Genomic DNA, 55,846 nt, shown 5'->3' with positions numbered 1-55,846 from the left:
TCCCCCACCGCCTGCGCCGAGTCCTCGTCCGCCCAGCGCTCCGCACTGAAGGCCACCGCCTCCTGGAGCGGGCGCAGGAACGGGTTCACGTTGGCCGCGAGCTGGGTGGCCAGCAGGTAGCGGTGGTGCCGGTGCACCAGGTGCGCGCGCTCGTGGGCGACCAGCGCCTCGCGCTCGTCCTCGGCCAGGCCCTCCAGCATCCCGGTGGACACCACGACCCGCCCCGGCGACCCCGGCAGCGCGTACGCGTACGGGCTGGCGTCCGGCAGCACCGCGAGGTCGGCGTCCGGCCCGGAGCACGCCGGCAGGCCGTCCAGCGCCCGCCGGGCCCGGGCCCGCACCCGCAGGTGTCGGGCCGCGGTCCGCAGGCAGGCCGCCCCGACCAGGACCAGCAGCCACATCGCGGCCGTCCCGACCGTCTCGTGGTAGGGCAGCGCGGCCCGCACCTCCGGGTCGGACCAGCTGTCCGGCAGCGGGTTGCCGGGGATCTGCGCGGTGCCGACCACGCCGATCAGGCCGAGGCACAGCACGCTGCAGACCGCCATCACCGCGCTGATCACGGTCATCAGCCGGGCCGCGCCCCGCGGGTGCAGGTGCTGCCCGGTGAGGCGCGCGATCGGCACCGCCGTCAGCGGCAGGATCAGCGGGAGGAAGACGAAGAAGCCCACGGGTCAGCTCTCACGGTCGGCCGCTGCCGGATCGGCGGACGCGGAGTCGAGGAGCGCGCGCAGCAGCTCCTCGTCGTGCGGGAGCAGGGCGCTCACGAAGCTCGCCAGGACGGCGTCCCGGTCGGCCTCGCCGTCGAGCATCCGGCGCATCCTCAGGGCGGCGAGCCCGGCCGCGTCGGAGGACGCCTGCCAGAGGTAGGAGCGGCCGGAGCGGGTCCGGGAGACGGCGTTCTTCGCGTGCAGCCGGGAGAGGATCGTCATCACGGTGGTGTACGCCAGGCCGCCGTCCAGGCGTTCCTGCACCCACCCCGCAGTGACCGGGCCGGGCGCGCGCTGGAGCACCGCCAGCACCTGGGCCTCCAGCTCGCCCTGGCCGCGTCGCCGGGCGGGGGCGTCCCCGGCCGGGGCGTGCCTCTCGTCTGCCATGACGGCCCACTCCCTCCGGATGCCGCGCCCCGGAGCCGGCGGGGCACGCCGCTCATCCTAACGAGCGAACCCCGCCGGACGGGCGGTCCCGGGGGCCGTTCCGCCTCCGGTCGAGCTCCGCGATCTCCGGGTGGTGCAGGTCGAACGCCGGGCACTCCGAGCGGATCTTCGGCAGCGTCACGAAGTTGTGCCTCGGCGGCGGGCACGACGTGGCCCACTCCAGCGACCGCCCGTACCCCCAGGGGTCGTCCTCCTCCACCGGCTTCCCGTACTTCGCCGTCCGCCACACGTTGTAGAGGAACGGCAGCGTCGAGGCCCCGAGCAGGAACGAGCCGATGCTGGAGACGGTGTTCAGCGTCGTGAACCCGTCCGAGGCGAGGTAGTCGGCGTACCGGCGCGGCATGCCCTCGGCGCCCAGCCAGTGCTGCACCAGGAAGGTGGCGTGGAAGCCGGTGAACAGCGTCCAGAAGTGGATCCGGCCGAGCCGCTCGTCCAGCATCCGCCCGGTGAACTTCGGCCACCAGAAGTGGAATCCGGCGAACATCGCGAACACCACCGTCCCGAACACCACGTAGTGGAAGTGCGCGACGACGAAGTACGAGTCGGAGACGTGGAAGTCGATCGGCGGCGCGGCCAGCAGCACCCCGGTGAGCCCGCCGAACAGGAAGGTCACCAGGAAGCCGACGGTCCACAGCATCGGCGTCTCGAAGCTCAGCGAGCCCCGCCACATCGTGCCGATCCAGTTGAAGAACTTCACCCCGGTGGGCACCGCGATCAGCATCGTCATGATCGAGAAGAACGGCAGCAGCACCTGCCCGGTGACGAACATGTGGTGCGCCCAGACCGTGATCGACAGGCCGGTGATGGCGACCGTCGCGCCGATCAGGCCGGAGTAGCCGAAGACCGGTTTGCGGCTGAACACCGGAATGATCTCGGTGACGATGCCGAAGAACGGCAGGGCGATGATGTACACCTCGGGGTGCCCGAAGAACCAGAACAGGTGCTGCCACAGCATCGCCCCGCCGTTGGCCGGGTCGAAGACGTGCGAGCCGAACCGCCGGTCCGACTCCAGGCAGAGCAGCGCCGCCGCCAGCACCGGGAAGGCGAACAGCACCAGGACCGCGGTGAGCAGGACGTTCCAGACGAAGATCGGCATCCGGAACAGCGTCATGCCCGGCGCCCGGAAGCAGACGATCGTCGTGACGAAGTTGACCGAGCCGAGGATGGTCCCGAACCCGGAGAGCGCCAGTCCCATGATCCACAGGTCCGCGCCGTGGCCCGGGCTGTGCATCCGGCTGTTGAGCGGCGCGTAGGCGAACCAGCCGAAGTCGGCCGCGCCGCCCGGGGTCAGGAAACCGAACATGACGATCAGCGAGCCGAACAGGTAGAGCCAGTAGGCGAGCGCGTTCAACCGGGGGAAGACGACGTCCGGTGCGCCGATCTGCAGCGGCATGATCCAGTTGGCGAAGCCCGCGAAGAGCGGGGTCGCGAACATCAGCAGCATGATCGTGCCGTGCATGGTGAACAGCTGGTTGAACCGCTCGTTGTCGATCAACTGCAGCCCCGGGCGCGCCAGTTCGGCCCGCATCAGCAGTGCCATGACGCCGCCGGCGAGGAAGAACAGGAACGACGTCGTGATGTAGAGGGTGCCGATCCGCTTGTGGTCGGTCGTGGTCAGCCAGCCCACCAGGGCCCGCCCGCGCCGGCGTCGGCGCAGACGGGCCCGGTCCACGACGTCCTTCGGCAGGAGAGTCACGCGGCGCGCCTTCCGGGCTCGGGCTGGCGGTGGTCGGACCCACCACTACCAGCGGCCGCCCACCGAAGCCCGGGGCGCGCGCGGCGCATCACCCGAACAGGCCCTCACGCACGGGCGCGCTGGGTGACGGCGATGCAGACGAGCACCACCACGGCCGTCACCGGAGCCGCCGCCGGCAGGTCCTCGGCCAGCAGCAGAACCGCCCACACCAGCGTCAACAGCGGCTGCGCGAGCTGGAGTTGGCTCGCCCTCGGCACGCCGATCGCCGCCATCCCCCGGTACCAGAGCACGAACCCGCCGAACTGCGACACCGCCGCCGTGTACGCCAGCCCGACCAGCGCCTTCGCGCCCGGGTGGACGGGCTCGGCGGGCAACGCGAGCGCGGTGGTCAGCACGGTCGCGGGCAGTGCGGCCACCACCGCCCACGCGATCACCTGAGCACCCGGCAGGTCCCGCGACAGGCGCCCGCCCTCCGCGTACCCGGCGGCGCAGACGAGCAGCGCCGCGAACAGCAGGCAGTCCGCGGCGCTCGGCCGGCCGTGGCTCTGCAGCAGGGTGAACGCGATCACGGCCGCCGCCCCCACCAGCGCGGCGCCCCAGAACGCCCGGGACGGCCGACGGCCGGTGCGCCACGCCGCGAACACCGCCGTCGCCAGCGGCAGCAGGCCGATGACCACCGCCGAGTGCGCCGTCGAGGACATCCGCAGGGCGAGCGTGGTGAGCAGCGGGAAGCCGAGGACGCAGCCCGCCGCGACGACGAGCAGGCCGGGCCACTGCCGCCGGGTCGGCAGCGGGGCGCGGACGGCCGCCAGGTAGAGGGCGGCGAGCAGGCCCGCCCCGGCCCCGCGCAGCCCGGTGGCCGTCCAGGGGCCGAAGCCGGTGAGGGCCCAGGAGGTGGCCGGGAAGCTGAACGAGAAGAGGAGCACCCCGAGGGCGGCGGGCAGGGTGCCGGAGGCCGCTGCCGAACCAGGGCCGACGATCCGCGGTGCTATCGCCGACATTCGAATAGCGCTATCTTGTGCCTTCATGAACGAGCGTAGCAGTGTGGCCGAACTCGCCGAAAGCCTGCGCCGCGAGGTGGAGTGCTACCCCGAAGGGCGAAAGCTGTCGTCCAGCCGCGCCCTCGTCGAGCGCCACCAGGTCAGCCCGGTGACGGTCTCCCGGGCGATCGCCGTCCTCGCGGCCGAGGGGCTGGTCGTCTCCCGGCCGGGAGCCGGGGTGTTCCGGGCCGCCCACTCCGCCGCCGCGCCGAGCGCCCGCACGGGCGACCTCTCCTGGCAGGAGGTCGCGCTCAGCGCCGGCTCCGGCCCGCGCGACCTGCTCGCCGCACCGGTGATGGCCACCCTCAACGTGCCGCCGCCCGACGTCATCGACCTCAACAGCGGCTACCCGCACGCCGGCCTGCTCCCCGAACGCCTGCTGGCCGGCGCCCTCGCCCGGGCCGGACGCCGCCCCGGCGCCTGGGACCGCCCGCCCGCCGACGGCCTCACCGAACTGCGCGGCTGGTTCGCCCGGGACATCGGCGGCACCGGCGGCCCGATCGGCGCCGGAGACGTCCTGATCACCGCCGGCGGACAGGGCGGCCTCACCGTCGCGGTGCGGGCGCTCGCCGCGCCCGGCACACCCGTCCTGGTGGAGTCCCCGACGTACCCGGGGATCCTCGCGGTCCTGCACGCGGCCGGGCTGCGGCCCGTCCCCGTCCCGGTCGACGCCGACGGCGTCCGCACCGACCTGCTGGCCGACGCCTTCGCGGCCAGCCGGGCCCGGCTCTTCGTCTGCCAGCCGCTGTTCCAGAACCCGACCGGCGCGGTGCTCTCCCCCGAACGGCGCACCGAGGTCCTGCGGATCGCCCGCGCCGCCGGGGCGTTCGTCCTCGAAGACGACTTCGCCCGGCTGCTCGTCCACACCGACGCCCCCGCGCTGCCCCGCCCGCTGGCCGCCGACGACCAGGACGGCGTCGTGGTCCACCTGCGCTCCCTGACCAAGGCGGCCTCGCCCAACCTGCGGGTCGGGGCCCTGACCGCCCACGGCCCGGCCCTCGCACGACTGCGGGCCACCCAGGTCGTGGACAGCTTCTTCGTGCCCCGCCCGCTCCAGGAGGCCACCCTGGAACTCGTCTCCGACCCCGGCTGGCCCCGCCACCTGCGCACCCTGGGGGCCGAACTCCAGGACCGCCGCACCGCCACCGTCACCGCCCTGCACCGCGAACTGCCGGGCTTCCTCGACGACTACCGCCCGGGCGGCTACCACCTGTGGCTACGCCTGCCGGACGGCACCGACGACGCCGCCCTCACCGCAGCGGCCCTGCGAACCGGCGTCCTCGTCACCCCCGGCCGCCCGTACCACCCGGCAGAACCCCCGGCAGCGCACCTCCGCCTCAGCTACGCGGCAGCCGAGAGCGCCACACAAGCGACCGAGGGCATCCACCGCCTGAGGAGGGCGTACGAATCCCTGACCTCATAGCCCCCCGCACCCACCCAAACCACCCCCCACCCCCACCCACCCCCCACCCCTCATCCCTCCCCAGCGAGAGGGAGCGCTGCGGGAGGGGGTGGCGGAGGGGGTGGCCGCGGAGAGGGGCGTGACGGGTGATTTTCAGACTGCCAACGATCCAAGCCCCCCACCCACAGAGTCGGCAGTCGGAAAATCATCCAGCCCCCGGAGCGGCCCCCCCCCCCCCCCCCCCCCGCCCCCCCCCCCCCCCCCCCAACCCCCCCCCCCCCCCCCCGGCACCCCCCACCCACCCGAAAGCCCACCCCGCACCCCAAGCCCCGCGCAGCGGAACCTTCAGCCCCGATACCCCGCCATCCGCTCAAGCCGAGCGATCCGCTCCCCCATCGGAGGATGCGTCGAGAACAACCGGGCCCCAGCCTCACCCGGCCGGAACGGACTGGCGATCATCATGTGGCTCGCCGTCTGCAGCTGAGGCTCCGGCGGCAGGGGCAGCCGCCGCGTACCGGCGTCCAGCTTCCGCAGCGCACTGGCCAGCGCCAGCGGATCCCCCGTGATGCGGGCACCGTCCGCGTCGGCCTGGTACTCGCGGGAGCGGCTGACCGCGAGCTGGATCAGCCCGGCCGCCAGCGGTCCGAGGATCATGATCGCGAGCATCCCGAACAGGCCCGGCCCGTCGTCGTCCTCACTGCGTCCGAAGGGGATCAGCCAGGCGAAGTTCACGAGGAACATCACCACCGAGGCGAGCGCCCCGGCGACCGACGAGATCAGGATGTCCCGGTTGTAGACGTGGCTCAGCTCGTGGCCGAGCACCCCCCGGAGCTCGCGCTCGTCGAGCAGTTGCAGGATGCCGTCCGTGCAGCAGACCGCCGCGTTGCGCGGGTTGCGGCCGGTGGCGAAGGCGTTGGGGGCGGGGGTGGGCGAGATGTAGAGCCGGGGCATCGGCTGGCGGGCGGAGGTGGAGAGCTCCCGGACGATCCGGTAGAGCTGCGGCGCCTCGATCTCGCTGACCGGCCGGGCCCGCATGGCCCGCAGCGCGAGCTTGTCGCTGTTCCAGTACGCGTAGGCGTTGGTCCCGACGGCGACCAGCAGGGCGATCACGAGGCCGCTCCGGCCGAAGAAGCCGCCGATCACCAGGATCAGCGCCGAGAGGCCGCCGAGCAGGACGGCGGTCCTCAGTCCGTTGTGCCGGCGGTGCACGTCAGGCCCTCCAAAGGCGCGGTGGGGAAGCCCTTTCTGCCTCGTCCCTCTTGCCCGGTCAACGGGCGGGGCCGGGGACCTTGTTCCCTTGTGACACAGCCGACAGAGGTGACACCACCCTCACCCCCGAGTGCCCACCCACCTCAGAGCCCGCCCGGCCCGCACCGCGAAGCCCGATACCCGCCCGCCCGACGGGTCAGAACAGGCTGCCACCCACCACCTGGAGCACGAGCTGCGGAGCGATCGACAACACCACGGCGACCGAAGCGGTGAGCCCCAGCGTCGCCGTCAGACTCAACGGAAGCCGACTCTCGACGCCTCCCTCGACGCCTGCACCGACGCCTGCACCGACGCCTGCCTCGGTACCACCGTCGCCGCCGGCCGCGACCGCCGCCGGAGCGAACAACCGGGCCGTCCAGAGCAGGTAGTAGTACAGCGCGACGACGACGTTGACGGCCATGACCACGGCCAGCCAGCCCAGCCCGGCGTCGACGGCCGCCCGGAACACCACGACCTTGCCGAAGAGCCCGATCACGCCCGGCGGCAGCCCGGCCAGGCAGAGCAGGAAGAAGGCCAGGGCGAGCGCCGTCCAGCGGCTCCGCGCGAACAGCCCGCGGAAGTCGTCCACGCTGGTGCCGGCCCGCCGGCCGACCGCCGCGACCACGCCGAACGCACCGAGGTTCACGACCCCGTAGATCAGCGCGTACGCGGCGGTGGCGCCCAGCGGGTCGGCGGCCGTGGGCGCGTAGCCGGCGGCGGCGAGCGGCACCAGCAGGTACCCGGCCTGGCCGACGGAGGACCAGGCGAGCAGCCGGACCGCGCTGTAGCGGGTGTCGAAACGCTGGCGCAGCGCGCCGACGTTGCCGACGGTCATGGTGACGGCGGCGAGCACCGCGAGCACCAGGCCCCAGGTGTGGGCGTACGGGCGGAACGCCACCGTGGTGGCGAGCGCCAGGCCGGAGAGGCCGGCCGCCTTGCCGACGACCGACAGGTAGCCGGCGACGGGCAGCGGTGCGCCGGTGTAGGTGTCGGGCACCCAGAAGTGGAACGGGACGGCGGCCACCTTGAAGGCGAAGCCGACGAGGGTCAGGACGGCGCCCGCCTCGGCCAGCGGCTTGAGCTGCGCGGGGGCGTGCTCCAGGCCCTCGGCGACGGCGCCGAGGTGCAGGCTGCCGCTGGCCGCGTAGACGAAGGAGACGCCGAGCAGCATCACGGCGGTCGCGGTGACGGAGGAGACGAAGAACTTCAGCGCGGCCTCGGCGCCCCGGCCGTCCCGGCGCAGCGCCACCAGCGCGAAGGCGGGCAGCGAGGCGACCTCCAGGGCGACCACCATGGTGGCGAGGTCGCGGGAGGCGGGCAGCAGGGCGGCGCCGGTGGCGCTGGAGAGCAGCAGGAACCAGTACTCGCCGCCGGGCAGCTTCTCGCTCTCCACGGTGTGCGCGGAGAGCAGCGCGGCGATCAGCGCGCCGCCGAGGGCGAGCAGCTGGAACACCAGGGCGAAGTGGTCCGCGACGTACGAGCAGCCCGCGTTGTCAGTGGCCCCTGCTACGTTCTGCGCACAGAACGTAGCCCGGGGTGATCCCCCGGTGAGGGGGAGGAGCGAGATGAGCGCGAGGGCGAGTCCGGCCGCGGTGAGGCGGCCGAGCCACTTCTTGTGGCGCTCGGGCAGGAAGAGGTCGGCGACCAGCACCGCGAGGGCGGCCACGGCGGCGATCAGCGGCGGCGCGATCGCGACCCAGTCCACGGACTGGATCAGGCTGCCCGCGTTGGGTACGGCGAGGGAGGTCACAGTGTGCTGCCCCGTGGAGTGAGGTCCGAGTTCGGCGAGCCGGGCTCCGAGCATGTCAGCCACCTCCGAGGAGGTGCTTGACGGCTGGGTCGGAGAGGCCGAGCAGGAGCGCGGGCCAGAGGCCGGCGAGCAGGGTGAGGGCGGCCAGCGGCGTCCAACTGACGGCCTCGTACGGGCGCAGGTCGGCGAGCTCGGCCACCGGCGCGGGCTGCTCGGGGTCGCCCATGCAGACGCGCTTGACGACGATCAGCAGGTACGCGGCGGTGAGGAGGGTGCCGAGGCCGGCCAGGACCATGTAGGTGACGAAGGCCGGGCGGGACAGGCCCGCCGCCGGGTCGAACGCGCCGAACATGGCGAGCAGCTCGCCCCAGAAGCCGGCCAGCCCGGGCAGGCCGAGGCTGGCGACGGCGGCGAAGGCGAGCAGGGCGCCGATCCGCGGCGCGCGGCCGTAGAGGGCGGCGCCGGTGGTGCCGGACAGGGTGTCGAGGTCGGCCGTGCCGTAGCGGTCCTTGAGCGCTCCGACGAGGAAGAACAGCAGGCCGGTGATCAGACCGTGCGCGATGTTGGCGAACAGCGCGCCGTTCACGCCGACCGGGGTGAGGGAGGCGATGCCGAGCAGGACGAAGCCCATGTGGCCGACGGAGGAGTACGCGATGAGGCGCTTGAGGTCGCCCTTGGAGCCGCGGCGGGCGAGGGCGAGGCAGGCCAGCGAGCCGTAGACGATGCCGACGGCGGCGAACGCGCCCAGGTAGGGGGCGAGCGTCGTGGTGCCGTCGGGCACGACCGGGAGGAGGACGCGGACGAGACCGTAGGTGCCCATCTTCAGCAGCACGCCGGCGAGCAGCACCGAGCCGACCGTCGGGGCGGCGGTGTGCGCGTCGGGGAGCCAGCTGTGCAGCGGCCAGGCCGGGGCCTTGACCGCGAGCCCGATCATGATCGCCAGCGCGGCGGTCACCTGGGTGGTGTGGCTCAGGCCGCTGCCGTGCCCGGCGGCGAGGGCCTGCATGTCGAAGGTGCCCGCCTTGCTGCCGATCAGCAGGAAGCCGAGCAGCATCACGGCCGAGCCGAGCAGCGTGTACAGGATGAACCGGTTGGCGGCCGGCACCTTCGCGCCGCTCCCCCAGCGGGCGATCAGGAAGTACATCGGGATCAGCACGATCTCGAAGGCCATGAAGAAGAGGAGGAGGTCCAGCACCGCGAAGGTGGCGAGCATGCCGACTTCGAGGAGGAGGAACAGCCCGACGAAGGCCCGCGCCGACGGCACGTTGTCCCCGGCCGGCAGCCGCTTCTCCGAGTACAGCGCGCAGAGGAAGGTGAGCAGCGCGGTGAGCACGATCAGCGGCAACGAGACGCCGTCCACGCCGAGGTGGAAGCGCACGTGGATCGCGGGGATCCAGGACACGTCCGTGGTGGCCTGCATCCGGGCGGGCTCGCCGCGGTCGAAGCCGGCCGCCAGGGCGAGGCTGAGCAGGAGCACCGCGCCGGTGAGCACCGAGTTCAGCCGCAGCGCGCGCCGGTCGGCGACGCCCGCGTCCGGGCCGAACACCGGCGCCAGGGTGAGGGCTGCACCGAGCAGCGGCAGCGCCAGGAGGGCGATGAGGACCGCGTTCATCGGGGACTCCTACGCGCGACGGTCGGGGGGAGGGACAGGACGGGGAACGGCATCCGCTACACCGCCACCAGGACGGCCAGCAGGACGACGCCGGCGAGCAGCGCGCTGAGGTAGGTCTGCGCGTTGCCGGTCTGCGCGAGCCGGACGGCCCGGCCGAGCAGGTTGGCACCGATCCCGCTGCCCTGCACGTAGCCCTCGACGACCTCGCGGTCGAGGAAGCGGACCAGCCGGGCAGCGGCGGCCACCGGGCGGACGAACAGCGCGGCGTAGAGCCGGTCGACGCCGAAGCCGTGCCGGGCCGGGCCGAACAGCGGGCCGAGCAGGGTGCGCCCGGGGTCGGCGACCAGCACCTCGGTGGCCAGTACCTCGGCGGCCGGGGCGGGGCGGCCCGCGCCGAGCCGGGCGGTGGCCGAGCGCCAGGCGCCGTACGCCAGCAGCGCGCCCGCCACGGCGAGCCCGGTGCCGGTGACGGCGGTGACACCGGAGGGGCGCAGCGAGCCGCCGTCGAGCAGGGCGGGCAGCCAGTCGGAGCGCAGCCCGGCGATGCCGAAGGCCATGGTCGGGACGGCCAGCACCCACAGCGGCCAGCGCATCGCGTGCGGCTCGGCGGTGGCCGGGTCGGCCTCGTCGAGCTCGGGCGAGTAGGGCGCGTCGGCCTCGTGGTCGGCCACGACGGTGGCCCGGTCGGCGACGGCGGGGGCCACCACCTCGGGGGCCGCCGCGGCGGCACCGGCCGGGCTGTGGAACGCGAGCAGGAAGAGCCGGGTGGCGTAGGCGGCGGTGAGCAGCGCGGTCAGCGCCGCCGAGACCAGCACGATCCACCCGGCGGTCTGCGGCACGGCCGAGGCGGGGCCGAGGCCGTTGGTCATCGCCTCGCCGTTGGCGGCGTGCTCGGCGGCGCCGAGCACCGCCTCCTTGCTGAAGAAGCCGGAGAACGGCGGCAGCCCGGTCAGCGCGACCAGGCCGATGCCCATCGTCCAGTAGGCGTCCGGCACCCGCTTGCGCAGCCCGGGGATCCGGGACATCGCGGAGATCGAGTTGGTGTGCGCGGCGTGGATCACCACGCCGGCGGCCAGGAACAGCAGCGCCTTGAAGGCGCCGTGGCTGACCAGGTGGAACACCGAGGCCTCGCGGTCGCCGCTGGCCAGCGCCCCGGCCATGTAACCGAGCTGGCCGACGGTCGAGTAGGCGAGCACCCGCTTGAGGTCGTCCTGCGCGAGCGCGCACAGCGCCGAGCCGATCATCGTCACGGCGGCCATGACGGCGAGCACGACGAGCGCCGCGCCCGAGAGCAGGAACACCGGCAGCAGCCGGGCGACGAGGTAGATGCCGGCCGCGACCATGGTGGCGGCGTGGATCAGCGCGGAGACCGGCGTCGGGCCGGCCATCGCGTCCGGGAGCCAGGTGTGCAGCGGGAACTGCGCGCTCTTGCCGGCGACCCCGGCGAGCAGCAGCAGCGCGATCAGCGTCGGGTGGCCGAGCTTCCCGTCGGTGGCGGCGGCCAGCACGTCCGGGATCCGGAAGCTGTGGGCGTCGGCGCCGAGCAGGAAGATCCCGAACAGGAACGGCACGTCGCCGAGCTTGGTGACCAGGAAGGCCTTCAGCGAGGCCGAGCGGGCGTCCGCGCTCTCCCAGTGGTGGCCGATCAGGAAGTACGAGCAGATGCCCATGACCTCCCAGCCGACCAGCAGCACGATCAGGTCGCCCGAGTACACGACGAGGAACATCGCCGCGGTGAAGAGCGAGACCAGCGCCGCGTACGAGGGGTAGCGCGGGTCCTCCTTCAGGTACGCGGTCGAGTAGACCTGGACGCACGTGGCGACCAGACCGACCAGCACGGAGATCAGCGAGCTGAAGCCGTCCAGGTGGAGGGCGAGCGCGATGTCCGGGCCGCCGGTCGGGGTCAGCCGGGTGGCGGCGTCGAGCGCCTGGCCGGTGCCGAGCTGGAGCGCGACCACGAGGGCGAGCACGGCCGAGGCGGCGACCGGCACGATGGCGAGCGGCCGGGCCAGGCCGGGGGCCTTCTTCCCGGCGGCCAGGGTGGCGGCGGCGCCGAGCGCGGGCAGCGCGGGGACGAGGACGGGCAGGGCGAGGTTCATGCGGTGGCCTGGCCCTTCAGCGCCCCGGCGCCGGCCGGCGCCTCCTCGGCGAGCGTCTCGGCCGGGTCGCCGAGCGCGGTGGCCCGGTCGATGTCCGCGGTGCCCCTGGCCCGGAACAGCAGCAGGACGATGGCGAGCCCGAGGCCGATCTCGGCGGCGGCGATCGTGATGGTGAACAGCGTCAGCGCCTGGCCGGCGTGCAGGGAGTCGCGCAGCCAGGCGTCGAAGGCGACGAGGTTCAGGTTGACGGCGTTGAGCATCAGCTCGACGGAGATCAGGACGAGGACGGCGTTGCGCCGGGCGAGCACGCCGTACACGCCGACGCTGAACAGCAGCGCGGCGAGGACGACGGGGTAGGCGAGGTGCATCAGCTCTCCTCCGTCACGGGCGGGGCGGCGGCCTCCGGAGCGGTGCGCGGAGCGGTCGCGGCGACGGTCCCGTTGGACCCGACCGGCCGCCCGGTGCGCAGCCGGCCGGCCCGCGGCGGCGGCACCCGGCGCTTCGAGCCGCGCGACAGCACGATCGCGCCGACGAGTGCCGCCAGCAGCAGCACGGACAGCGCCTCGAAGGGCAGGACCCACGTGCGGAACAGGCTCGCCCCGGTGACGGCGGCCGATCCGCCGCCACCCCCGAGGTCGATCCAGGAGGTGCGGAAGGCGTCCACGACCAGGGTCACGAGCGTTCCGGCGGAGGCCAGCGCGACCGCCAGGGCGACCCAGCGGTTCTTCGAGTCGGCGTCCGGCGAGCGCCCGATCGGCGCCTTCGTGAGCATCAGCCCGAACAGCACCAGGACGATCACCGAGCCGAGGTAGATCAGCACCTGCACCCAGGCGATGAACTCGGCGGTGAGCAGCAGGAACTCGATCGCGAGCCCGCCGAGCGCGACCACCAGCCACAGCGCGGCGTGCACCAGCTGCTTGGTGCTCACGGCGACGACGGCCGAGCCGAGCACGGTGATGCCGACCAGCAGGAAGACGATCTCCACGCCGGTCGGCGACAGGAACGAACGGGAGGCCGGCGCCAGCGGGCCGGTCGCCGCGAGCAGGGCAAGAGCAGTCACTCGGTCTCACCCTTCTCCTCGGGGGCGACGGCCGCCGCGGCGGCCGCGGCCAGCTTGTCCGCCGCCTTGCGCGCGGTGGCGATCTCCTTGGGCTCCTCGGCCGCCGGGTCCAGCGCCGGCGGCGCCGGGACGGTCCACATCCACTCGCGGAGCCGGTCCCGTTCGTGGGTCAGCTCCAGGATGTCCGTCTCGGCGTACTCGAACTCCGGCGACCAGAACAGCGCGTCGAACGGGCACACCTCGATGCAGATCCCGCAGTACATGCAGAGCGAGAAGTCGATCGCGAAGCGGTCCAGCACGTTGCGGGTGCGGGCGCGCGCGTTCGGGTCGGCGGCCGGCAGCGTCTCCTTGTGGGAGTCGATGTAGATGCACCAGTCCGGGCACTCGCGCGCGCAGAGCATGCACACCGTGCAGTTCTCCTCCAGCAGCGCGATGACGCCGCGCGAGCGCGGCGGCAGCACCGGCTGCACGTCGGGGTACTGCGCGGTGACGGTCTTCTTCGTCATCGTCCGCAGAGTCACGGCCAGCCCCTTGGCGAGGCCGGCACCCGGGAAACTCATGCGCCCGCCTCGCTTCGCTCGCCAGGGGCATTCGCCCGTACGCACCTGTTGATGATTCGCTCACTTCGTTCACTCATGAGATCGCCACCTTGATGATGCCGGTGAGGGCGAGCTGGACGAGGGCGAGCGGGATCAGCACGGTCCACGCGAAGCGCATCAGCTGGTCCTCGCGCAGGCGCGGGTACGTCACCCGCAGCCAGATCACCACGAAGGCCAGCGCGAAGGTCTTCAGCAGGGTCCAGAGCCAGCCGAGCTGGTCCGGCATCGGACCGTGCCAGCCGCCGAGGAACAGCACGGCGGTCAGCCCGGACACCACGAGGATGCCCACGTACTCGGAGAGCAGGAACAGCGCGAAGCGCAGGCCGGTGTACTCGGTGTACGCGCCGAAGATGATCTCCGAGTCGGCCACCGGCATGTCGAACGGCGGGCGCTGGAGCTCGGCCAGACCGGCCGTGAAGAACACGAACGCGCCGATGAGCTGCCACGGGAGCCAGTACCACTGCCAGGAGTCCACGATCCCGGGCAGCGACAGCGTGCCGGCGGCCATCGCCACCGAGGCCGCCGCCAGCACCATCGGCAGCTCGTAGGACATCAGCTGGGCGGCCGTGCGCAGGCCGCCGAGCAGCGAGAACTTGTTCGCCGAGGCCCAGCCGGCCATCAGCTTGCCGATCACGCCGACGCCCATCACGGCCAGCACGAAGAACAGCCCGGCGTCGACCGCCTGGCCGACGAAGCCGTCCGGGCCGACCGGGATCGCCAGCAGCACGAAGAGGTACGGCAGCAGCGAGACGGCGGGCGCCAGCTGGAAGATCCGGCGGTCCGCCCCGGCGGGGACGATGTCCTCCTTCTGCGCGAACTTCACGCCGTCGGCGACGAGCTGCGCCCAGCCGTGGAAGCCGCCGGCGTACATCGGGCCGAGCCGGCCCTGCATGTGCGCCATGACCTTGTGCTCCGTCTGGCCGATGATCAGCGGGACGGTGAGGAAGACGACGAGCGTGGCGACGCAGCGCAGCACCGTGTCGAGCAGGTTCACGTGCCGTCTCCGTCCTGGCCGGCCGGGCGGGCCGACGGGTCGTCCTTCTTCTCCGCCGGGGCCTCGGCGGGTTCCGCCGCCGGCCCCTCCGCAGGTTCCTCGGCAGGCTTCGCGTCGTGGGCGGGCACCGGGTTGTGCCAGGGCGCGTCCGACGACTGCGTCCGCGTGGGGGCGGGACGCTCGGCCTTGGGCTCGTCAGCGGCCTTCGGCGCGTCGGCGCCGGGCGCTTCGACCGGCTGGCTGACCGAACCGTCCGACACCGACCGGGTCCGCCGCGGGCGGTCCGCCCGCACGGCCGGAGCCTCACCGGCGGCGCCCTCGGCGACGGCGCCCTCGGCAGCCTCGGCTCCCGCCTGGCTCGCCGAACCGTCCGACACCGACCGGGTCCGCCGCGGCCGGTCCGCCCGCACCGCCGGAGCCTCACCGGCGGCACCGGCAGCACCGGCAGCCCCCGCGGCGGCCCGCGGAGTGCGCGCCGCCGCGCCCGCCGCCCGCGCACCACGCGCGGGCCGCTCGGCGACCGGCGGCAGGGTGCCCTTGAGCGGGCCCCACTCGTTCGGGTCCGGCACGCCGGCCGGCTGCATCTTGCGCCGCGCCGGCCCGTCGCCGTGGTCGGACTCGCCCGGCTCCTTGGCGCCCGGCCAGGCCTTGGCGACGCGGGCCGCGAGCACGAACTCCTTGCGCAGCGGGTGTCCCTCGAAGCCGTCCGGCAGCAGCAGGGTGACGAGGTGCGGGTGCCCGGGGAAGTCGATGCCGAACATCTCGTGGGTCTCGCGCTCGTGCCACGCGGCACCGGCGTACACCGACACGGCCGTCGGCAGGGCGGCCTTGTCCCGCGGCACCCGGGTGCGCAGCGCGAGGTGGCGCACCGCGTGTCCCTCGGCCGAGGCCAGGTGGGCGACCACGGAGAAGCCGTCGGCGAGCTCGTCGACGGCGCTCAGCCAGTCGAAGAAGCCCAGGCCGAGCCCGTCACGGGCGGCGGTGAGCGCCTCGATCCAGTGCTCGGCGGGCACGTCGACGGTGATCAGCCCGTACGCCTCGGCGCCGGTCGCCCACTCCCCGACCGACGCCGCGTACTGCTCTGCCGTGGTCACGAGACCCCTCCCTCTGCCGAAGAGCCCGAAGACCCCGAAGGCTCCACAGAGCCCGAAGACCCCGCAGAGCCCGCGGGCCCCGCCACCAGCGGACGCCGCAGCGCCGACGCGGGCGCGGCGTAGCGGGCGGGCAGCGACTCGGCGGCGATCTTCTCCTGCAGCTTGAGGATGCCCTGGAGCAGCGCCTCGGGCCGCGGCGGGCAGCCGGGCACGTAGACGTCGACCGGGATGATCTGGTCGACGCCCTTGGTCACCGAGTACGAGTCCCAGTACGGACCGCCGGAGTTGGAGCAGGCGCCGAAGGAGATGACGTACTTCGGCTCGGGCATCTGCTCGTAGAGGCGCTTGACGGCGGGCGCCATCTTGTCCGTCACCGTCCCCGAGACGATCATCAGATCGGCCTGTCGGGGGCCGGGCGCGAACGGGATGACACCCATCCGGATGAAGTCGTGCTTGGCCATGGACGCCGCGATGAACTCGATCGCGCAGCAGGCCAGCCCGAAGTTGAAGCACCAGAGGCTGTAGCGGCGGCCCCAGTTGAGCACGACCTTGACCGGGTCCGGCGCGAGCCGGGCCAGCGGGCCGATGCTCCGGCGCTCGACGGCGCCGGGGCGCGACGGGTCCGGGAGGCCGAGCGCGACCGGTCCGCCCGGCGCGGCGTGCGAGTGGTTGTGCGTCATGTCCATTCCAGAACGCCCTTCTTCCAGGCGTAGAGCAGCCCGACCGCGAGGAAGCCGATGAAGAGGAACATCTCGATCAGCGTCCCGGCCCCGTACCCGGCGGTGGCGAACACGGTCGCCCACGGGAACAGGTAGATCGCGTCGACCGCGAAGATCACGTACAGGAAGGCGTACACGTAGTAGCGGATCTGGGTGTGCGCCCAGTCCTCGCCCACCGGGTCCACGCCGCACTCGTAGGCCAGGAGCTTCTCCGGCGAGTACACCACCGGACGCAGCAGCCGGTTGGCGGTGAACGCGACGGTCACGAACAGCACGCCGATGACGGCGAGCAGTCCCATCGCGGCGTACGCGTCGAAGTAGCCGCTGCCGACCGCCGGGTCGGCCGCGACGGCAGCCGCTTGCCGCCACTCCATGCCTTCGCCCTCCACTCGGCCGTGAACCGCCCCTCAAGGCAGTTCTACGTCGCTTCTTTACACGGTCATAACCATGGCCAATGCGTGAGTCTAAGGGGACGGCTCCGCTCCACCCGAACCCAGCCCGCTCCGCAAGACATCACGTGGACAACCGGTGGACAACCCCGTACCGCCCGGAGCCGTCCGGAGAGGGACGGGAAGGGGCCGGCAGGGGTGGGGATAACCCCCGGCCCAGGAGATGTATCACCCCCATGGCACCACCCGCCCCGTGTTCGGGAAGCTTGGACCACTAGAGCGAGAGGGAGGGTGGATCCTGATGAAGCCCCTGACCCGGCGCGCCGTGGCGGCCGTCAAGGAGCAGGACGCGCGGATGGAGCGCGGCCCGCTGTACGGCGCCCGGATGTGGCGACAGGCCGGGCAGTTGATGCTGAACCTGCCACTGGGCATCGGCGGATTCGTCTTCGCGGCGGTGATGCTGTCGGTCGGCCTCGGGCTGTCCGTGACGGTGATCGGCCTGCCGGTGCTGGCCGCCGGGCTGGCCGGCTGCCGCGGTCTGGGCGCGCTGGCCCGGCGCCGGGCGCGGTCGGCGCACGGTTCGGAGATCAGCGAGCCGGAGCCGGTGGTCCGGCGCCGCCCGGGCGTCACCGGCTTCGCCATCGCCAACCTGACCGACCTGCTGAACTGGCGCTCGGCGCTGTACAACGTGCTGCTGCTGCCGTGGGGCATCCTGAGCTTCACCGTCACCCTGGTCAGCGTCGTCGTGCTGTGGCCGGTGCTGCCGTGGGTGATCCGCGCCGAGGCGGCGGTGGACCGGATCCTGGTCGAGGCACTGCTGTTCCCCGGCGCCCTGTCCGAGCGGGTGCGCGAGCTGGAGGAGGACCGCGGCACGGTGGTCGACACCGCTGCCGCCGACCTGCGCCGGATCGAGCGCGACCTGCACGACGGTGCCCAGGCCCGCCTGGTCGCGCTGGCGATGGACCTCGGCATGGCCAAGGAGCGGCTGCGCGAGGTGGAGACCCCGGCGGACATGGCCGCCGCGGCGTCGATGGTCGACAACGCGCACGGCGAGGTGAAGCTGGCCCTGAAGGAGCTGCGCGACCTGGCCCGCGGCATCCACCCGGCGGTGCTCACCGACCGCGGCCTGGACGCGGCGCTGTCCTCGGTGGCCGCCCGCTGCACCGTCCCCGGCGGGGTCCGGGTGAACGTCGAGCTGCGCGGCCCCGACGGCGTGGCCGAGCGCCCGGATTCGGCGGTCGAGGGCATCGCCTACTTCACGGTCAGCGAGCTGCTGACGAACGTCTCCAAGCACTCCGGCGCGCGGAGCGCCTCGGTGGAGGTCTGGCGCTCCGACGACCAGCTGATGCTGCTGGTCCAGGACGACGGCCGGGGCGGCGCGACCGCCTACCCGGGCGGCGGCCTGGCCGGGCTGGCCGAGCGGGTCCAGGCGGTGGACGGGGTGTTCCTGGTGGAGAGCCCGGAGGGCGGCCCGACCACCGTCACCGTCGAGCTGCCCTGGCACACCCGGGCCGCCCGCCACTGAACACCCGGGCACACGAAGGCGCCGGCGCCCCGCCGAGGCAGTGACGGGGCGCCGGCGCCGCTCCGGTGCGGCGCGGCCGGACCGCGGAACCCTTGCGCGGTCGTGCGGCCCGGCCGGTGGCCGTACCGGGGTCCGGGGGGGCCGGTGCGGCCCTAGGAGGTCGTCTCCAGCGTGCCGAGGGTGACGTCGGCGGTCTGCGCCTTGCCGTCCCGGGTGTACGTCACGGTGGCCTTGCTGCCCGGCGTGAGCGAGGCGAGGGCCGTGGTCAGGGCGTTCAGCGAGTCGACCGCGGCGTCGCCGATCTTGGTGATGACGTCCCCGGGCTGGAGCCCCGCCGAGGCGGCCGGGCCGCCCGCGGTGACCGAGACGATCACCGCGCCGGCCGGCTGGAACTGCTGGTTGAAGCTGGTCCGGGCGGTGACGCCGAGCGCGGCCCGGCCGGAGTTGGTCACCTTGCCCTGCTTGATCAGCTGGTCGGTGATGTTGGTGATGGTGGACGCCGGGATCGCGAAGCCGATGCCGGGCGCGGCGGCGCCGTTGGCCTGCGGCTCGGTGGCCGCGAGGGTGTTGATGCCGATCACCTGGCTGTCCAGGTTGACCAGCGCGCCGCCGCTGTTGCCCGGGTTGATCGCGGCCGAGGTCTGCACCATGTTGCCGATCGTCGCGCCCGGCGATCCGCCGCCCCTGGGCTCGGAGACGGTCCGCCCGGTGGCCGAGACGATGCCCTGGGTGACGCTGCTGGAGAGCCCGAGCGGGCTGCCCATGGCGAGCGTGATCTGGCCCAGCTGGACCTTGCCCGAGTCCCCGAAGGTGGCGGGCTTGAGGCCGCTCGGCGGGCTGCTCAGCTTGATCACCGCGAGGTCGGAGTCGGGGTAGCTGCCGACCAGAGCGGCGTCCAGGGACTTGGTGCTGTTGGCCAGGGTGACGGTGAAGGTGGTGGCGGACCCGACCACGTGGGCGTTGGTGACGATGTCGCCCTTGTCGTCGTAGACGATCCCCGAGCCGAGGCTGTCGCCGGTGGTGATCTGCACCACGGACGGCAGGACGTCGGCGATGACCTTCTGGTAGGCGTCCTGGAGCTGGTTGCCGGTCATGGGCGGGGCCGAGGAGCCCGAAGCGGCCGGTGACGGGGCCGCGGAGGACGAGGCCTGGCCCGGGGCCGAGGACTTGGCCGACGACGACGAACCGCTGCTGCACCCGGTCAGCGCCAGCGCGGCGGCCGTCAGGACGGCGACCGCACCGGGGGCGCGCAGCCACCCGCGGAACGCCTTGGGGCCGGTAGGCCGCGGACCGGCAGGGAGGGGACGGTTGTGTTCCTTCTTTCGGCTCACCTTGGCTGCCTCCGATTCGTCACCAGGCCGAGAGCACAGAAATCTTTGTCAGCATTTCACCGATTTGTCCGAATTGCTGGCTGGACTCGCCCGGCCACACCGGTCGAAAACGGGACCTAGGATCGGAGGCATGACCTGGTTGATCACTGGCGGTGCCGGATACATCGGCGGGCACGTGGTCCGTCAGCTGCTCGACGCGGGCGAGAGCGTGGCCGTCCTGGACGACCTCAGCACCGGCGACCCGAGCCGGCTGCCGGCCGACGTCGCGCTCGTCAAGGGCTCCACGCTGGACCGCGCCGTCGTGTCCGCCGCCATCCGCGAGCACGCGGTGACGGGGATCCTGCACTTCGCCGCGAAGAAGCAGGTGGGCGAGTCGGTCGAGCGCCCGTTCCTCTACTACCGCGAGAACATGCTCGGCCTGCAGACCGTCCTGGAGGCCGCCGCCGACGAGGGCGTGCGGCGCTTCCTGTTCTCCTCCTCGGCCGCCGTCTACGGCATGCCGGACGTCGACCTGGTCACCGAGGCCACCCCCTGCGCGCCGATGAACCCGTACGGCGAGACCAAGCTGGCCGGCGAGTGGCTGGTCGCCGCCGCCGGGCGGGCGCACGGCATGTCGACGATCTCGCTGCGGTACTTCAACGTGGCCGGCTCCGGCGCGCCGGAGCTGGCCGACACCGGGGTCTTCAATCTCGTCCCGATGGTCTTCGAGCGCCTCACCACCGGCCGGGCGCCGCGCGTCTTCGGCGCGGACTACCCCACCCCGGACGGCACCTGCGTGCGCGACTACATCCACGTGGCCGACGTCGCGTCGGCCCACGTCGCGGCCGCCCGCCGGCTCGCCGCCGACCCGCCGGGCGGCACCGCGCTGGTGCTCAACATCGGCCGCGGCGAGGGCGTCAGCGTCCGCGAGATGCTCGCCCTGATCGGCGAGGTCACCGGGCGGGACACCACCCCGGAGGTGACCCCGCGCCGCCCCGGCGACCCGGCCCGGGTGGTGGCCTCCGCCGACCTGATCGGCCGCGAGCTGGGCTGGCACGCCCGGTACGACGTCGCCGAGATGGTCGCCTCCGCGTGGGAGGGCTGGTGCCACCACCACCCGGAGGCCCGCGACAAGCGTTAGCGGGCGGGCACCGCCGTGCCGTAGAAGGCGTCCAGCGCGTACACGCAGCGGTCCTTGGAGCCGACGAACACCCGGCCGCCGACCGCCACCGGGGAGCCGGTCAGCTCGCCCTTGGTGCCGAGCTCCCAGCGCAGCTGACCGCTCGCCAGGTCCACCGTGTGCAGCGAGTGGTCCCGGCTGCCGAGGTGGACCAGGCCGTCCGCGACCGCCGGGGAGCCGACGATCTCGCCGCGCGCGGTGTAGCGCCAGCGCTCCCGGCCGGTGGCCGCCTCGAAGGCGTACAGCACCTCGCCGCTGCCGACCAGCACCATGCCCTCGCCGACCACGACCGGCTCGGCGCCCTGGCGGCCGCCCGTGGCACCGCGCCAGCGGTCCCGGCCGGTGGCCGCGTCGAGCGCGTACACGGTGCCCAGGTAGTCGGCGACGTAGACGGCGTCCGCGTCCAGCGCGGGCGGGGTGAAGAGCACCACCGGCGCCTCGAAGCGCCACCGCTCGGCGCCGCTCGCCGCGTCCAGGGCGTACACCCGGGTGCCGGCCGTCACGTACAGCACGCCGCCGCGCTCGACGGGGTGCGACGGGACGTCCTCGCCGACCGGGAAGGACCAGCGCAGGCCCGCGCCGCGCGGGTCGACGCAGCGCAGCCGCCCGGCGCCGTAGTAGTACGCGGCGCCGGCCACCAGGACGGGCCCGGACTGCGGGTTCTCGTAGTCCTGCTGGGCGTCGTCGGCGCGCCACAGCTCCGCGCCGGTGGCGGCCGAACGCAGCTGGACGCCGCCGCCGCGCACGCCGCAGCACAGCACGCCGTCGGCGGCGGACAGCGAGTAGACCCAGCCGTCCAGCGAGGTGCGCCAGCGCTCGGTGCCGTCCGCGACGTCCACGGTGTACAGGTGCGGTCCGTCGGCCGCGTGCACCCGGCCGGCGTCCACGGCGAGCGCCCAGGCCACGTCCCGGGTCTTGTAGCGGCGCTGGCCGGAGGCGATGTCCAGCGCGTGCACCTCGAAGCTGGAGACGAACAGGGTGCCGTCGGCGACCACCGGGGTGCCCCAGACGTCGTTGGACATCCGGAACCGCCAGGGCCGCCAGCGCGGCGCCGGAGCCGGGGGCTGGACGGGCGCCGGGAGGGGCGTCCGGGCCGGCGGCGGGGTCGCCCGGCGCACCCACTCGGTCTCGGCCGGCGTGGCACCGGGGCCGGTCTGCTCGTGCTCGGCCCGCGGGCCGGGGCCTATCCGCACGGACGCGCCGGGCAGCCGCACCTCGGCGCCGCCGCCGTCGGTGGGCGCCCGGTGCTTGTTGGGCGAGCGGATCTTCTCGGTGGCGATCTCGGCCTCGGACGCCTGGCCCGGCCGGACGTGCACCGGACCGAGCGGCGGCGGGGCGTGGCCGCCCGGGTGCTGGGTGCGCGGGTCCTCGACGCCGGGACGCTGCGTCGGCACGTTCTGGTGCGGCACGCTCTGGTGCGGGACGGGCCCCGGCGGGACGGGGGCCGGCGCCTCGGCCGGGTGCAGCGGCCCGGCGCCCTGCGGGGTCACGGGCGGCGCGGGAGGTGCCGGGGGTGCGGGCGGCGTGGCGGGCTGGCGCCGGCCGCGCTTGCGCTCGATCAGCTCCAGCGCGTTGGCCGGGAGCCAGTCCCCGGCCTCGCCGGAGGCGTCGTCCCGGGAGAACAGGTGCGGGGCCAGTTCGGTCTGGATCTGCGCCGGGGTGGGCCGGTGCTCGGGCGAGGGCCGCATGCAGGCGCGGACCAGGTCCATCAGCTCGACCGGCATCCCCGAGTAGTCGGGCTGCTCGCGCAGGAGCTGGAACACCGTCTCGACCGGGTTCGAGCCGCGGAAGGGCGGGTGCCCGGTGGCGCAGAAGACCATCAGCGAGCCGAGCGAGAAGATGTCGCTGGCGCCCTGGACGGTCCGGCTGTCGCGGGCCTGCTCGGGCGACATGTAGGCGGGGGTGCCGACCGCGACGTTGGTCATGGTGAGCCGGGTGCTGGACACCCCGGCGGCGATGCCGAAGTCGATCACCTTCGGGCCGTCCTCGACCACCAGGACGTTCGAGGGCTTCAGGTCGCGGTGGATCAGCCCGGCGGCGTGGATGGACTGCAGCGCCTCGGCGATGCCGGCGACCAGCCAGCGGGTGGCGTCCACCGGCAGCGGGCCGCACTCCTCGACCAGGTCCTCCAGGGAGGGCGCCGGGATGTAGGCGGTCGCCAGCCAGGGCACGCGCGCGTCGGCGTCGGCGTCCACGACGGCCGCCGTGTAGAAGCCGCCGACCGTCTTGGCCGCGGCGATCTCCCGCGCGAAGCGGACCCGGAACAGCTCGTCCTCGGCCAGCTCCCCCCGGACGGTCTTGATGGCCACGCGCCGGCCGGAGGCGGAACGTGCCAGGTAGACCAGGCCCATCCCGCCCGCGCCGAGCCGCCCCAGCACCTCGAAGGGCCCGATCCGCCTCGGATCGTGCGCCGTCAGCTGGTCCACTCCGCTGCCACCTCCCCGTCCAGGCACCCGCCGCGTGGTGCCGGACCCGATTCTCCATGGCCGCCCGGCCCATCTCCAACCTCCCCCGCCCAGGAGCGCCGGGGGCCGCACGGACGGCACCGCCAGGTCAGTGGTCGCGGAACGGCCGGATTCTGACGCCCGCTCCGGCGGGGGCTTGCGCCCGGGCCGTCCGACGGGCTCACCGGCCGCACATCGTCCACGCCGGGTTTCCGTCACGCTCTGTCACCCGACCACCCCTCAGCGGACTCGCCGTCACGCTGTGAGATCGAAAGCACACGGGGGGGCTACATCGGGACGCGGTGAATATCCGTCCGAAGTGGTTCATGCCCCTATAGGAACCCCCGAGCGGAGTAATAGTCGCATCACCGAATCGCGCCAAGATCGTGCCACGGTAAGCTGACGGCATGACAGGACAAGTTCGCACCGTCGACGGTCGCGTCGCCGGGCGACGCGGACAGGAGACGCGGCAGAAGCTGCTCGACTGCCTCCGCGAGATGCTCAGCACGTCGCCCTATCGGGACGTCAAGGTCATCGACGTCGCCCGTATGGCGGGTACCTCCCCCGCGACCTTCTACCAGTACTTCCCGGATGTCGAGGGCGCTGTCCTCGAAATCGCCGAGGAAATGGCCAAGGACGCCGACACCCTCAAAGAGCTGGTGGCCGGAAAGTCCTGGGCAGGGAAGTCCGGACCGACCACTTCGGAAGAACTGGTCGACGGATTCCTCGCCTTCTGGCGCAAGAACGACGCCATTCTCCGAGTGGTCACGCTCGGTGCCGCCGAAGGGGACAAGCGGTTCTTCAAGATCCGCATGACCGTCCTCAACGCGGTCGCCAAGCCGCTCGCGGATGCCGTCCGGGAACTCCAGGCGAAGGGACAGGCCGACAAGTCACTCGATCCCAACGCCGTCTCCGGGGCCCTGGTCTCGCTGCTCGCCTCGGCGGCCGAGCACCAGAAGGCCTTCACCTCCTGGGGCGTCAAGGTCAAGGACCTCAAGCCCAACCTCGCTCCCCTGGTGTACCTGGGCGTCACCGGCAAGAAGGCGCCAAAGTAGACCATCCGCTCATCCGACCATCCGCCCGCGCGCAGCCCCGGCCTCCTGTCCGGGGAACGACGGACGGCGGCCGTGTCCTCGGGGGAGGTCCGCCGACGTACCGCAGCGCGCCAGGGCCAGACATGCCGGTGGGCGGGCACCCCTCACACAGGGTGCCCGCCCACCGGCATGTTCCGCGTCAGGGGCCGGGACGGCGCCGGGGCCGCCTCAGGGGCAGCGGACCACCTGGCCGGCGTAGGCCAGGCCGCCGCCGAAGCCGAACAGCAGGACCGGGTCGCCGGGCGACAGCTCGCCGCGCTCGACCAGCTTGGAGAAGGCCAGCGGGATCGACGCGGCCGAGGTGTTGCCGGACTCCACGACGTCCCTGGCCACCACGGCGTCGGTGACGCCCAGCTTGTTGGCGATCGCGTCGATGATCCGCAGGTTCGCCTGGTGCGGCACGAAGCCCTTCAGCTCGGACGGGTCGATCCCGGCCCGCTCGCAGGCCTGCCGGGCGAGCGGGGCGAGCTGGGTGGTGGCCCAGCGGAAGACCGACTGGCCCTGCTGGCTGATCACCGGGTCCCAGCCGGTGATCACCACGGCGTCGCCCTTCTCCGGCTCCGAGCCCCAGACCACCGGGCCGATGCCCGGCTCGGCGCCGTCCTCCTGCGCCTCGACGACCGCGGCGCCGGCGCCGTCGCCGAAGATCACGCAGGTCGAGCGGTCGGTCCAGTCGAGGGTGTCGGACATCCGCTCGGCGCCGATCACCAGCGCCCGGCGGGCCGCACCGGCCCGGATCGCGTGGTCGGCGGTGGCCAGCGCGTACGAGAAGCCGGAGCAGACCGTGTTGATGTCGTAGGCGGCGGGCGCCCGGACGCCGAGCCGGGCGGCCACGGCGGCGGCCGTGTTGGGGCTGCGCTCGACGGCGGTGCAGGTGGCGACCACGACGAGGTCGATCTCGTCGGCGGTGCGGCCGCTGCGGGCCAGCGCCTTCTGGGCCGCCTCGGTGGCCATGTCGACCAGGGTCTCGCCCTCGGCGATGTGCCGGGTCCTGATCCCCACCCGGGCGCGGATCCACTCGTCGGTCGTGTCGACGAGCGTGGCCAGGTCGTCGTTGGAGAGGACCTTGGGGGGCTGGTAGTGACCGAGTGCCACGATGCGCGAACCGCTCATGCTGCCATGCAACCGGGTTACCCGCTGGTCAGCCGGGCACCATCGGCTACAGGATCCGCCCCCGTGAACTGTAGGTAGCCGACAAGGGGCGTTGCGGCACTTGGGGTTCCGCTTGGCCCGCGGCCGGATCGTCCGGTCCGGGGTCAGGCCGCCAGCGAGGTCGCGTCGCCCATCACGATGACCGGGTGGGCGGCCGGATCCAGGGTGCGGATGAGCTGCGCCATCTTGTCCTCGGGGATGGAGACGCAGCCGTGGGTGGGGCCGTCGTGGTCGACGTGGAGCCAGATGCCGCCGCCCTTGGACTTGCCGTCGGGGCGGCGCGGGTCGAGCGGGGAGGAGCCGGGGACCCGGTTGTAGTTGATCGCCACGACGTAGTCGAAGGAGCCGGCCAGCTGGTCGCCGAAGAAGCCCGTCCCGGAGACCACGAAGCTCGGGTCCTTGTCGTACGGGAGCTTGCTGCCGGGGTCGGCGTTGCGGCCGCCGGCGTCGGTCAGCGAGAAGACGCCGATCGGGCTGCGCAGGTCGCCCTCGTTGTGGCCGGTGGTCCAGCCGTTCTTGCCGTTGTGGCCCTGCCAGGTCTCGCCGGGCAGCCAGCGGCCCTCCGGGGTCCGGGTCCACAGCGTGACGCTGTTCTTGTCGGTGTCCTTGCCCTGGCCGGTGGCCACCACGACCTGGTTGGTCTGCGCGGGTATCCGGGCCGTGAAGGACGCGCCGAGGCCGGGTATCGCGGCCACCGAGCCGTCGTCTCGGGTCTCGCTCCGGCCGGCCACGGCGGCCTGGTTCTGCCGGTCCGCGGCGGCCTGGGCGGCGGCGGCCGGGGCGGGCCGGTCGGGCGTGCTGACGCCCTCCGGGCCGGGGCCGTCGGCGGTGGTGACGCCGGGCTTGGCGGTGTCCTGGCCGACGGTGTACCAGCCCGCGGCGGCCGCGACCAGCAGCGCGGTGCCGGCCATCACGGCCTTGCCGTGACTCTTCTTCTTCGCCTTGCGGCGGCGGCCCCGGGCGGCCGTCCTGGCGCCCACGGCGGGGGTGGCGGCGGCCTGCGGCGCGGGCTCGGACAGGTAGACCGGCTCGGGCTCGTACGGCGGCTCCGGCGCGTACAGGGACTCGGGCGTGTACAGCGGCTCGGGCTCGTACAGCGACGCCGCCTCGTACGGCGGCTCGGGCTCGTACAGCGGCTCCGGAGCCGCGTAGGCCTCCGGTGCCTGCACGTACGGCTGGAACGACTCGTCGTACGCGGCGAAGTACCCGTCAGCCGACTGCGCGTACGGCTGGTACTGGCCGTACGGGGCCTCGTGGACGGGCTCCTGGTACGGCTCGTAGGAGCCGTACGACGGCTCGTGCGGCTGCTGCGGCACGCCGTGCGCCGGCTCCTGCATCGGCTCGTACGGCGGGTACGCGGTGGCGCGATGTGAACCGGACATGGGGCCGATCCTGCCAAACGGCGTACCCGTTGGTAAACCCGGGGCGTTGTACGGGAGCTGTGAAGACGCCCGTCCCCCGGGCCGGCGGTGCGGCCCGGGGGACGGGAACGTGCAGGTGGGAGCGCGACGGGCGCAGCTCAGAGGCGCATCGCCTGCGGGGTCTCGCGGAGCGTCAGGTCGGGGCCCTCGTACTCGCGGATGACCTCGTAGCGGGTGTTGCGCTCGACCGGGCGGAAGCCGGCGTCGCGGATCAGGCCGAGCAGGTCGTCGCGGCCGAGCTTGTTCGGGGTGCCGAAGTTGTCCGCGTCGTGGGTGATCTTGTACTCGACCACCGAGCCGTCCATGTCGTCCGCGCCGTGGCTGAGCGCCAGCTGGGCGGTGGTGACGCCGTGCATCACCCAGAAGACCTTGACGTGCGGGACGTTGTCGAAGAGCAGCCGGGACACGGCGAAGGTCTTCAGCGCCTCGGCGCCGGTGGCCATCTCGGTGCGCGCCATCAGGCGGTTGCGCACGACGCCGTCCTTGGAGTCGTGGAAGTCGTGCTGGTAGCGCAGCGGGATGAAGACCTGGAAGCCGCCGGTCTCGTCCTGCAGCTCGCGCAGCCGCAGCACGTGGTCGACGCGGTGGCGGGGCTCCTCGATGTGCCCGTACAGCATGGTGCAGGGCGTCTTGAGGCCCTTGGAGTGCGCCAGCCGGTGGATCCGCGACCAGTCCTCCCAGTGGGTGTCGTGGTCGACGATGTGCCGGCGGACCTCCCAGTCGAAGATCTCCGCGCCGCCACCGGTCAGCGACTCCAGGCCGGCGTCGATCAGCTCGTCGAGGATCTCGTCCGCGGACAGGCCGCTGATCTTCTCGAACCAGTGGATCTCGGTGGCGGTGAAGGCCTTCAGCGAGACGTTCGGCAGGGCCGCCTTCAGCTCCCGCAGCGAGCGCGGGTAGTAGCGCCAGGGCAGGGTCGGGTGCAGGCCGTTGACGATGTGCAGCTCGGTGAGGGACTCGACCTCCATCGCCTTGGCGAGGCGGACGGCCTCCTCGATGCGCATCGTGTACGCGTCCTTCTCGCCCGGCTTGCGCTGGAACGAGCAGTAGGCGCAGGACGCGCTGCACACGTTGGTCATGTTGAGGTGGCGGTTGACGTTGAAGTGGACGACGTCGCCGTTCTTCCGCGTCCGCACGTGGTGCGCCAGGCCGCCCAGCCAGGCCAGGTCGTCGCTCTCGTAGAGCGCGATCCCGTCCTCGCGGGTCAGCCGCTCACCCGCGTAGACCTTCGCCTCCAGCTCGCGCTTGAGCCCTGCGTCCATGCGGTGACCCGCCTCCTCCGACTTCGATTCCTTGCCGGAACGAGCGTACGCCTATGCCGAGAGCAGCTCCGCGAGCAGTGCCGGTTCGATGTTCCCGCCGCTCACGACGGCCGCGACCGACCGGCCGCCGGTCTGCTCCGCGCGGTGGAAGTAGGCGGCCGGGGCGACCGCGCCGGAGGGTTCGGCGACGAGGCGGCCGCGGCGGGCGAGCAGGGCGACGGTGGCCCGGATCTCGTCCTCCGTGACGGTGACGATGTCGTCCACGTAGGCGGTCAGGTGCTCGTACGGGAGCACCCCGACGGACGGGGTGCGCAGGCCGTCCGCGATGGTGCGGTAGGTGTCGGCGACCGGCCACTCGACCCGGCGGCCGGTGCGCAGGCTCTCCCGCGCGTCCGCCGCGAGCTCCGGCTCGACGCCGACCACCCGGATCTCCGGGCGGGTGAGCTTGAGCGCGGCCGCCGTCCCGCCGATCAGGCCGCCGCCGCTGACCGGCACCAGGACGGTGTCCAGTCCGGCCGGGGCGTCCTCGGCGATCTCCAGGCCGACCGTGCCCTGGCCCGCGATGATGTACGGGTCGTCGTACGGCGGCACCCACACGTAGCCGTGCCGCTCGGCCAGTTCGCCGGGCAGGGTGTCCCGCTCCCCCGGCGGCACGAGGATCACCTCGGCGCCGAACCCGCGGGTGGCCTCCACCTTGACGGCGGGCGAGGTGTCCGGCATGACGATGACGGCCTTGATCCCCAGCAGCCCCGCCGCGTACGCGACCGCCTGCGCGTGGTTGCCGCTCGACTGCGCGACCACCCCGCGGGCCCGCTCGTCGTCGGTGAGCACGGCCAGCCGGTTGTAGGCGCCGCGGGTCTTGAAGGCACCGGTCGGCTGGAGGTTCTCCGGCTTCAGCCAGAGGCGGCGCTCGCCCTCGGCCGCCCACGGGGCGGGGACCAGCGGGGTGCGCACCGCGACCCCCGCGATCCGCTCCCGGGCCGCGTGCAGCTCCTCCAGACCGACCAGTGCCATGACGTCACTCTCCTTCGGGAGGGAGATCGCTCACCCGGTTCTCCCACTTGGTGGAGAGTACGACGGTGGTGCGGGTGCGGGCCACGCCCTTCGTGCCCGAGATCCGCTTCACCACCGACTCCAGGCCGGCCACGTCGGCCACCCGGACCTTGAGCATGTAGGAGTCGTCACCCGCGATGAACCAGCAGTCCTCGACCTCGTTGAGGTCCTTCAGCCGGAACGCGACGTCCTCGTGGTCGGCCGCGTCGGTCAGCTGGAGACCGATCAGGGCCGTGACGCCGAAGCCGAGCGAGGCCGGGTTGACCGTCGCGCGGTAGCCGGTGATGACACCGGCCTGCTCCAGGCGGTTGATGCGGTCCGTGACGCTCGGGCCGGAGAGTCCGACCAGCCGGCCCAGCTCGGCGTAGGACGCACGGCCGTTCTCCCGGAGCGCCTGGATGAGCTGTCTGTCCACCGTGTCCATATACCGTCCGCGTCCTTCCGAACCTCACCAGACCCACAGATCATTATCCGGATTCAAAGGCGCCGTGCAGGGACCAACCCGGATATCGCAGAGAACATACTCTCCCGGCCCCGGCTTCCTCACTCCCCCTCAGCCGTCGCCGGTGCGCCGCCGCCGCTCCGGCGCGCCGCCGCGCCCAACTCCCCTTCCCAGCGCAGGTACAGGGAGTGCGGCACGCCGACGGCGTCCAGCACCCGGCCGGCGACGAAATCGACGAGTTCGCGCACGGTGGAGCCGCCCGCGTAGAAACCGGGCGACGCGGGGAGCACGACCGCGCCCTGCGCGTCCAGTTCCACCAAGTGCTTCAACGTCACCCCGTTGAGTGGCGTCTCGCGGACGCACACGACCAGCGGGCGGCGCTCCTTGAGGGTGACGCTGGCCACCCGCTGGAGCAGGTCCTTGCTCAGGCCGAGCGCGATCCCGGCCACCGCGCCGGTGGTCGCGGGGACGACGAGCATGCCCTTGGCCGGGTACGAGCCGCTGGACGGGCCGGCCGCGAAGTCCCCCGCGGACCAGTAGCGGACGTCGTCCAGGCCCTCGTCACCGCCCAGCCACTCGGCGAGGTCGGTGCGCCAGTGGGCGTCCCGGAAGGAGATGCCGGTCTCGTCCAGGATGGTGAGCCGGGCGGCCCGGCTGACGACCAGGTCGACGGACTCCCCGGCCGCGAGCAGCGCACGGATCACGGACGCGGCGTACGGCGTCCCGGACGCACCCGAGACCCCGACCACCCACGGTTGACGCTTCACTGTTCCCATGGGCCATTTCTATCCGGCCCCACCCGGCGTGGCCGCATCCGCGCGTCCCCCTGCGAGGATGAGGCCATGGCAGCGACCCTCGTCGACCTCACCCACCAGGTGACCACCGCGATGCCGGTCTACCCCGGCGATCCGGCGGTCGTGCTGGAGCCCGCGCTCACCACCGCGACCGCCGGGGTGAACGTGCTGGCCCTGCACCTCGGTTCGCAGTCCGGGACGCACGTGGACGCCCCGTACCACGTGGACGTGACCTGGCCGACGCTCGACGGGCTCCCGCTGGAGCTCTTCACGGGCCCCGCGGTGGTCGCCGACCTGCGCGGGCTGGAGCCCCGGGCGGCCGTCACACCCGAGCTGCTCGCGCCCGCGCTGGAGCGGGCGGGCGAGGGGACCGTCCTGCTGCTGGCCACCGGCTGGGCGCGACACTGGGCCACCGACGCGTACTTCGCGCACCCGAGCCTGACCCCCGACGCGGCCGAGGCGATCGTCGCGGCCGGGGTCCGCACGGTCGGCGTGGACGCGCTGAGCGTCGACCCCACCCCCGACCCGGGGCCGGGCGACCCGGCGGTGGCCGCGCTGCTCGCCGACCTCACCGACGAGCACGACCACCCGGCCGCCGACGAGCCGACCCTGGCCGCGCACCGGGTGCTGCTGGGAGCGCCCGGCGGTGGGGTGATCGCGGAGAACCTGACCGACCTGCGGGCCCTGCTGGACGCCCAGGAGGCCGGACTGCCGGTGGAGGTCTCGCTGTTCCCGCTGCGGCTGGTCGCGGCGGACGGCGCACCGGTCCGGGCGGTGGCCCGGCTGGGGTGACCCCGGTGGGCGCGGGAACGGCCGCGCCCGCGCCCTTTTCCGGGCCGGTCCGGGAGCGTCCGGTTCCGGCCAACTGCCCAGCCAGACTTGGTCTAGACCATCCCCCGGACCCGCCGGTACGCTGTCCGCCCATGGCAGAGATCATCGGAGTGATCGAGCGACTCTGGCGCTACCCCGTGAAGTCCACCGGCGGCGAGCGGCTCGACTCCGTCGAGGTGGAGCGGCGCGGCCTGGCCGGCGACCGCCTCTACGCCGTCCGCGACGCGGCCGGCAGGTTCGGCTCGGGCAAGAACACCCGCCGCTTCCGGCGGATGGACGGCCTGCTGCGGCTCTCCTCCAGACTCGGCCACCGGCTCGACGGCCCCGAGCTGTTCGACCCGCTCGGGCGCCCGGTCGCCGACCCGACCGCCTTCCTGCGCGCCTACCTCCAGCGCGAGGACGTCGAACTCGCCCGCGAGGACGCCGTCTCGCACTTCGACCAGCTGCCGGTGAGCGTGATCACCACCGCCACCCTCGACTGGGCCCGCGAGGCCGCCCCGCTCACCGTCGTCGACGAACGCCGGTTCCGGCCCAACATCGTGCTGCGCACCCCGCCCGGCACCCCGCCGTTCGTCGAGGACACCTGGTTCGGCCGCGAGGGCCGCACCGAAGCCCCGGACGGCGCCCGGCTCGCCTTCGTCCGCTCCAGCGAGCGCTGCGCCATGACCTCCGCCGCCCAGCCGGGGCTCCCGCACGCGCCGGAGCTGCTCAAGGCCGTCGTGGCCGCCCACGACGGCCGGCTCGACGCCCTCGCGGAGGTCGCCGCGCCGGGCCGGCTGCGCGTGGGCGACCGGCTGACGCTCGCCCGATCCATCGCAATGGAGCAAGCAGGTCAATGAATTGACGATGCGTCAGCCACGGATCAGGCACACCGGATGCCCCGCCGGATCCGCGAAGACCCGCCAGCCGCCGGCGTCGTGCAGACGGACGGCGCCGAGCGCGAGCACCGCGCGCTCGGCGGCGTCCAGGTCCTCGACGTCGACGTCCAGGTGCGCCTGCTGGGGGTGCTCCGGATCCGGCCAGCGGGGCGGGCGGTGGTCGGCGACGCGCTGGAAGCAGAGCACCGCGCCGCCGTCCAGGTGCAGCGTGGACCAGCCGTCGCCGAGCGCCCAGCGCGGATCCGGCCGGTCGACCTCGCCGCCCAGCAGGCCCGCGTAGAAGCGGGCCAGCGCGGCCGGTTCCGGGCAGTCGAGCACCAGGCACTGCAGTTTGCCGATCACGGCCTTCTCCGTCCTCCGGTGGTTGCGTCCGGGGCCGATTCTCGCCGCCGGACGGGCGGTCCGGAGCTCAGGGCAGCGCGACCGCCCGCAGGTAGGCCTCGGTGAACAGCTCGATGGCCTCGTCCCGCGAGGGCAGCCCGGCGCCGAGCGCGGGTTCGAGGACCGGCCGCAGCAGCACGTGGTTGATCACCGGGCCGAGCAGCAGCTGGACCAGCACCGGCATCGGGAGCGGCCGCAGCCGCCCGGCCTCGACGTGCGGCAGCAGCAGCCGGCCCAGGCCGTCGACCATCCGGGGCAGGTGGGCGGTCATCATCCGCGCGGCCGGGCCGTCCGGACGGCTGAACAGGTCCGCGAAGACCGCGGGGACGATCCGCGGCTCGTGTTCCAGGGCCGCCGCGTACAGCCGGTAGAGCGCCCGCACGGTGTCCGCGAGCTGCTCGGGCGGATCGGCCGCGAGGGCCTCCAGGTCGGGCAGCGGGCCGTGCGCCTCGAACACGGCGGAGAGCAGGCCGTCCCGCCCCTCGAAGACGGCGTGCAGGCTCGGCAGCGAACACCCCGCGTGGTCCGCGACGGCGTCCAGGGTGATCCCGCCCAGGCCGCGCTCGGCCACCAGCCGGGCCGCCGCGTCGACCGCGCGCTCGCGCACCGGGCGCCGCCCGCCCGGGTCGACGCCCGCCCGCCGGACGGCCTCGTCCAGGGCGCCCCGGGAGCCGCCGAGGCGGCGCAGCAGCGTGCTGCGGGAGACACCGGCGGCCGTCGCGATCGCCGTCAGGGGGACGTCCGCGACGTCCTGGCCGCGCTCCTTCGCCGCCGCCAGCGCCGCGGCCACCAGATCCTTCATGTGGAGCATCGTACTACTTGACACCTGAGACGGTTCCAGAGAATCTGTTTATGCGAGTTCCACGCAGAGAGTGACCAGCCAGGCACTGAGGGGAGAACTGCCATGAGCGTTGTCATCTCCGGGGGCGGACCGGCCGGCATGATGCTGGGCCTGATGCTGGCCCGGGCCGGCGTCGAGGTGACCGTGCTGGAGAAGCACGGTGACTTCCTGCGCGACTTCCGCGGCGACACCGTCCACGCGTCCACCGTGCGGCTGATGGACGAGCTCGGGCTCGGCCGCGAGTTCGCGGAGCTGCCGCAGAGCCGGCTCGGCAACATGGTGGTGCCGGTGCCCGGAGTGGGCGACGTCGCGCTGAGCGCCTTCGAGAAGCTGCCCGCGCCGTACAACTACATCGCGATGATCCCGCAGTGGGACCTGCTCGACTTCCTCCTCCGGCAGGCGAGGAAGGAGCCCTCGTTCACCGTCCGGATGAACACCGAGGCCACCGGCCTGATCCGGGACGGCGGCCGGGTCGCCGGGGTGCGCTACCGCACCCGGGACGGCGAGGAGGGCGAGATCCGCGCCGCGCTCACCGTCGCCGCCGACGGCCGGCACTCGGTGCTCCGCCGGGAGGCCGGGCTGGTGCCCGAGGAGTTCCCCGTCCCGTTCGACACCTGGTGGTTCCGGCTGCCCCGGCACGCCGACGAGCAGGGTGTCCCGCCGAACCTCGCGCCCGCGTTCGGGCGCGGCGAGCTGGCGATCAGCCTCACCCGCGAGGACTACTTCCAGATCGCCTACTTCACCGCCAAGGGCTCCGACGCCCGCCTGCGGGCCGAAGGGATCGAGCGTTTCCGCGCCCGGATCGCCCGGCTGATGCCGCGGTACGCGGACCGGGTCGACCAGCTGGCGGGCATGGACGACGTCCACCTGCTCGACGTCCGGCTCAACCGGCTGCACCGCTGGTACGCCGACGGCCTCCTGCTGATCGGCGACGCCGCCCACGCGATGTCCCCCGCCGGCGGGGTGGGCATCAACCTCGCCATCCAGGACGCGGTGGCCACCGCCGCGCTGCTCGCCGAACCGCTGCGGCGCGGGCGCGTCACCGAAGCCGACCTCGCGCGGGTGCAGCGGCGCCGGTGGCTGCCGATGGCGGTGATCCAGCGCATGCAGCGGCTCCTGCACGAGGTGATGTTCGCCCCGGTCCTGGCCGGCCGCCGGGTCGGCCCGCCCACCCGGCTCGTCCTGCTCGCCCGCTTCGTGCCGGGCTTCCGGCAGATCCCGTCCCGCCTGATCGCCCTCGGCCCGCGCCCGGAGCACGCGCCGGCCTTCGCCCGCCGGGCGTCGGCCTGACCGGTCGGCCGACGGCGGCGGCGCCGAGGGGCTCGAAGTCGCACGGGAGGCGCGCGGCGGACGCCGTGCGCCACCACGCGTCCATACGCGAGAGGCGCGGGACCGGCCGCGGCCGTGCCGGGGGCGCCGGTCCGGAGGGCGCACGACGGTAGACGATCGCGCATGAACCGGAGATCCGCGCGCATGGGGGGTCTCATCTTCGCCGCATACCGTCGAGACATGACACAGAAGCGAATTGACGGCTCGTCGGACATACTCGTGGTCGGCGCCACCGGAACCGTCGGCCGGCACGTCACCCTGCAGCTGCTCGCCTCCGGAGTGCGCGTCCGGGCGCTGACCCGCCACCCGGACCTGGCCCGGCAGCCCAGGTACGTCCAGGGCGACCTGCTCGACCCGGACAGCCTGGAAGCCGCCGCCACCGGCGCCGACGCCGCCTTCCTGATCTGGCCCTACCCGACGGCCGACGGCGCCGCGGCCGCCGTCGCGGCGATGGCACGGCACGTCCGCAAGGTGGTCTTCCTCTCCTCCGCCGCCGTCCGGGACGTGCCCGGCCGGGGCTCCGAGTCGCCGGGCCGGCCGGACGCCGCGATCGAGGCCCTGATCGCCGGCAGCGGAGTCCGGTACACCTTCCTGCGCCCGCACGGCTTCACCGCCAACACCCTGCGCTGGGCCGAGGAGATCCGCACCGACGCCGCCGTCCGCGGCTTCGGCGGCGGGGCCGGGCTCAACCTGGTCGACGAACGGGACATCGCCGCCGTCGCCGTGCGGGCCCTCACCGAGGACGGCCACGAGGGCGCCAGGTACGTGCTCACCGGCCCGGAGTCCCCCAGCCAGGAGGAGCAGGTCCGGATCATCGGCGAGGCGGTCGGCCTCCCGGCCCGCTGGGAGGAGCTCCCCCGCGACGCCGCCCGCCTGCGGATGCTCACCGCCGGCTGGCCCCCGGCCATCGTCGACAGCGCCCTCGACTTCGTCCACGCCCGCATCGGCGACCCCGAGCCGGTCACCAGCACGGTCGAGGACATCACCGGCCGCCCGCCGCGCAGCCTGCGCAACTGGGCCGCCGACCACGCGGCCCTGTTCCGCTGAGCGCGCCCGGGGGCCGCCGGTCAGACCCCGAGCCCCCGGATGACCAGGTCCACCAGGGCGAAGAAGAACAGCGAGATGCCGACGAAGCCGTTGGTCTGGAAGAACGCGCGGTTGAGCTTGGACAGGTCGTTCGGCCGCACGATGGTGTGCTCGTAGACGAACGCGCCGGCCACGACGACCAGGCCGATCCAGAACGCGACGCCGGCGCCGGTGAGGACGCCGAACCAGGCCAGCAGGGCCGTGGTGACGAGGTGGCAGGCGCGGGCGCCCCGGATGGCCGCCGGGATGCCGAAGCGGGCCGGCACCGAGCGCACGCCGCCGTGCCGGTCGGACTGCACGTCCTGGCAGGCGTAGATGAGGTCGAACCCGCCGATCCAGATCCCGACCGCCGCGCCGAGCACGACGGCCTCCCAGGACCAGGTGCCGGTCACCGCGAGCCAGGCGCCCACCGGACCCATCGCCTGCGCCAGTCCGAGGATCGCCTGCGGGAAGTCGGTGAACCGCTTGCCGTACGGGTAGACGACCATCGGCACGACGGCCACCGGCGCGAGCGCGAGGCACAGCGGGTTCAGCATGGCCGCGGCGCCCAGGAACACCACCAGGGCGACCGCCGAGCCGGTGTACGCCGTCTTCAGGGAGACGGCGCCGGTGACGAGTTCGCGCCCGGCGGTGCGCGGGTTCCGGGCGTCGATCTCGCGGTCGATGATCCGGTTGGCGGCCATCGCGAAGGTCCGCAGGCCGACCATGCAGACCGTGACGACGAACAGCTGGCCCCAGTGCACCCGCTTGTCGGCGAGGAACATGGCCGTCAGCGCGGCGATGTAGGCGAAGGGCAGGGCGAAGACCGAGTGCTCGATCATCACGAGCCGCAGGAAGGCCGACACACCCCCGCGGGTGCGGGGAGATTCGCCCTGTCCTCCGTTGCCGAGCGTACCGACTCCCGTGCTCACAGCCCGTACTCCTTCCAGCGACGCGACACGAGAGCGGCCGTGGCCGGGTCCGAGGAGACCATCTCGGGCCAGCCGCCGTCGCGGGTGTAGCCCTCCTCGGGGAGCTTGCGGGTCGCGTCGATGCCCGCCTTGCCGCCCCAGAACTGCTGGTAGGAGGCGTGGTCGAGGTGGTCGACCGGGCCCTCGACGACCGTCAGGTCGCGGCTGTAGTCGACGTTCCCGAAGGCCCGCCAGGCGACCTCCTGGTAGTCGTGCACGTCGCAGTCCGCGTCCACCACGATGATCAGCTTGGTCAGCGACATCATGTGCGCGCCCCAGATCGCGTGCATCGTCTTCTGGGCGTGCTTCGGGTACTTCTTGTCGATCGAGACGATCACGCAGTTGTGGAAGCCGCCGGCCTCGGGCAGGTCGTAGTCGACGATGTCCGGGATGATGATCTTCAGCAGCGGCAGGAAGAACCGCTCGGTGAACTTGCCCAGCGGGCCGTCCTCGGTCGGCGGGCGGCCGACCACGATGGACTGCAGGACCGGGCGGCGGCGCATCGTCACGCAGTCGATCTTCAGCGCCGGGAACGGCTCCTGCGGCGTGTAGAAGCCGGTGTGGTCGCCGAACGGCCCCTCGGGGAGCATCTCGCCGGGCTCCAGCCAGCCCTCCAGCACGACCTCGGCGTCGGCCGGCACCTGGAGCGGGACGGTCTTGCAGTCGACCATCCGCACGCGCTCACCGGCGACGAACCCGGCGAACAGGTACTCGTCGATGTCCCCCGGCAGCGGCGCGGTGGCCGCGTACGTGACGGCCGGCGGGCAGCCGAAGGCGATCGCGACCGGCAGGCGCTCGCCGCGCTTGGCGGCCACCGCGTAGTGGTTGCGGCTGTCCTTGTGGATCTGCCAGTGCATGCCGATCGTCCGGCGGTCGTGCCGCTGGAGCCGGTAGAGGCCGAGGTTGCGGATGCCGGTGTCCGGGTCCTTGGTGTGGGTGAGGCCCAGGTTGAAGAAGGAGCCGCCGTCCATCGGCCAGGTGAAGAGCGCGGGCAGCTCGTCCAGGTCGACGTCGTCGCCGGTGAGCACGACCTCCTGCACCGGGGCGTCCTTCACGTGCCGCGGCGGGACGTGCGCCATCGAGGCGAGCTTGCCGAAGGCGTCCCGGAAGCCGGTGAAGCCCTGCGGCAGCTCGGGCTTGAGCAGGCCGGCGATCTTCTCGGAGATGTCGTCCGGTCCCTTGAGGCCGAGCGCCTTGGCCAGGCGCCGCTCGGTGCCGAAGACGTTCATCGCGAGCGGCATCGACGAGCCCTTGACGTTCTCGAACAACAGCGCCGGGCCCTTGGCCTTCTGCACCCGGTCGACGATCTCGCCGATCTCCAGGTGCGGGTCCACCTCCGCCTTGATGCGCTTGAGGTCACCCTCGCGGTCGAGGGCCCGGAGAAACGAGCGGAGATCGTCGTATGCCATGCCAGTCAGTATCCGCCACCCGATAGCCTGGCTTCGTCAAGGGCCCCCGGGGAGGGCCCCAGGACGCAGCCCGCCACACTCGCCGTCGCCGGGGGAGATCGCCGCCGTGCTCAGGATCCTGACCTTCGTCGTTCCGCTCGCCCTGTGGGTGTGGGCCTTCATCGACTGCCTGACCACGCCCGAGGACGAGGTGAAGCACCTGCCCAAGGTGGTGTGGGTGATCATCGTGCTGCTGTTCCCGCTGGTCGGCTCGATCGCCTGGCTCGTGGCGGGCAAGCAGCGCGGCGGCGCGCGGGTCGCCGGCGGCGGGCCGGCCTCCGGCCGTCCGGAGCACGCGGGCCCGCGCGGCGGCCGTCCGCTCGCACCGGACGACGACCCGGAGTTCCTCGCCTCCTTGAAGAAGGACGACAAGGGGCACGAGGACATGCTCAAGCAGTGGGAGGCGGACCTGCGCCGCCGCGAGCGGGAGCTGCGCGGCAAGGACGAGCCGGAGGACGGTTCCAAGGGCTGACCCGGCCCGTTCGGGGGATCGCTCGGACAGCCCACCCGGCAGGCGTCGGGTGGGCTGTGGCGTTTTTGGCGCTTCCCTACGACTCCGGCCCCACTACCACGACTTCCCCCGGTCGTCCCACCAGACTTTAGCGACGCTTGAGCGGGGCCCCAGTCGGCTCGCCTACGCTCCTGGGTGACGGCCCTGACCTGCGCTTTCCTTCATGCTCAGATCATCGGACCATCATCTGTCCGACAACCCCCGGTATTCGAACGGACACCGAGCGCATCGGGTGAGGCCCGGTCGCTTCTGTGCAGGCCTGACAGCCAAACGCTCCCGACCTTGTACGGAATCGACGCCGAAACCAGCGCACGGCCCCTCGTACAGTCATAAGTGAAGAAAGTGATTCGCAGCCGGGGGCACAGCAGACGTTGGCTGTCGGACAGTTCCCTCACCCTTGGAGTGGTTCGAGATGACGGTTGTGCATGAGGCGCCGGTCGGCGGCGAGATCCCGGAGATCCCGGCCGACGCCCGAGGTCGGGTCGCCGAGCTGCACGAACTGCGCGAGAAGGTCCGGCGCGGCCCGAGCGAGAAGGCCACCGAGGCCCAGCACGCGAAGGGCAAGCTGACCGCCCGCGAGCGCATCGACCTGCTCCTGGACGAGGGCTCCTTCCACGAGGTCGAGCCGCTGCGCCGGCACCGCGCCACCGGCTTCGGCCTGGAGGCCAAGAAGCCGCACACCGACGGCGTCGTCGTCGGCTGGGGCACCGTCCACGGCCGGACCGTCTTCACCTACGCGCACGACTTCCGGATCTTCGGCGGCGCCCTGGGCGAGGCCCACGCGCAGAAGATCCACAAGATCATGGACATGGCCATCGCGGCCGGCGCGCCCCTGGTCTCCCTGAACGACGGCGCCGGCGCCCGCATCCAGGAGGGCGTCACCGCGCTCGCCGGCTACGGCGGCATCTTCCAGCGCAACACCAAGGCCTCGGGCGTCATCCCGCAGATCTCCGTCATGCTCGGCCCGTGCGCCGGCGGCGCCGCGTACTCCCCCGCGCTGACCGACTTCGTCTTCATGGTCCGCGAGACCTCGCAGATGTTCATCACCGGCCCGGACGTCGTCCAGGCCGTGACCGGCGAGAAGATCAGCCAGAACGGCCTCGGCGGCGCCGACGTCCACGCGGGCGTGTCCGGCGTGGCGCACTTCATCTACGACGACGAGCAGTCGTGCATCGAGGAGGTCCGCTACCTCCTGTCGCTGCTGCCGCAGAACAACCGCGAGATGCCGCCGTCCGTCCTCAGCGAGGACCCGGTCGCGCGCCGCAACGACAGCCTGCTCGACCTGGTGCCGGCGGACGGCAACCGCCCGTACGACATGCGCAAGGTCATCGAGGAGATCGTCGACCACGGCGAGTACCTGGAGGTCCACGAGCGCTGGGCGACCAACGTCCTGTGCGTCCTGGCCCGGGTCGACGGCCACGTGGTCGGCATCATCGCCAACCAGCCGCAGTCGCTGGCCGGCGTCCTCGACATCAACGCCAGCGAGAAGGCCGCGCGCTTCGTCCAGATGTGCGACGCGTTCAACATCCCGCTGGTCACCCTGCTGGACGTCCCGGGCTTCCTGCCCGGCGTCGACCAGGAGCACGGCGGCATCATCCGCCACGGCGCCAAGCTGCTGTACGCGTACTGCAACGCCACCGTCCCGCGGATCTCGCTGATCCTGCGCAAGGCGTACGGCGGCGCTTACATCGTCATGGACTCCCAGTCCATCGGCGCCGACCTCACCTACGCCTGGCCGACCAACGAGATCGCCGTCATGGGCGCCGAGGGCGCCGCCAACGTGATCTTCCGCCGCGACATCAACGGCGCCGAGGACCCGGACGCCATGCGCGCCCAGAAGATCAAGGAATACAAGAACGAGCTGATGCACCCGTACTACGCGGCCGAGCGCGGCCTCGTGGACGACGTCATCGACCCCGCCGAGACCCGTGAGGTGCTCGCCTCGGCGCTCGCCATGCTCCGCACCAAGCACGCCGACCTGCCCAGCCGCAAGCACGGCAACCCGCCGATGTAGCGGTCGCGGGCCACCGCGTCGCAGCAGCACCCGGAAGACCGCGCGCCCCACGGCGCACGTCACCGAGCGAGACCACACACCACAGCCCGGGGGAGAAACCACACACCATGACCGCTTCCGCCGAACCCCTCGTCCGCATCGTCCGCGGCTCCCTCTCCGACGAGGAGCTGGCCGCCCTCACGGCCGTCCTGATGGCGCGCGCCGCCGCCACGCAGCAGGCCGCCGCCGTCGCGCCGGTCGAGCCGATCGCCAACTGGCAGCGCCTGGAGCGCCGCCCGGCCTACTACTCGCCGGTCAGCTGGCAGCAGGCCGCCTGACGGCCCGCCCCTCCTGACGATTCGCCGCCGACGGCCGGCCGCCCCACCGGGTGGCCGGCCGTCGCGGTTCCGCCGTTCGTACCCGCCCGGCCGGGCCGGCCCGGAGGAAGCCCCGGACCGGGCCGCGAGCGGCTCGGTAGGATACCTACTGGACGGTATGCGGCCCGCCCGCCCGTCGGCCCCCATAGGATCGGCCGCTGCCGAGGTACCAGAACTATCCAGGGAGGCTGCGATGGCCAGGCAGGCCCGCGCACTGGCGACCCGCCAGGCGGTACTCCTCGCGGCGGCCGAGGTGTTCGACGAGCGCGGCTACGCCGCCGCCACGATGTCGGACATCCTGGAGCGGGCCGGCGTCACCAAGGGCGCGCTGTACTTCCACTTCCGCTCCAAGGAGGAGCTGGCACTGGCCGTCATCCTGGAGGGCCAGAGCGCGTGGCTGGCCACCTGGGAGCCGTCCTCCGACAGCCCGATGCAGACCCTGATCGACCTGTCGTACGCGTTCGCCCGAGCCCTCCAGGACGACGTCCTGGTGCGCGGCAGCATCCGTCTGACGATCGAGCACGGCAGTTTCACCCAGCCCCAGGTCGCGGCCTACCAGGGCTGGTCGGACGCGACGCGGGAGCTGCTGGAGCGCGCGCAGGAGGCCGGGGAGCTGCACCCGGGGATCGACCTGCGCGGCGCGGCCCTGGTGCTGCAGGGGGCCGTCACCGGCATCCAGCTGAGCTCCCAGGTGCTGACCGACCGGCAGGACCTCATCGAGCGGATCGCCGACCTCTGGACCCTGTTGCTGCCCGGTCTCGTCCAGCCGCACGCGCTGACCAGGCTGAGCGTCGTCGAGCGCGTCCCGGCGGCTTCCTGACACGTCCTGAGGCTTCCTGAGGCCCACCGGGCCCCGAGGCCGGCCGGCGTCAGAGCCGGTAGGCGGCGCAGCGGCCGGTGTCCACCAGGGCGGGCAGCGCGGCCGCCCAGGTCCCGCGGACGGCCTCCGGGCCGAGCCGGGCGGCGTCCTCGGCGGCGAGCAGGACCAGGCCGGCCGCGAGCGTCGTGAGCAGTTCGGCGGCGGCCCAGCGGTCGATGCCGGGGCGCAGTTCGCCGGCCTCGGCGGCGCGGCCGAGCAGGCGGTGGACGACGGCGGTGAAGCTGCGCCAGGCCGCGCCGGAGCCGGACGGGTCGGCGGCGTCCCGGCGGGGGCCGTGGCCGGCCCGGCCGAGCTGGACGCCGGCCCGGACCACCACGTCCTCGCGCAGCAGCCGGGCGAGTTCGTGCGAGAGGTCGACGAGGTCCTGGACGGCGGGCCCGCCGGCGCGCAGGGCCCGCAGCGCGGCCGAGCCGATCTCCCGGCCCGCCGCGGCGCGCACGCCGTCGGCGAGGGCCTGCTTGGAGACGAAGTGGAAGTACAGGGCGCCCTTGCTGACGCCGGCCCGGCGGCTGATGTCGACCAGGCTCGCCGACTCGAAGCCCACGTCCGCGAACGTGCTCGCCGCGGCGAGCAGCACGGCCTGCCTGGTCCGCCCCGCGCGTTCCTGCTTGACCACTGAGGCCCCTCCGGACTCGACCGGCCGCGGCCCCGCCGCCCGGCTGGTGTCAGGGCGCCGACGAGGTGGGGTACGACGCCTCGCATGCGGACGGACGCCACCTAAACCGCATGGTTGGTATCTAATCTACCGCCTCGGCCAACCCCGCCGTCCAGCGGGGAGGCACCCCCGCCCAAGGTCCTGGGTGCCGGACGCCAGGCATTCCCGCAGCCCAGAGGCCCGGTAGCGTGGTCCCGTCGGGCCGCCCGACGGGGGCGACCCCGAACGCGACTCACAAACCGGGTGGTCTGTATGTTTTGCTTGCCAAGCGTCCGCACCGGCCGCTCGACCGACACCCTGGAGTGGGGCCCGTCATGCCACTGATCGTAGAGCCGGATGCCCGCGACCCCTACGCCCACCCCGTCACCGGCTACGACTTCCACGAACGGACCGTCTCCCGCCACCTCGTCCACCGCACCTCGGTGTCCGAGGTGCTCCTCACCGGCTGGCAGGCGGCCGGCCCGTACGAGTTCCGGATCGGCGCCCAGTGGCCCCGGATGCACGGTTTCTACCGGCTGCCCGGCGACCGCCACCACGACCCGGTGCTGATGGCCGAGACCGTCCGGCAGGCCGGTCTGCTGATCGGGCACGTGGGCTTCGGCGTGCCCAAGGGCCACCACTTCGCGATGGACGACCTCGACTACTCGCTCGGCCCGGCCGGACTGGCCGGCCTCGCCGTCACCACCGAACCCGCCTCGCTGATGCTCGACGCCGTCTGCGAGGACGTCCGGATGCGCGGCGGCCGGCTCGCCTCCCTGCGGATGCACGCCGAGATCACCAGGGGCGGCCGGACGGTCGGACGCGGTTCGGGGCAGCTGCGGGTCATCTCCCCCGCCTCCTACGCGCGGCTGCGCGGCCCGGCGCGGCGCGGCGTCACGCCCGTCCGCCCCGGCCCGCCCACGACTCCCGAGCTGGTCGGCCGCGCGCACCCCTCCGACGTCGTGCTCAGCCCGACCCTGCTGCCCGACAGCTGGGTGCTGCGGACGGACGCCGCGCACCCGGTGCTGTTCGACCACACGCTCGACCACGTGCCCGGGATGCTGGTGCTGGAGGCCGCCCGGCAGGCCGCCCAGCGGCTGCGGCACCCCGAACCGGTCGCCCCGGTCGAACTGGTCTCCTCGTTCGACCGCTACATCGAGCTGGACCGGCCCTGCCTCGTGCGCGCCGTCCGCGAGGGGGCCCCGGACGGCCGCCGGGTGCCCGTCCGGGTGCTGCTGATCCAGGACGGCCGGACGGCGGCCGACTGCCGGCTGCTCACCGAGCCGCTGGACGGCCCGTGCGTCCCCTCGGCCCGGCGGGACGGCTTCGACGGCCGCCCCACCGCGCCGGACCTCGGCGGCACCGGGCTGCCGCTGGCCTGCTGAGCCCGCCGCCCTACGCCGCCTACGCCGCCCTACGCCGCCCTACGCCGCGACGAGCGCGGACGGGCGGCCGGCGTGCATCACGCTCAGGTTGGCGGCCAGCCGGACCGGGTCCTGGGCCAGCCAGAGCCGCAGTGCGGCGCCCAGCATGGCACTGGCCGACCCGACCCGGATGCCCGTCACCTGGGCCAGCCTCGCCGCGCCCGGCACCAGCAGGTCGGCCAGCGCGGTCGGCAGCCAGACCGTCAGCGCGCACGGCGCGGGCGCCGTGAGGGCGCCCAGCAGCCGGTAGGCGTCGGACGGCGAGCTGATCGTGGGGATGATGTCCAGCAGCCCGTCGGCCACCACTTCGGACACGTCGCTGCGGTGCCCCTGGGCGAGCCGGCGGAGCAGCGTGCGCTCTGCGGCGGTGATTCGGACGGTCAGCATGACCTCGTCGCACTCCATTGCGCGATTTCCTCCTCGGTTCCTCCCCGTACCGGCGCGGGGCGGCCGGCACGAACTACCCCTGTCGCACCTCGGCCCGGCTTCCAACCGTGGAGCGCCGGGCCGGTGGGTGTGTTCCGCTCCGGTCAGATACCCGCGTACGAGTGCTTGCCGGTGACGAAGATGTTCACGCCGTAGTAGTTGAAGAGCCAGCAGGCGAAGGCCGCCAGCGCCAGGTAGGCCGCCTTGCGGCCCTTCCAGCCGGCCGTCGCGCGGGCGTGCAGGTAGCAGGCGTAGGCCACCCACGTGATGAACGACCAGGTCTCCTTCGGGTCCCACTCCCAGTACTTGCCCCAGGCCGCCTCGGCCCAGATCGCGCCCGCGATGATGGTGAAGGTCCACAGCGGGAAGACCAGGGCGTTGATCCGGTACGACAGCTTGTCGAGCGTCGACGCGGCGGGCAGGCGGTTGCAGACCGAGACCCGGACGCGGGCCAGGCCGGTGCGCAGGTCGCTCTGCTGCTGGCCGGCCGTGCGGGCGGCGCCCGGCTTCAGGTACTCGTACAGCCCGGCCTCGACCCGGCGGTGGTAGGAGTCCTGGAACAGGTACAGCAGCGTGGCGATGAAGGCCGCGTAGAAGGCGCCGCCGCAGAAGATCGCGGTGGAGACGTGGATCGCCAGCCAGTACGAGTGCAGCGCGGGGACGAGCTGCTCGGAGTCGGTGTAGAGCACGGTGGTGGCGATGCCGAGCGTGAGCAGCACCGCGACGGTGACCGGCAGGCCGAGCCAGCGGACGTTCTTCCTCGCCGCCAGCAGCACCAGGTACGCGGCCGTCATGGCCAGCGCGAACGCGCAGGAGAACTCGTACATGTTGCCCCACGGCCAGCGGGACACCGACAGGCCGCGGGTGACCACGCCGCCCACGTGCAGCAGTGCCGCCAGGACGGTCAGCGAGACCGCGATGCGGCCGGCCAGGTCGGCCTTCTCGCTGCTGCCGGCCGCGCCGGGGCCGTCCACCTCGTCGTCGCCGCGGCCGCTGGTGACCACCGTGGCACCCTCGCCCGCCAGGGCGGTGCGGGTGAGCGTGGTGGTGCCGCCGCCCGCGCCGGCCACGGTGACGGTGACCTTCTTCGCGGCCCTGGCCGGCTGGTTCCCCGCCGCGGCGACGGTCTCGGCCAGGCTGCCCGACTGCTCCTTCGAGCGGACGGCGACGGCGCCCTTGCTGCCGAACGTCCACTCGAACATGTGGGCGAACATGGCGATCGTGTAGACCGCCATCGCCGAATAGATCAGCTTGTTGGAGAGGTCGGCCAGCTGTGGGTCGACCCCCGAGGCGAGATGCACCGTCTACTCCTTGGAGTTCTGGTCGGCAGGGGCTGTGGGGTCCGCGGGTGCTTCCGGTGCCCGGTCGGGTTCGTCGTCCTCGTCCTCCTCGGACGCCGGGGCGTCGTCCTGGAGGTCCACCGCGAGTTCGGCCAGCTCCTCGGCGATCTTCGCCGACTCGCTGCGGGCCAGCCCGGCCAGCTCGACCAGGGTGCCGCCCTCCGGCAGGGCGACCGCCCGCACCCAGATCCGGCGGCGCTGCACGAACAGCGAGCCGATCAGGCCGAGGATCGCCAGCACCGCGCCGGTCAGGGCGATCGCGTTGCCCGGACGGTGCGAGACGTTGAAGCTGGCCCACTGCTTGTAGCCCTCGAACGTGACGCTGCCGTAGCCGTCCGGGAGGGTCCAGCCCTGGCCGGGCTTCAGCAGGGCCTTGGCCGGCTGCTCGTCCAGCTGCAGCTGGGTCATGTTCCTGGTGTTCAGCTGGTACACGTTCTGCGGCAGGCCCGAGTCGGTGCCGAGGTCGCCCTCGTAGGCGTTCAGCACCAGCTCCGGGGCGGCGTCGCCCGGGAAGAGCGAGATCGGGCCGGTGCCCGCGAAGCTCAGCGGGGCGGTCGGCAGGAAGAAGCCGGAGAAGCCCATCTGGGTCTTCGTGCCCTTCGGCCCGATGCCGTAGTCGGACACCTTCACGACGCCGGTCGACGTCATGTTGGCGTCCTGCGGCAGGAACGGCGTCGCGCCGGTGTAGACGACCTCGCCCTTGCCGTTGCGCACGGTGATGACCGGGGCGTAGCCGTGGCCGATCAGGAAGACCTTCGAACCGCCGATCTCCAGCGGGTGGTTGACCTCGATCGTGCCCTGCTTGAGCTTCGCGGCGTCGTCACCCGCGTAGTACTCGACGTTCGCGGTGAACTGCCGCGCGGCGCCGATCTGGTCGCCCTGGTCCTGGAACTTGGCCGTGAAGCCCTTCAGCTTGAGGAAGAAGGGGTCCAGGTCGTCACTGGTGTAGAAGGCCGAGCCGGTGAAGTCGTCGAGCTGGGTGATGGTGTTGGAGTAACCGTCGCCCTCCACCATCAGCTTGCCGCCGGTGCCGGCCGCCAGGCTCGCCCAGGCGAAGCCGCCGAGCAGCGCGAACAGCGACAGGTGGAACAGCAGGTTGCCGACCTCGCGCAGGTAGCCCTTCTCGGCGGCCACCGCGCCGTCGGCGAGGTGCGCCCGGAACCGGCGCCGGCGCAGCAGCCGGTGCGCGGCGGCGTTGACGACCTCGGCGTCGGCCCCGGTGCGCCAGGCCGCGTAGACCGGCATCCGGGTCAGGTTGCGCGGCGCCGCCGGCGGCTGGGCCCGCAGCACGCCGACGAACTGCCAGGTGCGCGGGACGATGCAGCCGGCCAGCGAGAGGAACAGCAGGATGTAGATCGCCGAGAACCAGACCGAGCTGTAGACGTCGAACAGTTGGAGCTTCTCGTAGATCGGCGCGACCGTGGTGTGCTGCGCCTTCCACGTCTCGACCTTGAACTGGTTCTGGCCGTTCTGCGGGATCAGCGAGCCCGGGATGGCGGCCAGCGACAGCAGGAAGAGCAGGATCAGCGCGACCCGCATCGAGGTCAGCTGGCGCCACATCCAGCGCAGCCAGCCGAGCACCCCCATGCCGGTGGGGCCGTCGGACTCGACCGGGGCGGTGCTGAGCCGCTCGGCCGCCGCGTCGGCCGGCGCCGGGGGCGGCTGCTCGGTGTCGGTCGTGGTGTTGCTCACGGTCAGATTCCGATCCGGAAGTCGGCGGTCCAGGACTGCAGCTGGTACATCATCGCGTCCCAGACACCGGTGACGAGCAGCAGACCGACCGCGACGAGCATGCCGCCGCCGATCCTCATGACGAGCGGGTAGTGCCGCTTGACCCACCCGAAGGCGCCGAGCGCTCGGCGGAAGGCGACGGCGGCCAGGATGAACGGTACGCCGAGACCCAGGCAGTAGAAGGTGGTCAGCAGCGCGCCACGCTGGGCGTCGGCCTGGTTGAGCGCCAGGTTCTGCACCGCGGTCAGGGTCGGGCCCATGCAGGGCGTCCAGCCGACGCCGAACACCACGCCCAGCACCGGGGCGCCCAGCAGGCCGACCGCCGGGCGGCGGTGCGAGCGCACCTCGCGCATGCTCAGCCCGGGGACCAGGCCCATGAAGGCCAGGCCCATCACGACGGTGAGCCCGCCCAGCACGATGTCGATCGTCCGCTTGTAGCCCTGCAGCTCCTGGCCGAAGTAGCCGAACAGGGCGCCGGTGGAGACGAAGACGGCGGTGAAGCCGAGGATGAACAGCAGCACGCCGAGCAGCATCCGGCCGCGCCGGGTGCCGCGCGCGTCGGCCAGGTCGGCGGCGGAGAAGCCGGTCACGTACGACAGGTAGCCCGGCACCAGCGGGAGCACGCACGGCGAGAAGAACGACACGAGCCCGGCCGCGAGCGCGACCGGCGCCGCGACCAGCAGCGCCCCGCTCTGCACGGTCGCGGTGGTGTCGGCGAGCCGCAGGACGGTGCCGGCGGCCTCCGCGCTCACTGCTTCGGCTCCGCGACCACCGGCTGGAGCACCGACTCGAGGGCGTCGTCGACCGTGCCGCCGACGGCGCGGGCGGCGAGCTTGCCGTCCCGGTCGATGATCAGCGTGGTCGGGATCGACTGCGGGTTGAGGCTGCCCTTGGGGAACTTGAGCAGCTGGGTGCCGGCCGGGTCGAAGATGCTCGGGTAGGTGACGCCCTTCTCCTGCTCGAAGCGGAGGGCGTTGGCCTTCTCGGTGTCGCGCGTGTTGACGCCGAGGAACTGGACCCCTTGGTCCTTGTACTTCTGCCAGACCCGCTCCAGGTCGTCCGCCTCGCCCCGGCACGGCCCGCACCAGGAGCCCCAGACGTTCAGCACGACGACCTTGCCGCGGTAGTCCGAGAGCTTGACCTGGTTGCCCTCCAGGGTCTCCCCGGCGATGTCCGGCGCGTCCTCGCGGTGGCCGGCCTCCGCCTTGGAGACGTTGGTGCCCTTGACCGTCACGAACCCGAGCTGCCCGTCACCACTGCTCGACGAACCCGACGAGGAGCATCCGGTGAGGACGAGCGCAGCGGCGGCGGCGGTAGCGGCGGCGGCTGCGGCGACACGGGGGCGGGGGCGCGCCATGGCAGACATGTGAAAAGTTTCGCATGGAGTTCCAGGCAGGTTCGGGGGGGTCCTGCCTTGCGCGTGGCACCCCCTCTGACCTGCGGCGAGGCCCGGCCGTCCGGTGATCTTCGGACGGCCGGGCCCCATACTTACACCCCGCTTACGGGCCGTTCGGGCGAGTCTCGAACGGGCCCTCGGGCGCGTCGTCCGCGGGCCTCGGAGCCTCAGGCGCCGAAGCTCTTGCCCACCGGCTTGTCGCCCTTGCGGCCCTTGCCCACCAGGTGCGCGGGCAGCAGGTCGCGGGCCGGCTCGCGGTAGCCGACCGAGACGATCTTGTCGCCCTCGAAGGTGAAGCTGGTCAGCGAGGCCAGCGAGCACTGCCGGTTGCGCGGGTCGTGCCACAGCCGGCGGCGCTCGACGAAGGAGCGGACGATCCAGATCGGCAGCTGGTGGCTGACGCAGACCGCCTCGTGCCCGCGGGCGGCGTCCCGGGCGGCGCCGAGCGCGCCCATCATCCGCACGACCTGGTCGAGGTAGGGCTCGCCCCAGGAGGGCTTGAACGGGTTGGTGAGGTACTTCCAGTAGCCCGGGTTGCGCAGCGAGCCGTCACCGACGCCGAAGGTCTTGCCCTCGAAGATGTTCTCCGCCTCGATCAGCCGCGCGTCCGCCGCGACCTCCAGGCCGTGCGCCTTGGCGATCGGCTCGGCGGTCTCCTGCGCCCGCTCCAGCGGGGACGCCACCACGTGGGTGATGTCCCGTCCGGCCAGGTCCTCGGCGACCCGGTCGGCCATCCGCCAGCCCAGCTCGGACAGGTGGTAGTCCGGCAGGCGGCCGTACAGGACGCCCTCCGGGTTGTGCACCTCACCGTGCCGCATCAGGTGGACGACGGTGATCTCTTCGGCACTCACTTCTCAAGACTCCTGGGGCTCGGGGTGGACTAGGCCGTGGCCGTGGCGGCCGCGCGGGCGGCGGCCGGCAGGGCGGCGGCGATCCGCTCGATCGCCCGCTCGTCGTGGGACGCCGAGACGAACCAGGACTCGAAGGCGGACGGCGGCAGGTAGACGCCCTCGGCGAGCATCGCGTGGAAGAAGGCGGTGAAACGGTACGCCTCCTGGGTCCTGGCCTCGTCGTAGTTGGTGACCGCGGCCTCGGTGAAGAACACCGAGAACATGTTCCCGGCGGTCTGCAGCCGGTGCGCCACGCCCTCCTTGGCGAGCGCCTCGGTGACCAGGCCGGAGACCTCGGCGGCGACCCGGTCCACCGTCGCGTAGACCTCGTCGGTGCAGCCGCGCAGCTGGGCGAGGCCGGCGGCGGTGGCGACCGGGTTACCGGAGAGGGTGCCGGCCTGGTAGACCGGGCCGGCCGGGGCCAGGTGCGCCATCACGTCGGCGCGGCCGCCGAAGGCCGCGGCCGGGAAGCCGCCGCCCATGACCTTGCCGAAGGTGAGCAGGTCCGGCGCCCAGCCCTCGTGCGCGGCCTCCAGGCCGTACCAGCCGGCCTTGGAGACGCGGAAGCCGGTCATCACCTCGTCGGAGATGAACAGCGCGCCGTTGTCCCGGCAGAGGCGGGCCAGGCCGGCGTTGAAGCCGGGCAGCGGCGGGACGACGCCCATGTTGCCGGGCGAGGCCTCGGTGATCACGCAGGCGATCTCGCCCGGGTGCGCGGCGAAGGCCTGTTCGACCGCGGCGAGGTCGTTGTAGGGCAGCACGATGGTGTCGCCGGCCTGGGCGCCGGTGACGCCCGGGGTGTCGGGCAGACCGAAGGTGGCGACGCCGGAACCGGCGGCGGCCAGCAGCGCGTCCACGTGACCGTGGTAGCAGCCCGCGAACTTCACGACCTTCGCCCGGCCGGTGAAGCCTCGGGCCAGCCGGATCGCGGACATGGTGGCCTCGGTGCCCGAGGAGACCAGCCGGACCTGCTCGACCGGGGCGATCCGCGCGACGATCTCCTCGGCGAGCTCGACCTCGCCCTGGCCGGGCGTGCCGAAGGACGTGCCGCGGACGACCGCCGCCTGCACGGCGTCGATCACCGCGGGGTGCGCGTGGCCGAGGATCATCGGACCCCACGAGCACACCAGGTCGACGTACTCGCGGCCGTCGGCGTCGGTGAGGTAGGGGCCGGTTCCGGACACCATGAAGCGCGGCGTGCCGCCGACCGCGCGGAAGGCGCGCACCGGGGAGTTGACGCCGCCGGGCGTGACGACCGACGCGCGGTCGAACAGCGACTGGGACTGGGGGGCTTCGTAGGGGTAGCTCACGGGAGACATGGTCTCAAATCGTGTCCTTGACCTCTGCATGTCGGACCCGATCATCTGGAACGATGATCCGGGCACCGTTGTCTGTACGGTTGTCCGTAGAGACGGGGGCGCTGACTGCCCCGCGGCGCGGACCAGTCAGACTGTGCACTCAGAGTGCGCAGGCGCTCCGGTTGTGTGCAGGGGTGTGGAGAGGACTGCCGCCTTCCGCGAGTGGGTAGGGCCCGCGAGTGGGTACGGCGGCGCATGACGGGTAAGGAGCACGTCCGGAGGGACGCCGGGCGTGCGGGGGTCTGTCGATTCCGGCGAATTCCGGTGAGGATGGTCCGAGTGTCCGAGGCGCAGGACGGCTACGACGAGGCCGCGGGGGGCTCCCGCAGGCCTGCCGAGGCCGCACGCGGGGGTACGGGAGCGGGGACGGGACGCGGTCGCCGCGGCGGCGAGAGGCGGGGTGAGGGACGCGTGGGGGTGACGTACAAGTACTTCGGCGCACCCGACCGCGCGACGGCCGCCAGAGTCCCCACCGCGCTCGGCCCGGGCGGACTCGGCCTGGACGCGGGTGAGCTGGGCTCGCTGGGGCGCCTCGGCGACCTGATGGAGACCAGCGGGTCCCCCAACGGGCACCTCTCCACCAAGATCAAGCCGGAGACCATGAGCGCCATGGTCCTCACCGGCATCCAGGGCGTCCCGCTGCACCAGGTCCCGCCGCTGGAACTCGTCGTGCTGCACCCCGACTACGCCGTCGTCCAGCTCCCGCAGAACGTCGTCGAACCGCTGCGCAAGGCCGACGAGACCGAGCTCGGCGCGGCGGCCTTCATCTGGTCCACCGTGCCCGACCGCCGGGGCCCGCGCGACGCCTTCGTGATCTACAGCATGCTGCACGAGTGGCAGGACTTCGCCAACCGCCTGCACGAGGCCGGCCACCAGCTGTACTGCCTGGTCTGGCCGTAACGCGGCCGGACGGACCGGCAGATCCGACGAAACCGAACGCCCCGACGGCCGAACCGGCCTCGGGGCGAAGGTGTCTGACGTGTCGTCACCGGTCGGCCCCGGCGGGGCGGAGCACCACTGCGGCGAGCAGCGTGGCGAGCACCAGCAGGCCGGCGGCCACCGCGAAGGCGACGCGGAAGCCCCCCACGGGTGAATCCGAGGAGCGGTCGGCGAGGGTGGTGAGGACGGCGACGCCGAGTGCGCCGCCGACCTGCTGGGTGGTGTTGAAGAGCCCGGAGGCGGTGCCAGCGTCGGCCGGCCCGGCACCGGACATGCCCAGCGCGGTGAGGGCCGGGATCGCGAGGCCGAATCCGGCCGCGAGCAGCATCGTCGGGAGCAGGTCGAGGACGTAGTCCGCATCGGCGGGCAGCCGGATGAGCAGCGCGAGGGCGGCGACCAGCAGGACGAGACCGGCCAGCAGCACCGGGCGTTCGCCGAAGCGGGCGTTGAGGCGGGCGGAGAGCGCCAGCGAGACCGTGCCGATGGCGAGTGCGGCGGGGAGCATCGCGAGGCCGGTGGCGGCGGCGCCGTAGCCGCGGACGTTCTGCAGGTAGAGCGCGATCAGGATCTGGAAGCCGAACAGCCCGGAGACCATGAGCAGTTGGACGGCGTTGGCGCCGGAGACGTTCCGTGAACGGAACGTCCGCAGCGGCAGCAGGGGGTGGGCGGCGCGGGCCTGGCGGAGCAGGAAGCCGGCCAGCAGGGCGAGCGAGAGCGCGCCGAGGCCGAGGGTGCGGGCCGAGGCCCAGCCGTGCTCGCCGGTGCCGACGATGGCGTAGATGCCGAGCATCAGGGCGGCGGTGATCAGCGCGGCGCCGAGCCCGTCGGCGCCGGCCCGCAGGCCGGGGCCGCTGTCGGCCGCCAGCACGCGGACGGCGAGCAGGGCGGCGGCGAGGCCGAGCGGCAGGTTGATCAGGAAGATCCAGTGCCAGCCGAGCGCCTGGGTGAGCACCCCGCCGAGCACCTGGCCGACGGAGGCGCCGGCCGCGCCGACGAAGCTGAACGCGCCGATGGCCCGGCCGCGTTCGCGGGGCTCGGGGAAGAGCGTGACGATCATGCCGAGGCTGACGGCCGAGGCCGTCGCACCGCCGACCCCCTGGAGGAAGCGGGCGGCGATCAGCACGCCCTGGCCGGGGGCGAGGGCGCAGAGCAGCGACGCGGCGGTGAAGACGCCGAGCCCGGCGACGAAGACGCGCTTGCGGCCGACGAGGTCGCCGAGGCGGCCGGCGAGCAGGAGCAGGCCGCCGAAGGCGATCAGGTAGGCGTTGACCGTCCAGGTCAGGCCGGCGGGCGAGAAGTGCAGGTCGTCCCGGATGGCGGGCAGCGCCACGGTGACGATCGAGCCGTCCAGGACGATCATCAGCATCCCCGCGCAGAGCACGGCGAGGGCGAGTGCGCGGGAACGGACGGGGGCGGCGGGCGCCGGGGCGGGCGCGGTCGGGGCGTGCGTGGGCATGGCAGGTCTCCCGGTTCGTCGAGTACCGGGTAAGACGCTAGCAGATTGTTTTGTTCGGGACTATCTATCTCGGGAGCAGCTCGCGGCGATCCGCTCAGCTCCGGGCGCGGCGGGCCCGGCGGACCGTCCGCTCGCTCTCCACGGGCTCCGCCAGGTGGCCGTCCACCAGGCGCGTCAGCGCCGACACGAAGACCCCGCGCTCGGGCTCCGGCAGGGCGTCCAGCAGCTCGCGGTGCACCCGGTCGGCGATCTCGGTGCCCCGCTCGACGGCGCGCTCGCCCGCCTCGGTGACCGAGATGATCCGGGCCCGGCGGTCGATGGCGGACGGGCGGCGCTCGGCCAGGCCCGCCTTCTCCAGCTCGTCGACGGTGACCACCATCGTCGTCTTGTCCAGGTCGGCCAGCTCGGCGAGCTGGATCTGGGTGCGCTCCGCCTCCTGCGCGTGGAACAGCACGCAGTACGCGCGGGGGGTGATCCCGAGCTCGGTGAAGGCCGACGCCATCCGGGTCGCCAGCACGTGGCTCGCGTGGTCCAGCAGGCCGGAGATGTCGCGGATCTGCCGCACGGGCGGGGTCGTCGTCATGCGTCCGAGGTTAGCAACGTGCCGTCCGTCGGCAGATGATCCCGTAGCCAACCAACCGGCGTGCCGTCGCACACGAACCGCCCCGGCGCGGGACGGCCTACGGGATGCCCATCTCGAACAGCGCGTACCCGGCGTACCAGCCCGCCGCGATCGCGGGCATCGCGAACAGCCCGATCAGCGAGGGCGTCCGCACCCGGCGCAGCGCGACCGCGAGGCCGATGCAGAGCGGGAAGGCCGGCAGCAGGTAGCGCGAGATGTTGTCGAAGATCTGGTTGCTGCTCAGCGCGGTGAAGATGGTCAGCAGCGTGTAGATCACCAGGACCAGCGGCGGGCGCAGCCGCAGCAGCAGCACCAGCAGGCCGGGCAGGGCGATCAGCAGCGCGATCGCGATCAGGTCGGGGGCCGGGTTGGACTGCCAGAAGTTCCAGTGCCCGGTGACCACGTCCAGGGCCGTGCGGGAGGTGGAGGCGCCCCAGTCGAAGTAGCGGTTCCAGGCGCCGCGCTGGAGCTTGAAGTAGCCGCCCCAGTCCCCCATCCGGTAGCCGACCCAGGCGACGTACCAGAGCAGGCCCCACGGCGTGATCAGCATCGCGAAGAGCGGGCGGCGGACGCCGTCGGTGCGCCGGACGAGCGCCACCAGGGCGGCGACCGAGACGGCGGCGATCAGGGCGGCGGCGGTCGGGCGGTTGAGGCCGGCGGCCAGGGTCAGCAGCCCGGCGGCGACCCAGCGGTGGGTCATCACGCAGTAGCAGGCCCAGGCGGACAGCGCGACGAACAGCGAGTCCGAGTAGACCGCCCACTCGACGCCGGAGCCCGGGAACAGGCCCCAGAGCACCGCGGCGATCACGCCCGCCCGCCAGCCGCCGAGCCGCTCGGCCACCGCGAAGATGCCGGCCGCCGCGACGAACGAGGCGAGCACCGACACGACGATTCCGGAGCCGTACGGGCCGAGCCCGGTGACCGCGCCGACCAGCCGCATCAGCCACGGGTAGAGCGGGAAGAAGGCCGCCGAGTTCTCGTAGTAGCTGGCCAGCGGGAAGCCGTGCAGTGGGATCAGCTGCGGGTCGTAGCCGTTCTCGGCGATCCGCTGGTACCAGATGCCGTCCCAGGTGCCGAGCACGTCCCACGGCTGGGCGCCGCCGCCGCGGCCCGGGTCCTTCTTGAGGTAGTCCCCGGTGTGGGCCAGCAGCATCATGAAGACGGTCAGGCCGGTGGCCTTGACCACGGCGTACGCGCCGAGCGCGGGCGCGAAGCGGTCCATCAGGGCGCCGAAGCGGCCCGGGGCGGTGCGCTCCGGCTCCGGCCGTTCGTCCGTCGTCACCGGAGGCGTCGGGGCGCCGGGTTCGGCGCTGGACGACTCGGTGCTCGATGCCGTGCTCATCTGCTGTGGCTCTCCCCGCCCGGCTCGTGGTCGGCGCGCCGGCGAACGCGGCGACGTCGAGTGAGCCTACGACACCGGCCCCGCCCGGCCCGGGGCGGCGGGGCGCAACCGGGCGGGCACACCCGGGCGGCGGGTCCGCCGCCGCCCGGGCCGGCGGACGGGGGGGGGGGGGCCGGGGGCGGGGGGGTGGGGGGGGGGGTGGGCGCGGGTGGTGTAAGATGACGGGGGTGGTGTGGGGGCCGAGGAGGTC

General features: G+C 73.1%; 52 protein-coding genes (1 of these 52 cut by a window edge). 14 read left to right on the top strand and 38 right to left on the bottom strand.

The window, feature by feature from the left end; genetic code table 11:
- From ACFXDE_RS27545 to ACFXDE_RS27530, 4 genes are all read right to left on the bottom strand, one after another.
- A protein-coding gene (locus ACFXDE_RS27545; RefSeq protein WP_380497373.1) for a M56 family metallopeptidase crosses the window boundary here: on the bottom strand, positions 1–668 show its 5' portion. It extends 289 nt beyond the left edge of the window; 668 of the gene's 957 nt are visible here — the first part of the coding sequence; it begins with the start codon at positions 666–668; the stop codon falls past the left edge of the window.
- Positions 669–671: 3 nt separating this feature from the next.
- The gene (locus tag ACFXDE_RS27540) at positions 672–1,094 is read right to left on the bottom strand and encodes a BlaI/MecI/CopY family transcriptional regulator (protein WP_380435797.1); all 423 of its coding nucleotides are present in this window, start codon (positions 1,092–1,094) and stop codon (positions 672–674) included.
- Positions 1,095–1,146: 52 nt separating this feature from the next.
- Complete coding sequence (ctaD, locus tag ACFXDE_RS27535) at positions 1,147–2,841, bottom strand: cytochrome c oxidase subunit I (protein ID WP_380497388.1); 1,695 nt, start codon at positions 2,839–2,841, stop codon at positions 1,147–1,149.
- Between the two features lie 113 nt (positions 2,842–2,954).
- A complete protein-coding gene (locus ACFXDE_RS27530) occupies positions 2,955–3,878 on the bottom strand; it encodes a DMT family transporter (protein ID WP_380497372.1) in 924 nt (307 codons plus the stop codon).
- Here ACFXDE_RS27530 and ACFXDE_RS27525 point away from each other — a divergent pair.
- A complete protein-coding gene (locus ACFXDE_RS27525; RefSeq protein WP_380497371.1) occupies positions 3,877–5,313 on the top strand; it encodes a PLP-dependent aminotransferase family protein in 1,437 nt (478 codons plus the stop codon). The genes ACFXDE_RS27530 and ACFXDE_RS27525 overlap by 2 nt on opposite strands.
- Before the next feature lie 324 nt (positions 5,314–5,637).
- On the opposite strand, the gene htpX is transcribed toward ACFXDE_RS27525, so the two are convergent.
- From htpX to ACFXDE_RS27470, 11 genes are all read right to left on the bottom strand, one after another.
- Complete coding sequence (gene htpX, locus ACFXDE_RS27520) at positions 5,638–6,501, bottom strand: zinc metalloprotease HtpX (RefSeq protein WP_380444771.1); 864 nt, start codon at positions 6,499–6,501, stop codon at positions 5,638–5,640.
- Positions 6,502–6,697: 196 nt separating this feature from the next.
- Positions 6,698–8,344, bottom strand: a complete 1,647-nt coding sequence (locus tag ACFXDE_RS27515; protein WP_380497369.1) for an NADH-quinone oxidoreductase subunit N — start codon at positions 8,342–8,344, stop codon at positions 6,698–6,700.
- A gap of 1 nt (position 8,345) precedes the next feature.
- Entirely contained in the window at positions 8,346–9,902 is a 1,557-nt protein-coding gene (locus ACFXDE_RS27510) for a NuoM family protein (protein ID WP_380497368.1), read from the bottom strand.
- A gap of 56 nt (positions 9,903–9,958) precedes the next feature.
- Positions 9,959–12,001, bottom strand: coding sequence for an NADH-quinone oxidoreductase subunit L (locus ACFXDE_RS27505; RefSeq protein ID WP_380497367.1), 2,043 nt, complete (start codon positions 11,999–12,001; stop codon positions 9,959–9,961).
- Entirely contained in the window at positions 11,998–12,369 is a 372-nt protein-coding gene (gene nuoK / locus ACFXDE_RS27500) for an NADH-quinone oxidoreductase subunit NuoK (RefSeq protein ID WP_329930390.1), read from the bottom strand. Before nuoK ends, ACFXDE_RS27505 begins: the two co-directional genes overlap by 4 nt.
- On the bottom strand, positions 12,369–13,061 hold the full coding sequence (locus tag ACFXDE_RS27495) for an NADH-quinone oxidoreductase subunit J (protein ID WP_380497366.1): 693 nt from the start codon (positions 13,059–13,061) through the stop codon (positions 12,369–12,371). Before ACFXDE_RS27495 ends, nuoK begins: the two co-directional genes overlap by 1 nt.
- Positions 13,058–13,621, bottom strand: a complete 564-nt coding sequence (locus ACFXDE_RS27490; RefSeq protein WP_380444764.1) for a NuoI/complex I 23 kDa subunit family protein — start codon at positions 13,619–13,621, stop codon at positions 13,058–13,060. Before ACFXDE_RS27490 ends, ACFXDE_RS27495 begins: the two co-directional genes overlap by 4 nt.
- A 73-nt stretch (positions 13,622–13,694) precedes the next feature.
- Entirely contained in the window at positions 13,695–14,654 is a 960-nt protein-coding gene (gene nuoH / locus ACFXDE_RS27485) for an NADH-quinone oxidoreductase subunit NuoH (RefSeq protein WP_380444763.1), read from the bottom strand.
- A complete protein-coding gene (locus ACFXDE_RS27480; protein WP_380497365.1) occupies positions 14,651–15,748 on the bottom strand; it encodes an NADH-quinone oxidoreductase subunit C in 1,098 nt (365 codons plus the stop codon). Before ACFXDE_RS27480 ends, nuoH begins: the two co-directional genes overlap by 4 nt.
- A complete protein-coding gene (locus ACFXDE_RS27475; protein ID WP_380497364.1) occupies positions 15,745–16,434 on the bottom strand; it encodes an NADH-quinone oxidoreductase subunit B in 690 nt (229 codons plus the stop codon). Before ACFXDE_RS27475 ends, ACFXDE_RS27480 begins: the two co-directional genes overlap by 4 nt.
- Complete coding sequence (locus ACFXDE_RS27470; protein ID WP_380444760.1) at positions 16,425–16,841, bottom strand: NADH-quinone oxidoreductase subunit A; 417 nt, start codon at positions 16,839–16,841, stop codon at positions 16,425–16,427. The genes ACFXDE_RS27475 and ACFXDE_RS27470 overlap by 10 nt, the downstream gene beginning before the upstream one ends.
- Positions 16,842–17,211: 370 nt before the next feature.
- On the opposite strand from ACFXDE_RS27470, the gene ACFXDE_RS27465 reads away from it, so the two are divergent.
- Positions 17,212–18,381 (top strand): sensor histidine kinase, encoded by a 1,170-nt coding sequence (locus ACFXDE_RS27465; protein ID WP_380444776.1) that lies wholly within the window; start codon positions 17,212–17,214, stop codon positions 18,379–18,381.
- A gap of 152 nt (positions 18,382–18,533) precedes the next feature.
- Here ACFXDE_RS27465 and ACFXDE_RS27460 read toward each other — a convergent pair whose 3' ends face one another.
- A complete protein-coding gene (locus ACFXDE_RS27460) occupies positions 18,534–19,634 on the bottom strand; it encodes a S1C family serine protease (protein WP_380497387.1) in 1,101 nt (366 codons plus the stop codon).
- 208 nt (positions 19,635–19,842) lie between these two features.
- Here ACFXDE_RS27460 and galE point away from each other — a divergent pair, with 208 nt between their 5' ends.
- The gene (gene galE / locus ACFXDE_RS27455; protein ID WP_380497363.1) at positions 19,843–20,832 is read left to right on the top strand and encodes a UDP-glucose 4-epimerase GalE; all 990 of its coding nucleotides are present in this window, start codon (positions 19,843–19,845) and stop codon (positions 20,830–20,832) included.
- Here the strand turns inward: galE and ACFXDE_RS27450 are convergent.
- Positions 20,829–23,297, bottom strand: a complete 2,469-nt coding sequence (locus ACFXDE_RS27450) for a PQQ-binding-like beta-propeller repeat protein (RefSeq protein ID WP_380497361.1) — start codon at positions 23,295–23,297, stop codon at positions 20,829–20,831. The genes galE and ACFXDE_RS27450 overlap by 4 nt on opposite strands.
- A 425-nt stretch (positions 23,298–23,722) precedes the next feature.
- On the opposite strand from ACFXDE_RS27450, the gene ACFXDE_RS27445 reads away from it, so the two are divergent.
- Positions 23,723–24,370 carry a TetR family transcriptional regulator gene (locus tag ACFXDE_RS27445; protein ID WP_359964992.1) on the top strand — a complete coding sequence of 216 codons (648 nt, stop codon included), beginning with the start codon at positions 23,723–23,725 and terminating at the stop codon, positions 24,368–24,370.
- 207 nt (positions 24,371–24,577) lie between these two features.
- Here the strand turns inward: ACFXDE_RS27445 and ACFXDE_RS27440 are convergent, their stop codons facing one another.
- The 6 genes from ACFXDE_RS27440 to ACFXDE_RS27415 form a co-directional block, all read right to left on the bottom strand.
- A complete protein-coding gene (locus tag ACFXDE_RS27440) occupies positions 24,578–25,522 on the bottom strand; it encodes a beta-ketoacyl-ACP synthase III (RefSeq protein ID WP_380444756.1) in 945 nt (314 codons plus the stop codon).
- Between the two features lie 143 nt (positions 25,523–25,665).
- Positions 25,666–26,943, bottom strand: a complete 1,278-nt coding sequence (locus tag ACFXDE_RS27435; RefSeq protein ID WP_380497360.1) for a L,D-transpeptidase family protein — start codon at positions 26,941–26,943, stop codon at positions 25,666–25,668.
- 137 nt (positions 26,944–27,080) lie between these two features.
- Entirely contained in the window at positions 27,081–28,244 is a 1,164-nt protein-coding gene (gene mqnE, locus ACFXDE_RS27430; RefSeq protein WP_380444753.1) for an aminofutalosine synthase MqnE, read from the bottom strand.
- 51 nt (positions 28,245–28,295) lie between these two features.
- Entirely contained in the window at positions 28,296–29,258 is a 963-nt protein-coding gene (locus ACFXDE_RS27425; RefSeq protein ID WP_380497359.1) for a threonine/serine dehydratase, read from the bottom strand.
- A 4-nt stretch (positions 29,259–29,262) separates the two neighbouring features.
- Complete coding sequence (locus ACFXDE_RS27420) at positions 29,263–29,721, bottom strand: Lrp/AsnC family transcriptional regulator (protein ID WP_329930404.1); 459 nt, start codon at positions 29,719–29,721, stop codon at positions 29,263–29,265.
- A 119-nt stretch (positions 29,722–29,840) separates the two neighbouring features.
- A complete protein-coding gene (locus tag ACFXDE_RS27415; RefSeq protein WP_380444751.1) occupies positions 29,841–30,515 on the bottom strand; it encodes a UbiX family flavin prenyltransferase in 675 nt (224 codons plus the stop codon).
- Between the two features lie 66 nt (positions 30,516–30,581).
- On the opposite strand from ACFXDE_RS27415, the gene ACFXDE_RS27410 reads away from it, so the two are divergent.
- Together ACFXDE_RS27410 and ACFXDE_RS27405 are read left to right on the top strand one after the other, a co-directional pair.
- A complete protein-coding gene (locus ACFXDE_RS27410) occupies positions 30,582–31,325 on the top strand; it encodes a cyclase family protein (protein WP_380497358.1) in 744 nt (247 codons plus the stop codon).
- Between the two features lie 131 nt (positions 31,326–31,456).
- Entirely contained in the window at positions 31,457–32,203 is a 747-nt protein-coding gene (locus ACFXDE_RS27405; protein WP_380497357.1) for an MOSC domain-containing protein, read from the top strand.
- A 12-nt stretch (positions 32,204–32,215) separates the two neighbouring features.
- Here ACFXDE_RS27405 and ACFXDE_RS27400 read toward each other — a convergent pair whose 3' ends face one another.
- Both ACFXDE_RS27400 and ACFXDE_RS27395 read right to left on the bottom strand, forming a co-directional pair.
- Positions 32,216–32,584 carry a VOC family protein gene (locus tag ACFXDE_RS27400; protein ID WP_380497356.1) on the bottom strand — a complete coding sequence of 123 codons (369 nt, stop codon included), beginning with the start codon at positions 32,582–32,584 and terminating at the stop codon, positions 32,216–32,218.
- A gap of 67 nt (positions 32,585–32,651) precedes the next feature.
- Positions 32,652–33,425 (bottom strand): TetR/AcrR family transcriptional regulator, encoded by a 774-nt coding sequence (locus tag ACFXDE_RS27395; protein WP_380497354.1) that lies wholly within the window; start codon positions 33,423–33,425, stop codon positions 32,652–32,654.
- 102 nt (positions 33,426–33,527) lie between these two features.
- Between ACFXDE_RS27395 and ACFXDE_RS27390 the strand changes: the two genes are divergently transcribed.
- Together ACFXDE_RS27390 and ACFXDE_RS27385 are read left to right on the top strand one after the other, a co-directional pair.
- Positions 33,528–34,754: an FAD-dependent oxidoreductase gene (locus ACFXDE_RS27390; RefSeq protein ID WP_380497353.1), complete on the top strand. Its 1,227-nt coding sequence runs from the start codon at positions 33,528–33,530 to the stop codon at positions 34,752–34,754.
- Between the two features lie 219 nt (positions 34,755–34,973).
- Positions 34,974–35,840, top strand: a complete 867-nt coding sequence (locus ACFXDE_RS27385; protein ID WP_380497351.1) for an NAD(P)H-binding protein — start codon at positions 34,974–34,976, stop codon at positions 35,838–35,840.
- Positions 35,841–35,860: 20 nt separating this feature from the next.
- Here ACFXDE_RS27385 and mqnP read toward each other — a convergent pair whose 3' ends face one another.
- Both mqnP and ACFXDE_RS27375 read right to left on the bottom strand, forming a co-directional pair.
- Positions 35,861–36,790, bottom strand: a complete 930-nt coding sequence (gene mqnP / locus ACFXDE_RS27380; protein ID WP_380444742.1) for a menaquinone biosynthesis prenyltransferase MqnP — start codon at positions 36,788–36,790, stop codon at positions 35,861–35,863.
- Positions 36,787–38,238 (bottom strand): menaquinone biosynthesis decarboxylase, encoded by a 1,452-nt coding sequence (locus ACFXDE_RS27375; RefSeq protein WP_380444741.1) that lies wholly within the window; start codon positions 38,236–38,238, stop codon positions 36,787–36,789. The genes mqnP and ACFXDE_RS27375 overlap by 4 nt, the downstream gene beginning before the upstream one ends.
- A gap of 106 nt (positions 38,239–38,344) precedes the next feature.
- Here ACFXDE_RS27375 and ACFXDE_RS27370 point away from each other — a divergent pair, with 106 nt between their 5' ends.
- From ACFXDE_RS27370 to ACFXDE_RS27355, 4 genes are all read left to right on the top strand, one after another.
- On the top strand, positions 38,345–38,749 hold the full coding sequence (locus ACFXDE_RS27370; protein WP_380444739.1) for a PLD nuclease N-terminal domain-containing protein: 405 nt from the start codon (positions 38,345–38,347) through the stop codon (positions 38,747–38,749).
- A 451-nt stretch (positions 38,750–39,200) separates the two neighbouring features.
- Positions 39,201–40,802, top strand: coding sequence for an acyl-CoA carboxylase subunit beta (locus ACFXDE_RS27365; protein ID WP_380444738.1), 1,602 nt, complete (start codon positions 39,201–39,203; stop codon positions 40,800–40,802).
- Between the two features lie 107 nt (positions 40,803–40,909).
- The gene (locus ACFXDE_RS27360) at positions 40,910–41,119 is read left to right on the top strand and encodes an acyl-CoA carboxylase subunit epsilon (protein ID WP_380497350.1); all 210 of its coding nucleotides are present in this window, start codon (positions 40,910–40,912) and stop codon (positions 41,117–41,119) included.
- 232 nt (positions 41,120–41,351) lie between these two features.
- Complete coding sequence (locus tag ACFXDE_RS27355; RefSeq protein ID WP_380444736.1) at positions 41,352–41,978, top strand: ScbR family autoregulator-binding transcription factor; 627 nt, start codon at positions 41,352–41,354, stop codon at positions 41,976–41,978.
- A gap of 49 nt (positions 41,979–42,027) precedes the next feature.
- Here ACFXDE_RS27355 and ACFXDE_RS27350 read toward each other — a convergent pair whose 3' ends face one another.
- A complete protein-coding gene (locus tag ACFXDE_RS27350) occupies positions 42,028–42,654 on the bottom strand; it encodes a ScbR family autoregulator-binding transcription factor (protein ID WP_380444735.1) in 627 nt (208 codons plus the stop codon).
- A gap of 353 nt (positions 42,655–43,007) precedes the next feature.
- Here ACFXDE_RS27350 and ACFXDE_RS27345 point away from each other — a divergent pair, with 353 nt between their 5' ends.
- Positions 43,008–44,057 carry a ScbA/BarX family gamma-butyrolactone biosynthesis protein gene (locus ACFXDE_RS27345; RefSeq protein WP_380444734.1) on the top strand — a complete coding sequence of 350 codons (1,050 nt, stop codon included), beginning with the start codon at positions 43,008–43,010 and terminating at the stop codon, positions 44,055–44,057.
- A gap of 39 nt (positions 44,058–44,096) precedes the next feature.
- Here ACFXDE_RS27345 and ACFXDE_RS27340 read toward each other — a convergent pair whose 3' ends face one another.
- The 7 genes from ACFXDE_RS27340 to hemL all read right to left on the bottom strand — a co-directional run bounded on the left by ACFXDE_RS27340 (position 44,097) and on the right by hemL (position 51,198).
- Positions 44,097–44,501, bottom strand: coding sequence for a hypothetical protein (locus ACFXDE_RS27340; protein WP_380497348.1), 405 nt, complete (start codon positions 44,499–44,501; stop codon positions 44,097–44,099).
- Between the two features lie 125 nt (positions 44,502–44,626).
- Positions 44,627–45,823: a c-type cytochrome biogenesis protein CcsB gene (ccsB, locus tag ACFXDE_RS27335; RefSeq protein WP_380497347.1), complete on the bottom strand. Its 1,197-nt coding sequence runs from the start codon at positions 45,821–45,823 to the stop codon at positions 44,627–44,629.
- A gap of 3 nt (positions 45,824–45,826) precedes the next feature.
- Entirely contained in the window at positions 45,827–47,554 is a 1,728-nt protein-coding gene (locus ACFXDE_RS27330) for a cytochrome c biogenesis protein ResB (protein WP_380497346.1), read from the bottom strand.
- A gap of 2 nt (positions 47,555–47,556) precedes the next feature.
- On the bottom strand, positions 47,557–48,345 hold the full coding sequence (locus ACFXDE_RS27325; RefSeq protein WP_380444729.1) for a cytochrome c biogenesis CcdA family protein: 789 nt from the start codon (positions 48,343–48,345) through the stop codon (positions 47,557–47,559).
- A complete protein-coding gene (locus tag ACFXDE_RS27320) occupies positions 48,342–48,959 on the bottom strand; it encodes a TlpA family protein disulfide reductase (RefSeq protein ID WP_380444728.1) in 618 nt (205 codons plus the stop codon). Before ACFXDE_RS27320 ends, ACFXDE_RS27325 begins: the two co-directional genes overlap by 4 nt.
- Before the next feature lie 197 nt (positions 48,960–49,156).
- On the bottom strand, positions 49,157–49,807 hold the full coding sequence (locus tag ACFXDE_RS27315) for a histidine phosphatase family protein (protein ID WP_380497386.1): 651 nt from the start codon (positions 49,805–49,807) through the stop codon (positions 49,157–49,159).
- A 62-nt stretch (positions 49,808–49,869) separates the two neighbouring features.
- Positions 49,870–51,198 carry a glutamate-1-semialdehyde 2,1-aminomutase gene (gene hemL, locus ACFXDE_RS27310; protein WP_380497345.1) on the bottom strand — a complete coding sequence of 443 codons (1,329 nt, stop codon included), beginning with the start codon at positions 51,196–51,198 and terminating at the stop codon, positions 49,870–49,872.
- Between the two features lie 309 nt (positions 51,199–51,507).
- On the opposite strand from hemL, the gene ACFXDE_RS27305 reads away from it, so the two are divergent.
- The gene (locus ACFXDE_RS27305; RefSeq protein WP_380444724.1) at positions 51,508–52,137 is read left to right on the top strand and encodes a hypothetical protein; all 630 of its coding nucleotides are present in this window, start codon (positions 51,508–51,510) and stop codon (positions 52,135–52,137) included.
- 85 nt (positions 52,138–52,222) lie between these two features.
- Here ACFXDE_RS27305 and ACFXDE_RS27300 read toward each other — a convergent pair whose 3' ends face one another.
- The 3 genes from ACFXDE_RS27300 to ACFXDE_RS27290 form a co-directional block, all read right to left on the bottom strand.
- Positions 52,223–53,632, bottom strand: coding sequence for an MFS transporter (locus ACFXDE_RS27300; RefSeq protein WP_380497343.1), 1,410 nt, complete (start codon positions 53,630–53,632; stop codon positions 52,223–52,225).
- Positions 53,633–53,726: 94 nt separating this feature from the next.
- Complete coding sequence (locus ACFXDE_RS27295) at positions 53,727–54,215, bottom strand: MarR family winged helix-turn-helix transcriptional regulator (protein ID WP_380497342.1); 489 nt, start codon at positions 54,213–54,215, stop codon at positions 53,727–53,729.
- A gap of 97 nt (positions 54,216–54,312) precedes the next feature.
- Entirely contained in the window at positions 54,313–55,596 is a 1,284-nt protein-coding gene (locus ACFXDE_RS27290; RefSeq protein ID WP_380497341.1) for a hypothetical protein, read from the bottom strand.
- Positions 55,597–55,846 lie beyond the last annotated feature (250 nt).

Origin of the sequence: Kitasatospora sp. NPDC059408 (assembly GCF_042751525.1) — a bacterium.
Taxonomy (GTDB): Bacteria; Actinomycetota; Actinomycetes; order Streptomycetales; family Streptomycetaceae; genus Kitasatospora.
This window is presented reverse-complemented; position numbering and strand designations above follow the sequence as displayed.

Bases quoted from the DNA above. Each gene is read 5' to 3' on its own strand.
- ACFXDE_RS27540 (WP_380435797.1), bottom strand. From the start codon at position 1,094: ATGGCAGACGAGAGGCACGCCCCGGCCGGGGACGCCCCCGCCCGGCGA.
- ACFXDE_RS27525 (WP_380497371.1), top strand. From the start codon at position 3,877: ATGAACGAGCGTAGCAGTGTGGCCGAACTCGCCGAAAGCCTGCGCCGC.
- ACFXDE_RS27530 (WP_380497372.1), bottom strand. From the start codon at position 3,878: ATGAAGGCACAAGATAGCGCTATTCGAATGTCGGCGATAGCACCGCGG.
- ACFXDE_RS27515 (WP_380497369.1), bottom strand. From the start codon at position 8,344: ATGCTCGGAGCCCGGCTCGCCGAACTCGGACCTCACTCCACGGGGCAG.
- ACFXDE_RS27510 (WP_380497368.1), bottom strand. From the start codon at position 9,902: ATGAACGCGGTCCTCATCGCCCTCCTGGCGCTGCCGCTGCTCGGTGCA.
- ACFXDE_RS27505 (WP_380497367.1), bottom strand. From the start codon at position 12,001: ATGAACCTCGCCCTGCCCGTCCTCGTCCCCGCGCTGCCCGCGCTCGGC.
- nuoK (WP_329930390.1), bottom strand. From the start codon at position 12,369: ATGCACCTCGCCTACCCCGTCGTCCTCGCCGCGCTGCTGTTCAGCGTC.
- ACFXDE_RS27490 (WP_380444764.1), bottom strand. From the start codon at position 13,621: ATGAGTTTCCCGGGTGCCGGCCTCGCCAAGGGGCTGGCCGTGACTCTG.
- ACFXDE_RS27475 (WP_380497364.1), bottom strand. From the start codon at position 16,434: ATGGACATGACGCACAACCACTCGCACGCCGCGCCGGGCGGACCGGTC.
- ACFXDE_RS27470 (WP_380444760.1), bottom strand. From the start codon at position 16,841: ATGGAGTGGCGGCAAGCGGCTGCCGTCGCGGCCGACCCGGCGGTCGGC.
- ACFXDE_RS27465 (WP_380444776.1), top strand. From the start codon at position 17,212: ATGGAGCGCGGCCCGCTGTACGGCGCCCGGATGTGGCGACAGGCCGGG.
- galE (WP_380497363.1), top strand. From the start codon at position 19,843: ATGACCTGGTTGATCACTGGCGGTGCCGGATACATCGGCGGGCACGTG.
- ACFXDE_RS27445 (WP_359964992.1), top strand. From the start codon at position 23,723: ATGACAGGACAAGTTCGCACCGTCGACGGTCGCGTCGCCGGGCGACGC.
- ACFXDE_RS27440 (WP_380444756.1), bottom strand. From the start codon at position 25,522: ATGAGCGGTTCGCGCATCGTGGCACTCGGTCACTACCAGCCCCCCAAG.
- ACFXDE_RS27435 (WP_380497360.1), bottom strand. From the start codon at position 26,943: ATGTCCGGTTCACATCGCGCCACCGCGTACCCGCCGTACGAGCCGATG.
- mqnE (WP_380444753.1), bottom strand. From the start codon at position 28,244: ATGGACGCAGGGCTCAAGCGCGAGCTGGAGGCGAAGGTCTACGCGGGT.
- ACFXDE_RS27425 (WP_380497359.1), bottom strand. From the start codon at position 29,258: ATGGCACTGGTCGGTCTGGAGGAGCTGCACGCGGCCCGGGAGCGGATC.
- ACFXDE_RS27420 (WP_329930404.1), bottom strand. From the start codon at position 29,721: ATGGACACGGTGGACAGACAGCTCATCCAGGCGCTCCGGGAGAACGGC.
- ACFXDE_RS27415 (WP_380444751.1), bottom strand. From the start codon at position 30,515: ATGGGAACAGTGAAGCGTCAACCGTGGGTGGTCGGGGTCTCGGGTGCG.
- ACFXDE_RS27410 (WP_380497358.1), top strand. From the start codon at position 30,582: ATGGCAGCGACCCTCGTCGACCTCACCCACCAGGTGACCACCGCGATG.
- ACFXDE_RS27405 (WP_380497357.1), top strand. From the start codon at position 31,457: ATGGCAGAGATCATCGGAGTGATCGAGCGACTCTGGCGCTACCCCGTG.
- ACFXDE_RS27395 (WP_380497354.1), bottom strand. From the start codon at position 33,425: ATGAAGGATCTGGTGGCCGCGGCGCTGGCGGCGGCGAAGGAGCGCGGC.
- ACFXDE_RS27390 (WP_380497353.1), top strand. From the start codon at position 33,528: ATGAGCGTTGTCATCTCCGGGGGCGGACCGGCCGGCATGATGCTGGGC.
- ACFXDE_RS27385 (WP_380497351.1), top strand. From the start codon at position 34,974: ATGACACAGAAGCGAATTGACGGCTCGTCGGACATACTCGTGGTCGGC.
- ACFXDE_RS27375 (WP_380444741.1), bottom strand. From the start codon at position 38,238: ATGGCATACGACGATCTCCGCTCGTTTCTCCGGGCCCTCGACCGCGAG.
- ACFXDE_RS27365 (WP_380444738.1), top strand. From the start codon at position 39,201: ATGACGGTTGTGCATGAGGCGCCGGTCGGCGGCGAGATCCCGGAGATC.
- ACFXDE_RS27360 (WP_380497350.1), top strand. From the start codon at position 40,910: ATGACCGCTTCCGCCGAACCCCTCGTCCGCATCGTCCGCGGCTCCCTC.
- ACFXDE_RS27355 (WP_380444736.1), top strand. From the start codon at position 41,352: ATGGCCAGGCAGGCCCGCGCACTGGCGACCCGCCAGGCGGTACTCCTC.
- ACFXDE_RS27345 (WP_380444734.1), top strand. From the start codon at position 43,008: ATGCCACTGATCGTAGAGCCGGATGCCCGCGACCCCTACGCCCACCCC.
- ACFXDE_RS27340 (WP_380497348.1), bottom strand. From the start codon at position 44,501: ATGGAGTGCGACGAGGTCATGCTGACCGTCCGAATCACCGCCGCAGAG.
- ACFXDE_RS27320 (WP_380444728.1), bottom strand. From the start codon at position 48,959: ATGTCTGCCATGGCGCGCCCCCGCCCCCGTGTCGCCGCAGCCGCCGCC.
- ACFXDE_RS27315 (WP_380497386.1), bottom strand. From the start codon at position 49,807: ATGCGGCACGGTGAGGTGCACAACCCGGAGGGCGTCCTGTACGGCCGC.
- hemL (WP_380497345.1), bottom strand. From the start codon at position 51,198: ATGTCTCCCGTGAGCTACCCCTACGAAGCCCCCCAGTCCCAGTCGCTG.
- ACFXDE_RS27305 (WP_380444724.1), top strand. From the start codon at position 51,508: ATGGTCCGAGTGTCCGAGGCGCAGGACGGCTACGACGAGGCCGCGGGG.
- ACFXDE_RS27300 (WP_380497343.1), bottom strand. From the start codon at position 53,632: ATGCCCACGCACGCCCCGACCGCGCCCGCCCCGGCGCCCGCCGCCCCC.
- ACFXDE_RS27295 (WP_380497342.1), bottom strand. From the start codon at position 54,215: ATGACGACGACCCCGCCCGTGCGGCAGATCCGCGACATCTCCGGCCTG.
- ACFXDE_RS27290 (WP_380497341.1), bottom strand. From the start codon at position 55,596: ATGAGCACGGCATCGAGCACCGAGTCGTCCAGCGCCGAACCCGGCGCC.